We start from the raw sequence: 53984 nt of genomic DNA, 5'->3' as shown, positions 1-53984 counted from the left end.
GCCGGCGGCCCGGCCCCGTCACGGGGCCGGGCCGCTGTCACATTCTGGCGGGCTATCCAGTCATAGCTGTGGACGGTGGCGGCGCTGAGGCCGCCGTTGGGGCCGTGGGAGGTGCCGGATGGAGCCGAGGTCGCCTACTTGTCCGATGGCGCCCGGACGGGGCCATGGGCGGCATGTACGGCATCTTTGGGGATCTTCACATCCCACCTGGGGAGAAGTGAGAAGGTTGCCGTCGTTGCGTAATTGTTGGGTCAGCGGGTATACCACCACCGCGAGTAGTACTACACTGCGTAGAGCTTCGCCAAGTCTCATCCAAGTGAGCCACAAGAGCGTGCTCCCAAGCTGGGGGCCTGCTCCCTGGGGAGTAGCAAGAAGTCAACTCAGGGCGGACGCGCGTGCCACCACCTGGCAGGCATGCTCACATGGTTCGCACGTCCGAGGCGGGCGACGGGAACACTAATGCAAGCCCTGGAGGAAACCGATGCGCCTGCGTCACGATGACGGAACGCTCGTTCACCTCGCCTACAACGCAGGCGTCCACCCCGCTGAGGACCTGGAGAACCTCATCGCGCACCTGACCCGCTACGCGGTCCCGGTGCGCAAGCGGCTGGGCGTCGAGCGGATGGGGATCGGGCTGTGGCTGTCCCCCAGCGTGGCCGACCACCTCACGGCCGACCGCATCGAGCTCGTACGCCTGCGCCGCTCCCTGGAGGAGCGCGGCCTGGAGGTCGTGAGCCTCAACGGCACCGGCGGCCGCAACCAGGAGGTCCCGGGCCCCGACTGGGCCAAGCCCGAGCGCTACCGCTACACGATGGCCCTGGCCAAGATCCTGGCGTTCCTGCTCCCCGAGGACGTGCGCTTCGGCAGCATCTCGACGATCCCGATCGGCTGGCGCCGCGACTGGCCCGCCGACCTGCACTCCATCGCCACCCGCCGGCTGGAGCGGCTGGCCCGCGAGCTGCGCGGCATCTACAGCACGACCGGCAAGACGATCAGGGTCGGGTTCGAGCCGTGGCCGGGATGCGTGCTGGAGACGACCGAGCAGGCGCTGGAGCGGGTGCTCGGCATCGACTCCGAGCACCTGGGTGTGTGCCTCGACGCCTGCCACCTCGCCTGCGACGCCGGTGAGCCGGGTGCGGCGCTGAAGGGTCTGGCCGAGGCCGGGGCGCCGGTGGTCAAGGTGGGCCACGTGCACAACCACACGGGCGATACGCCGGGCACGGGGGCCGTGCTGCAGGACACGCTGACGGCCATGCTGTCGGGCGCGGTGAGCGGCAGCGCGCACATCGAGGTCGAGACGCACAACCTGCTCGTCCCCGGCCGGGCCAAGGGACCGGGGGCGCTGGTGTCGATGCTGGCCGAGGAGCTGGCCTGGGCACGTACGAACCTGACCAGCCTGGGTCTCCAGCTCGCCGCCTAGAGCCCTACAGATTGCCGAACCAGCCCGGCGTGTCCAGCCGCCACGGATTGCCGGGCGTCATCCTGCGCAGGTCCGATTCGAGCTCCCGCAGCCGCTCCTCGCCGAGCTCGGCCGCCCAGCGGGCGCGCAGGGTGTCGAAGACGCGGGCCGAGCGGTCGAGGGCGTCCACGCCGTAGGGGGTCAGGCGCACGATCTTGCGCCTGGTGTCCTGGGGATCGGTGGTGCGCTCGACGTAGCCGATGCGTTCGAGCGTCTCGATCGTCTTGCCTGCGGCCTGCTTGGTGACGCCGAGCGTGCGGCCCAGCTCGACGGCCGTGGTGCCGTCGGGCCCGATGGCCTGCATGACGAATCCGTGCATGGGCCTGATGTCCGGATGGCCCTGCCTGCCGAGCTCGGCGTGGAGCTCGTCGATCAGCAGCCTGAACGCGAGCAGCAGGCGTAGCGGAAGCTCGAAGCCGGGAACGTAGCTTGACACGATAGACAACCTGGTTAACTATATGGACAACGTAGTTGCCTATCTTAGGGGGTGCGGCGGCATGGCCGTCATACGTGGGGCCGAAGCGCGGCGGTCGGAGACTCCAACCGGGGTCATGACGACCTTCGCCTCGCCGACGCAGGGAGGGGCCTCACGGTCCCTGTGGAAGGTCGAGGCCAGGCCGGGCGCCGTGGGGCCCGTGCACGACTTCGACAGCGAGCAGGTGTGGAGCTGGGTGGCCGGGGCGGCGACCGTGGAGCTGGGCGGCGAGACGTACCACGTCGCCGCCGGCGACACCGTCGTCATGCCCGCCCGCACGGTGCGGCGCGTCCTGGCCGACCCCGCCGCCGGCTACACCGCCGTCGTCACCGCGCCGGGCGGAGCCAGGGCCTCGGGCCCCGACGGCGCCGACTTCGGCGTTCCGCCGTGGATCGCGTGAGAGGAAAGACCGATGACCGTTGTCCTGGGAGCGGACTCCCGCAAGGTCGACACCCCGAACGGGGTCATGACCACCCTCGCCTCGCCGACGCAGGGCTCCGCCGGGCAGGCCGTCTGGCGGGTGGAGGCCAGGCCCGGCATGGTGGGGCCGGTGCACGCGTTCGACGCCGAGCTGGTGTGGACGTGGCTCGACGGGGCCGCCGTGGTCGAGCTGGACGGTGAGCGGCACGAGGTGGGCGCGGGCGACACGATGGTGCTGCCCGCGGATGTGAGCAGGCAGATGTTCGCCGATGCCGAGCACGGGTTCGTCTCGATCGTGGTCGCCCCGGCCGGGGCCCAGGTGTACAACCCCGGTGGCGTGTCGGAGCCGGACGCCTGCGACCTGGCCCCCAAGGACGCCGAGCGGCTCGTGCCGCCCTGGGTTCGTTAGGGGGCCAGGGACGCCCGACCATCACCGCGCTGAGCCGGCCTCCCGGCCCTGACCCGGAAGGCGGGCCGGGCGTGCGGGGCCGTCAGGAGGAGAGTGGGCCGGGCGTGCGGGGCCGTCAGGAGGAGAGTGGGCCGGGCGTGCGGGGCCGTCAGGAGGAGAGTGGGCCGGGCGTGCGGGGCTGTCAGGGGGAGTGGGGCAGGCGGTAGGTGCCGTCGTCGAGGGCCTCGGCCAGGCCGTCGGCGACCAGGCCGTCCAGGGCGCGCTCGCGCTGCACCGCGTCGTCCCACACCACGTCGAGCGCCGCCTTCGGCACCGGGCCGTGGGCCTCGCGCAGCACCGCCAGCAGGCGGCCACGGCACTGGCGGTCGGTGCCCGCGTACGTCTGGCCCTTGCGCGCGGGGCCGGCGTGCGGCGGCTTGCCCGCCAGCCGCCAGGCGCACACGTGCGTGATAGGGCAGTCGGCGCAGCGCGGGGCGCGCGCCGAACACACCAGGGCGCCCAGCTCCATCACCGCCACCCCCCAGCGGGCGGCGCCCAGCTCGGGCAGCAGGCGCTCTGCCAGCCGCCGCTCGGCCGCCGAGGTGGCGGTCGGCGGGTACTCCTCGGCGCTGATCGCCCTGGCGAACACCCGCCGGACGTTCGTGTCCAGCACCGCGTGCCGCCCGCCGAAGGCGAAGCTGGCGACGGCGGCCGCGGTGTACTCGCCGATGCCGGGCAGGGCCAGCAGGGTCGCGTGGTCGGACGGCACCTCGCCGCCGTGCTCGTCGGTGATGGCGCGGGCACAGGCGTGCAGGCGCAGCGCCCGCCGCGGGTAACCGAGCCGGCCCCAGTGGCGTACGGCCTCACCGGGCTGCTCGGCGGCCAGCGCCTTGGGGGTGGGCCAGCGCTCCATCCACTCGTGCCAGATCGGCAGCACGCGGACGACGGGGGTCTGCTGGAGCATGATCTCGCTCACCAGCACGCCCCAGGGGGTCGCGTCGGGTGCCCGCCACGGCAGATCCCGGGCGTTGTCCTCGTACCAGTCGAGAACGGCGGTGTGCAGGACGTTCGGCTCAACCACGCGGTCAAGGGTATGGGGCGATGACAACCCTTGGCGTGTCGGCGTTCCAGGAGATGCCATCCCCCGGCGTGTCGTCACTACGCGTCGTTGCCCGCTCACCATCCTGTGCTGTATGGACCCGGATACGATGCGTGGCGACGGCGGTGACATCTACTGGCGGCGCCGGATGAGCGTGCTGGTGGCGGTGCTCGTCGTGGTGGCCGTTGTGGCGTGGGCGTGCTCCAGCGGCGGCAGCGGCCCCGAACGAATGTCCAGCGCGCAGTCCTCACCCAGCGCGAGCGGCAGTACGGCCGCGCAGACCACGCCGGCCGTCGACCCGCTGCTGGCGGGCCTGCGTACGCTGGCCATGGGCACCGCGAGCCCGTCCCCCACGCCCACCCCCAAGGCGGCGCCCTCGGAGCGGCCCAGGCGGCCGGGGGAGCCGTGCGAGGAGAAGGACCTGGTGCTCAGCCTCCAGGGCGGCAGGGAGCAGATCTACGCCGGCGGCTCCCGCCCCACCTTCCTGGTCACGCTGGTGAACACCGGCTCGGTCATGTGCACGGCCGACGTGGGGCCGCGGGCCATGGAGATCAGGATCACCTCGGGCGCCGACCGCATCTGGTCGACGGCCGACTGCGTCAGCGGCGAGGGCAGCGAGGTCAAGGAGTTGCAGCGCGGGGTGCCGTACGTGCGCTCGCTGGAGTGGGACCGGCGGCGCTCCAGCCCCGACTGCCGCTCCACGCCTCCGGCCGCCCTGCCGGGGACGTACGTGGCGGTGGCGCGGATGGGCAAGATGCGCACCAACAAGGGGGTCTTCCACCTGCGCTAGCGTTCCGCGGTCGCCGGGGCGGCGCCGCGCCGGCCCGGGCCGGTGCCCAGGCCGGCCTCCGACGTCGATGACATGGCCCGGCTGTGTGGGGACCGTGTCCGGCTCGTCGGCATGACAGGGCCTGCTTGCCGGCATCGACGCCAGGGCTCAGACGTAGCGCTCCAGGATGGAGGATTCGGCCAGGCGGGAGAGGCCTTCGCGGACGCTGCGGGCCCGGGATTCGCCGACGCCGCCCACCGCCTGGAGGTCGTCGATGCTGGCCGCCAGGAGCTTCTGCAGGCTGCCGAAGTGGTTGACCAGCCTGTCGACGACCGTGGCCGGGAGGCGGGGGACCTTGGCCAGGAGGCGGAAGCCGCGGGGGCTGACCGGGGTCTCCAGCTGGTCGGTGCCGTTGTGGCCGAGGACGTGGGCGACGGCCGAGAGGTCGAGGAGGTCGGCGCCCGAGAGTTCGTCCAGCTCGTGCAGGGCCTCCAGGAGGCGTTTCTGGCGGCGGCCCGCGGGGGCGGGCAGGTAGTCGCGGATGACCAGCTCGCGTTCGGAGTCGACCCCTGCCACCAGCTCGTCCAGTTGCAGCGACAGCAGGCGGCCGTCCGTGCCCAGCTCGACGACGTAGCCCTTGATCTCGTCGGAGATGCGGCGGACCATTTCGAGGCGCTGCGCGACGGCGGCGACGTCTCTGACCGTGACCAGGTCCTCGATCTCCAGGGCCGACAGGGTGCCGGAGACCTCGTCGAGGCGGTGCTTGTAGCGTTCGAGCGTGGCCAGGGCCTGGTTGGCCTTGGACAGGATGGCGGCCGACTCCTCCAGGACGTAGCGGATGCCGTCGAGGTAGAGGGCGATGATGCGCATCGACTTGCTAATGGCGATGATGGGCAGGCCGGTCTGCCTGGCCACGCGCTGGGCGGTGCGGTGGCGGGTGCCGGACTCGTCGGTGGGGATGGCGGGGTCGGGGACGAGGTGCACGGCGGCGCGTACGATCTTGTGGTCGTTGCTCAGCACGATGGCGCCGTCCATCTTGGCCAGCTCGCGCAGCCTGGTGGCCGAGAAGTCGACGTCGAGCTCGAAGCCGCCGCTGCAGACCTCTTCGACGACCCTGTTGTAGCCGAGCACGATGAGCCCGCCGGTCTGCCCGCGCAGAATCCGTTCCAAGCCGTCGCGCAGAGGTGTGCCCGGCGCTACCGCGGCCAGGGCTTCGCGACGGCGGTCGTCCAGACTCCTATCCACCTGACCCCCGTGTCGATCGGTCACCTCAGCTTAGCCGCGCTCATGTGACGTGTGTGAGGGCGTCCCAGACGTTCTCCGCCTGGACCACCTCGAACCCGGGCGCGAACGCCACCGGCCCGACCGGCACCAGGGCGCGCTGGCCGCCGCGCCTGCGGCCGCCTTCCTCGAGCGATCCGGCGGGGACGAGGGCGCGCTTGAAGCCCAGGCGGGCCGCCTCCGTCAGCCGCCTGCGCACGTCCTTGACCGGGCGCAGCTCGCCCGCCAGGCCCACCTCGCCCAGCGCGACGAGGCCAGGGGGGAGCGGCTTGTCGCCGGCGGCGCTGGCGACGGCGAGCATGACCGACAGGTCCACGGCGGGGTCGGCCAGCTTGATGCCGCCGACGGTGGCGGTGAACACGTCGCAGCCGCCGAGGCGGGCGTTGAGCCGGCGCTCCAGGACGGCGAGGATCATCTGCACGCGGTAGGTGTCGAGCCCCGACGAGGTGCGCCGGGGCTGCTGCGCCTCGGTGCGGGCCACCAGCGCCTGGACCTCGGCGGGCAGCGGGCGGGTGCCCTCGACCGTGACGGTGACGCAGGTGCCGGGGACCGGCTCGCTGCGCCGGGAGACGAACAGCCCGCTCGGGTCGGTGATGCCCTCGATGCCCCGCTCGTGCAGGTCGAAGCAGCCGATCTCGTCGGTGGGGCCGAACCGGTTCTTGATCGCGCGGACCATGCGGAGCCTGGAGTGGCGGTCGCCCTCGAAGTTCAGCACGACGTCGACGAGGTGCTCCAGGGTGCGGGGGCCGGCGATGGAGCCTTCCTTGGTGACGTGGCCGACGAGGACGGTGGCCATGTTGCGCTCCTTGGCCAGCCGGACGAGGTTGGCCGCCACCTCGCGCACCTGGGTCACCCCGCCGGGCACGCCGGTGGCCTGCGCGGAGCCGATCGTCTGCACCGAGTCGACGACCAGCAGCTGCGGCTGGACCTTCTCCACGTGCGTCACCAGCGCCGACAGCTCGGTCTCCGCCGCCAGGTAGAGCTGGTCCTGGATCGCGCCGATGCGGTCGGCCCGCAGGCGCACCTGGGCCGCCGACTCCTCGCCGGTCACGTAGAGGACGGTCGCCCGCTCGGCGATGCGCGCCGCGGCCTCCAGCAGGAGCGTGGACTTGCCGATGCCGGGCTCGCCCGCCAGCAGCACCACCGCGCCGGGCACCAGGCCGCCGCCCAGCACCCGGTCGAGCTCGGCGACCCCGGTGGTGCGGGCGGTCGCCACCTCGGCCTTGACCTGGCCGATCGGCAGGGCGGGCGCGGTGGTGGCCCCGGCCTGGACGACGTTGACGCCGGCCCTGGCGCCCTCCTCGTCGACCGTGCCCCAGGCCTGGCACTCCCCGCACCTGCCGACCCATTTGGTGGTGCGCCAGCCGCATTCGGTGCAGCGGTATCCGGGCTTCTGGGCAGTCTTGGCCATGCGGAGCAGGCTAGCGGCTGCTACCGACAATCACGCCAGGCCGAGCTCCGACACGAGCATGCGCTTGGGCTTGGCGCCGACGACCTGCTTGGCAGGCTCGCCGTTCTCGAACAGGATCAGCGTCGGGATGCCCATCACCCCGTAGCGGGCCATGATCTCGGGGTTCTCGTCGGTGTTCAGCTTGCCGATCGTCAGGCCGTGCTCGGCCTCGATCTGCTCCAGCACGGGCGCCACCATCCGGCAGGGTCCGCACCACTCGGCCCAGAAGTCGACCAGGATCGGCTTGTCGCTCCTGAGCACCTGCTCCTCGAAGTTGTCGGTGGTCAGCGTGATCATCTTCATCCCCTCACAAAGCAACCCGGGCACGACTGGGCGAGCTGGGCGGCCACCTCGGCGCGGCGGGCGAGCAGCACGCGGATCTCCTGGTCGATCTCGCTGAGCTTGCGCTCGTAGACCTCGACCGACTCGGCGCAGGAGCCTCCCGTGCTGTGCCCCTGGCGCAGGCAGTCGACGAACGGGCGGGTCTCCTCCAGCGTGAAACCGATCTGGAGCAGGGCCCGGATCTCGGAGACCAGCCTGACGTCGTCCTCGCTGTAGGCGCGGTAGCCGTTGGAGGCGCGCCGGGCGCGCAGCAGCCCGTGCTGCTCGTAGTAGCGGAGCGAGCGGGTGCTCACCCCGGTGCGTTCAGCCAGCTCACCGATGCGCATGCCTCCAAGGTAAACGTTGACGTCAGTGTCAAGGTCAAGCCCTCAGAAGTAGCGCCAGCGCAGCACGTTCGGATAGGCCAGCTCCAGGCCGGGCGTCTCGGCGATGGCCTGCTCGGCGACCTCGGGGGTGAACTCGATGCGCAGCACGGCCTCCAGGTCGGCGCGCCGCTGGAAGACCATGCGCAGGTCGAGCTCCTTGCGCTGCCAGCCCTGACGGTCCCAGAACGACTCGACCTCCCGCGGCGAGTACGTCGGCACCGTACGCGAGAACCACCGCCCGAACGACCCCCGGGTGGCGTCGAGGTCCAGGACGAAGGCGGCGCCGCCGCGCCGTACGATCCGGGACAGCTCGCGCAGGCCCGGCTCGCAGCCGGGCCCGAAGAAGTACGCCCAGCGCGCCATGGCCACGTCCACCCCGGCGTCGGGCAGCGGCAGGTCCTGGGCCGCCGCGGCGTGCACGGTCACGTTGGGCAGGCTCGCGCAGCGGCGGCGGGCCAGCGCGGCCAGGTCGCCGTGCGGCTCCACGCCGATCACCCGGGACGCCTCGGCGGCCAGGACGGGCAGGTGGTAGCCGGTGCCGCAGCCGATGTCGAGCACGGTGGCGCCGTCCCACGGGCGCAGGGCGCGCATCGCCGCGTCGGCCGCGCCATCGGGATCGGCGGCGCGGTTCTCCAGCTCGTAGATCTGGGGCGTGTTCCAGATGTTCGGGCTGGGGATCGCACCTTTCGCTATCCGGGTCATGCCCCAACGCTAGGGGCTGACGCGCCAGATCGGCTTCTCCGGCTTAGGCTGGCAGCGTGGCTGATGTCATCCGCGTGCCCAATGCGAAGATCGCATTGTCCACCGCCTCGGTATATCCGGAACGTACTCCTGACGCGTTCGAGCTGGCCGCGCGCCTGGGTTATGACGGCGTCGAGATCATGGTCGGCGCCGACCCGGTGAGCCAGGACATCGATGTGATCGAGCGTCTGTCCGACCACTACGAGGTGCCCGTTCTCGCCATTCACGCGCCCTGCCTGCTGGTCACCCAGCGGGTCTGGGGCCGCGACCCGTGGGCGAAGCTGGTCAAGGCCCAGAAGGCGGCCGAGCGGCTGGGCGCCTCGACGGTCGTGGTGCACCCGCCGTTCCGCTGGCAGCGCGACTACGCCCGCGACTTCGAGACCGGGCTCGCCAGGATGCGGGACGAGACCGAGGTCACGTTCGCGGTGGAGAACATGTTCCCGCTGCGGGCCAGGGGCAACGACGTGGTGCCCTACTCGCCCGACTGGAACCCGATCGACTACGACTTCCCGCAGGTCACGCTGGACCTGTCACACACCGCCGTGTCCGGCTCCGACGCCATGGAGATGGCCGTCAAGCTCGGCGACAGGCTGGCGCACCTGCACCTGGCCGACGGCCTCGGGGTGACGAACAAGGACGAGCACCTGGTGCCCGGCAGGGGCAACCAGCCGTGCGCGCAGATGCTGGAGCGGCTGGCGAACACGGGCTACTCGGGCCTGGTGGTGCTCGAGATCAACACCCGCAAGGCGGCCAGCAGGACCGAGCGGATCGACGATCTGGCGGAGGGTCTGGCCTTCGCCAGGCTGCACCTGGCGGCATCCACATGAACACGGGACCGATCAAGGATCTGGGCAGGACGTTCGACCTGGTGGCCGACGCCTACGACGCGGCCAGGCCCGGCTACCCCGACGAGGTCTACCGCGCGCTGACCGAGCTGTCGGGCGTCGAGCTCGACGGCGCCACCACGGTGGACGTGGGCGCGGGCACCGGCATCATGACGCACGCGCTGCGGGCGCGCGGCTCCCACGTGATCGCGGTGGACCCGGGCGAGGCGATGCTGTCCCGCCTCGTCTCCAAGGCCGGCGCCCCGAACGGCACGCGGGTGAGTGCCGTGCTGGCCGACGGCAACGCGCTGCCGCTGGCCGACCAGGTGGCGGACCTGGTGACGTACGCCCAGTCGTGGCACTGGCTGGACCCGGTGGTCTCCATCGCCGAGGCCCGGCGGGTGCTGCGGCCGGAGGGCGCCATCGTGGGCTGCTGGAACCTCAACCACGCGGCGCAGGCCGACTGGCTGGCCGCCTACGAGGCCCGGCTGGCGGAGGAGGTGCCCGCCTACTGGGGGCCGGCGGTCGAGCAGTGGTCGGTGCCGCCGATCGCCTCGTCCTTCGAGGTGATCGAGGAGCGCTGGATCCCCTGGACGCGGCTGATCGGCATCGAGGACTTCCTGCTCGACCTGCGCTCCCACTCGTACATGGCGGCGCTGTCGCCGGACCGCGCGGACGAGGTGGTGGAGCGGCAGCGGGCGGCGTTGCGGGCGGAGTTCCCCGAGGGGCTGCTGTCGGTGCCGATGCGGGTCTACCTGGCGGTGGGTAGGTGACGGACAAGCGCAGGCCCGGGCGCAGGCCGGGGTCGGCCGACACGCGCGGCGAGATCCTCACCGCCGCCAGGAGGGTGTTCGCGGAGAAGGGGTTCGACAAGGCGACGGTGCGCGGCATCGCGCGGGAGGCCCAGGTCGATCCCGCCCTCGTGCACCACTACTTCGACACCAAGGAGGGCATGTTCGCCGCGGCCATGGAGCTGCCGATCAACCCTCAGCAGATCATCCCGGTGCTGCTCGACGGTCCGCGCGAGGAGATCGGGGAGCGGCTGGTCCGGACGATCCTGCGCCTGACCGCCGACGAGAAGACGCGGGCGCCGGTGCTGGCGCTGCTCCGCTCGGCGATGAGCAACGAGCAGGCGGTCGGGATGGTCAGGGAGTTCTTCACCTCGGCCCTGCTCTACCAGGTGGCCGACCGGCTGGAGGTGCCGCAACTGCGGGTGGAGGCGGCTTTCGCGCAGATGCTCGGGATCGTCCTGGCCCGGTACGTGCTCAAGCTGGAGCCGCTGGCGAGCGCCGGGCACGACGAGCTGGTGGAGATCCTGGCGCCGACCATCCAGAGGTACTTCACGGGATAGAGCATTGTTCTGGAGACGGCGATGACCTTAGGGTATGTCGCGTAACCCAGTAAAGTTACTCGTGGGTAGGATTGCTGCTACATGCCTGCGCAGCGGGTGACCGTACGCTGACAGCAACGTCGTCTGTGGGAGGACCCCGTGCTCTGGGTAGCCGTCATCGGGCTCGTCATGACCGTCGCGGCGGTGGCCGTGGCCGGTCGCAGGGTCATGTTCCTGTTCAAGCTCGCCACCGTCGGGCCGCCGGCGCCCGAGCGCATCGAGTACGCCAGGACGCACGTCGGCGACGAGGTCAAGGCGCAACTCGTCGAGGTGTTCGGGCAGAAGAAGCTGCTGAAGTGGACGCCGTCGGGCGTCGCGCACTTCTTCGTCATGTGGGCGTTCTTCATCCTGCTGACCGTCTACATCGAGGCGTACGGCGCGATCATCCAGGGGGCGATCACCGGCACGCCCGACTTCCACATCCCGCTCATCGGGACGTGGGCCGTGCTCGGCCTCCTGCAGGACTTCATCGCGGTGGCGTGCCTGCTCGGCCTGGTCGCCTTCGCGATCATCCGGGTCAAGAACTCCCCGAAGACGCTGGGCCGCGACTCCCGCTTCTCCGGCTCGCACCTCGGCGGCGCCTGGCTCGTCCTGTTCATGATCTTCAACATCATCTGGACGCTCTTCCTGGCCAGGGGTGCGGCGGCGGCCAACGGCAACTTCCCCTACTCCTCCGGCGCGTTCGTCTCGCTCGCGCTCGGCGACGCGCTGCCGCAGAGCGCGCTGCTGGAGGAGATCGCGCTGCTCCTGCACATCGGCTTCATGCTGGTGTTCCTGGTCATCGTGGTGAACTCCAAGCACCTGCACATCTTCACCGCCCCGCTCAACGTGCTCTTCTCGCGCCGCCCCGACGGCCTCGGCGGCGCGCCCGAGATGCGGGTGGACGGCAAGCCGGTCGACTTCGAGGACGAGGACCTCGACCCGGAGCGGCTGGGGCGCGGCAAGATCGGCGACACCACGTGGAAGGGCTTCCTGGACTTCTACTCCTGCACGGAGTGCGGCCGCTGCCAGTCGCAGTGCCCGGCGTGGAACACCGACAAGCCCCTGTCGCCGAAGATGCTCATCCTCGACCAGCGTGACCACGCCTTCAAGGTGGCCCCGTACCTGCTGGCGGCCTCGGCGGGCGTCGAGCACAAGGACACCGACGTGCTGGCGCTGCTGGAGAAGCCGCTCGTCGGCGAGGAAGGCGTCATCCACCCGGACGTGCTGTGGTCCTGCACCAACTGCGGCGCCTGCGTCGAGCAGTGCCCGGTGGACATCGAGCACATCGACCACATCCTCGACATGCGCCGCTACCAGGTGATGGTGGAGTCGTCGTTCCCGTCCGAGGCGGGGGTGATGGTGAAGAACCTGGAGAACAAGGGCAACCCGTGGGGCATGTCCGAGATGAAGCGGGCCGACTGGATCGAGGAGCTCGACTTCGAGGTCGAGGTCGTCGAGGACAAGATGCCCGAGGGCACCGAGTACCTGTTCTGGGTGGGGTGCGCGGGCGCGCTGGAGGACCGGGCCAAGAAGACCACCAAGGCCGTCGCGGAGCTGCTGCACATCGCGGGCGTGAAGTTCGCGGTGCTCGGCCCGATGGAGGCGTGCTCCGGTGACCCGGCCCGGCGGCTCGGCATGGAGTACCTGTTCAACATGCTGGCCCAGCAGAACATCGAGACGCTCAACGAGGCCGGCGTCAAGAACATCGTGGCCACCTGCCCCCACTGCTTCAACACGCTGGCCAACGAGTACCCGCAGCTCGGCGGCACGTACGAGGTCGTGCACCACACGCAGCTGCTGTCGAAGCTGGTGGACGAGGGGCTGCTCACCCCGATCACGCCCATCGAGGAGAAGATCACCTACCACGACCCGTGCTTCCTCGGCCGCCACAACAAGGTCTACTCCCAGCCGCGCGACATCATGTCGAAGGTGCCCGGCGTGCAGACGCAGGAGATGCACCGCCACAAGGACCGCGGCTTCTGCTGCGGCGCCGGTGGCGCGCGCATGTGGATGGAGGAGCGCATCGGCAAGCGCATCAACACCGAGCGCGTGGACGAGGCGCTGACCACCAATCCTGACACGGTCTCCACCGCCTGCCCGTTCTGCATGGTCATGCTGGGCGATGCCATCAACGAGAAGAAGAACAACGGCGAGGCCAAGGAATCGCTGGAAGTCGTGGACGTGGCGCAGCTTCTGATCAAGTCTGTCAAGGGCGCTTCCTGACGGGAGATGTCGGACTCCTCCACACCTGGTGTGGAGGAGTTTCGCCTGTCAACGGGTGTGGTTGGAAGAAATCTGCCATCCACATAACGGGAAAATCACGGTAACCTCAACGTCGCATGGCCTTATTCGACGGGGAGGGGGCTCGTGATGGGCGTCGTCGTCACGGACGCCGAAGTCACCCTGGCCGACGTGCTCTCCCTGCGACTCGCCATCGACGAACCACTGGAGGACGGCACCGAGCTCGTTCTCCGGCATCGCACCACGGGGGTGGAGCGCGACGTGCTGCTCGGCAGTCCAGGCGCGCGGGCGCGCGAGGCCACGCTGGCGGTCTCGCTGGCGCCGCTCGAGCTCAGCGCCGGCCGCTGGGACGCGTACCTGCGTCACGAGGGCAAGCGCAGCCGGCTGCGCAGCGTCGATCCGGGGTTCTCGCTCGACCATCTCGACGCGTACGCATTGTGCAAGCGCACGCTCGCCTACCGGTCCTATCGAACGCGCAACGGTTTCCTCGCGCTGAAGATCTCCGACGCCGAGCCGGTGGCGGAGGTGCGCTCCATCTGGTTCAGGGAGGGCCGCTTCGAGGTGATGGGCCTGCTGGCCTACACCGGCCTGGAGGACGACGACTTCCGCCACGAGGCCGTGCTGACCCTGGAGCGCAGGCAGACGGGCGCCCACCTGAAGGCCACGGCCACGGTGCAGGGCGTGCGCTTCCACGCGGCGGTGTCGCTCGTGGACGTGCTGGCCGCCGACCCCGAGGGCTCCGGCCTGTGGGAGCCGGCGCTGCAGGTGGAGGGCGTGCCCGCGGAGCTGCGGCTCGGCTCGCGGCTCGACGACGTGGACGGCAAGCGCCGCCGGCTGCACTACCCGTCGGCCCGGGTGGACGGCGTGCTGATCAAACCCTGCTACACCGCCGACGACGAGCTGCGGATCGAGGTCGGCGGATGAAGGTCAGCCTGGTCCTCCCCTCCGCGTACGCCATGCGGGGCGACGTGCGCGCCACGCTCAACCTGGCCACCGCGCTGGCCGAGCGGCACGACGTCGAGGTGATCAGCGTCAGGCGGCAGAAGGAGAAGCCGTTCTTCCCGGTCGGCCCCAAGGTGAGCATGCGCAGCGTGGTCGACGTGCGGCCGGGGGTCAGGCACCTGCTCCCGCGCGGGCAGGTGCGTACCGAGGTGGCGTTGTGGCGGGTGCTGCGCAACCTCAGGTCCGACGTGCTGATCACGACCAGGCCCGGGATCGGCGTGCAGGCCGCCAGGCACGCGCCGCGCGACACCATCAAGATCGCCCGCGAGTGGAGCAGGCCGGCCGTGCCCGGGCCCGTGCAGCGCTTCTACCCGCGCCTGAGCGCCGTCGTGACGGCCACGGAGTCGGCGCAGGAGGAGTGGAGCAGGCTCCTCGGCGGCGCGCCCGCCGTGCACAACGTGCTGGACGCGCTGCCGAGCGGCCCCTGGCCGCGCTCCCGCATGGACAACAGGATCGTGGCCGCCGGCGGCCGGTGGGTGCCGGTGAAGGCGTACGACCGGCTGATCAGGTCGTTCGCGATCGTGGCCGACAAGCGGCCCGACTGGCGGCTGCGGTTGTACGGCGGCGGCCCGGAGGAGCGGCGGCTGCGCTCGCTCGTGCGCGACCTCGACCTGCACAACCACGTCTACTTCATGGGCACCACGCCGGACCTGGCGGGCGAGTTCGCCAAGGCGTCGATCGTGGCCACCACCTCGCGCAGCGAGGACCTGGGCATGACCGTGCTGGAGGCCATGGGGTGCGGGGTGCCCGTGGTGGCCTTCGAGGGCGCCCGAGGGCCCAGGGAGTTCGTGGCGACGGGCTACAACGGGGTGCTGGTGCCCGAGTCCGAGGGGGACCTGCAGTTCTTCGCGGCGGCGCTGCTGGCGCTGATCGACGACGAGCGCAGGCGGCGCTCGCTGGCGGCCGGCGCGCTCGACACCGCGGTGCGGCACTCGGCCGACGAGGTGGCCGAGCAGTGGGAGAAGCTCATCACCGACCTTCGCTAGCCCATACTCCTTACGGGTACCGTAGAAGCATGCATGGGTACAGCGGAGACAAGCAGGCATATCTGACGCGCCTGCGGCGAATCGAGGGCCAGATCAGGGGTCTGCAGCGCATGGTCGACGACGATGCCTACTGCATCGACGTGCTCACCCAGGTCTCCGCCGCCACACGGGCCCTGCAGGCGGTCGCGCTGGGGCTGCTGGAGGAGCACATCTCGCACTGCGTGGCCGACGCGATCAACACGGGCGGCCCGGAGGCCGAGGCGAAGGTCAAGGAGGCGTCGGCGGCGATCGCCCGCCTCGTGCGTTCCTAGCGGGGTCTAGCCCTCCGTCGTGAGGGCCTCATCCGTAAGTCGGATGATCCAGCCGTGGATTGACTAGTTATGTGAAACCCCGGGAACTAGGTCCCCGGGGTCTTGGTAATCGAGTTGGTTCTTCAGCGACTCGCCGAAGTCCGCAATCCGAGCGCGTCGTCGAGTTCGTCCAAGGTCAGCCGCCGCTCACTGACTGCCACGGCGGTGAGCACCTCGGCGTAGAGCGCAATCTCGTCCAACGCGACACGGTCGTGGACCCGAGAGTCCAGGTCGTCGTGCCCCACCGCGTCGTCCTTCCTTCCGCAGCCCACACCCTCTACGAGGTTACGGCGCAGGCCCCTTCCGGCGACATGGCCCATCGGAGTCATTCCTTTCTGCACCGCGGGGGCCCCGTCAGGATCATTTCCCGAATCCGAGATCACAATTCAGCGAAATTGCTGTTATCTGTGGGGTTAGAACGATATAGGAGGAGTAAGGGGGAAATAGCGGCATTAGTGGTTTACATGTGCCCTGTGTGGTGGTCGTCCCGTTCGTGGACGATCTTCCGTACGAGTGCCGACTGCCCCGCCAGACCCCGCTCCGGCAGCTTGGCCCCCGTCAGCCGGCCCCACGCCAGCCCCATGGCGTACGCGGCCCCGAGCACCGCCGCCGCGCTCCCCCTGTCAGGCGGCTCCACCTGGAACACCGGTGCTGCCTCGGCCGTGCGTACGGCAAAGCCCTCCGGCTGCGTCGTCTCGGCCGCGGACGTGCCCGTGAGCCCGGCATGGCGCAGCTCCTCGTACGCCATCCGCAACCGGTGATCCAGCCGCCCCGGCAGCGTCCCCTTGGAGTCGGACAGGTCGGCCAGGAGAGAGGCCGCGGCCCGGCGCGGCTCCGGCGTGAACGACAGGGCGTCCACGAGGTCGTAGACGGTGTGGGAGAAATGCGCCTCGGGGTCGTTCTCCACGAGCAGGGCCCGGCACAGGCGGGCGGGGCAGCGCTCCAGCCACTCGCGGCGCATCACCGCGTCGTCGTCGTACGGGTCGCCGAACCCGGGGCGGCGCAGCATGGGCTCCACCATCGTGAGCAGCGCCAACGCCCGCGGCCTGAACCGGGTGTCGAGCAGCAGGATCTGGGCCGTGTCCGCCATCACGGCGGCGAGCCTGAGCGCGGCCCGGGGACGCCCCGCCCGCATCCGCTCGGCCACCAGCCTGACGAGATCGAGCAGGGGCGGCGCCTGCAGCCAGCGCACCCACTCGTCGCCCGGCAGGGGGCGGCGCAGGTACTCGCCGAAGACGGTGATCAGCCGCTCGTTGCCGTCGAAGGCGGGCGCGTACGCGCACCACATGATCGTGCCCCAGGCGGCGGCCACCGTGCTCGGCACGTCTGTGGCGAAGATCTCGTCGAAGGACGACAGCGGGTAGTCCAGCTCGGACTTGCGCCCGCAGCCGCGTACCAGCACCCTGAGCTGCTCCGTGAGGCGCTCTGGCACGTCCGGGCCGATGAACGACTGGGTGGAGCCGGGCTCGGCGTGGAAGTCGTGGCCGGGCGGCACCACGGCGTCCGGCAGGACCGCCGCGGCGTGCGTCACCCGGCGCACCCGCGTGCCGCGCGGCGGCGGGGCCGGGTGCCAGCGGCCGTCGGCGGGGTCGTGCAGGTGCCAGCGCGCGTGCGCGCCGAACAGCCACCGGTCGCCATCGGGGGTCACCAGGATCCTGGCCGCCAGCACGTGAGCGCGATCGGGCACGGAAAGCCCTCGCCAGCGCGGGTCCGCGACCATCGCGCGGACCTCCGCCTCCGTGGCGGTGAACGCATCCCAGGGTGGCACGGCGGTCATCGTACTGGGGGTACTCGGATCATCCATCGGCATTTCACGGCAGAATGGCCGCTATGAGGGCGAAGGTAGCAGGGACGTTGGTGGTCGTTGGCGTGCTCTCCGGTTGCGGTACGACGACGGCGGCGCAGCCGACACCCACCGGACCGGGCATTCTCACGCTACAGAACGCCACTCCGCCCGCTCCCGGCGGGGAGGTGGGCGAGGCCTCCACCGAGTTCGACGACGCGGCCGACCTGAAGGTGTGGACCAAGCTCAGCGAGACCGAGAAGGACATCGACCGGCTCGCCAAGTTCGACGTGAACAAGACCGTGAAGGGCGCGATGTACCTGGAGCCCAACGTCTCGGCCTGGTTCGACGGCTTCCGCGGGCCCTTCGTGTACCAGGAGCTCGCCGGCGACATCGTCATGCACGCCCGGGTCAAGGTCGAGGGCAGGAGCGGCGGCCAGCCCAAGCGGAAGTTCTCGCTCGGGGGTCTCATGGCCCGCCAGCCCGGCTCGTACGCCAAGCCCAACTGGGTCTCGGTCACCACCGGCACCGCTGAGAAGAGCGGCCAGGTCGAGGCCAAGCTCACCCAGGACGGCAGCTCCAAGCCCAAGGAGGTCGGCGTCAGGAGCGGCTGGGTGGACCTCGCGCTGGCCAGGGTCGGCCGGGTCTTCGTCGCGCTGTACAAGGAGGACAAGGGCACGTGGAAGGTGGCCCAGCGCTGGCCGTCCACCCTGCCCGACGTGCTCCAGTGGGGCGTGACGGCCTACACCGACTGGGACAGCTACAGCACGCTCAAGAAGGACGCGGCCAAGGGCAACGCCAAGCAGGTCAAGGGCACGCCCGACCTCAAGCTCACGGTCGACTTCGTCCGTTTCCTGAGGCCGGAGCTGCCTGACTACGCCGACCCGCTCAACACGGCGTCGGTGTCGGACGAGGTCCTGATCAAAGCGATGACGCCTGCCGGTGCCTGAGTGCCTTGGCCATGTAGTTGTCGGGCGTGCGGGCGAAGGAGTCGCGATCGTCGTCGGTGAGCTCACGTACGATCTTGCCGGGCACGCCCGCGACCAGCACGCCCGCCGGGATCTTCTTGCCGGGGCCCACGAGGGCTCCGGCCGCCACCAGCGTGCCCGCGCCGATGCTGGCGCCGCCCAGCACGATCGCCCCGATGCCGATCAGCGCGCCGGACTCCACGTGGGCGCCGTGGACCATGGCCTTGTGACCCAGGCTGACGCGGTCCTCCAGGATCGCGGGCTCGCCCGGGTCGGAGTGCAGGCACGACAGGTCCTGCACGTTGCACTCCGCGCCGATCTCGATCCGTTCGTCGTCCCCACGGAGGACGGAGCCGTACCAGATGCTGGACGCCCGGCCCACGCGTACGTTGCCGACCACGACCGCACCAGGCGCTATGTACGCTTCAGGGTGTATGTCCGGGACTGCTCCGTTGTCCAACGCTGCTATGTACATTCGAGACATCGTAATTCCAGCTCTGGGTATGGCGTTCGGGTTGCGGACGTGGGCAGATGGCAGGAAAGTCGTTTCCTGACGTCCCGTTGCCAGACCCTCACAACCCGCTAGTTTTCCCCCGCCTCACGACGAAACCCCCAGGTAATCGCCATGATGAACCAGCACGAGAGCATTCCCGATCTGATGCAAGAGGACACCTTCGAGGTCGTGATGCGCGGCTACAACCGCCGCCAGGTCCACGACTACATCATCCGCACCCGTAACCAGATAAGGGATCTGGAGGAGCGGCTGGCACGGGCCATCGAGCAGGCGGAGCAGGGCCGCATCGAGCTGGCCGAGGCCAGGCGGCGCATGGTCGAGACGCCGCAGAGCTACGAGGACCTCAGCCCCAGGCTCGCGCAGATCCTCAGGCTCGGCGAGGAGGAGGCCGCGGCCAAGCGCGAGGACGCGGAGGCCGAGGCCGCCAGCGTGCGCGACGCGGCCAAGTCCGAGGCCGAACGGCTCGTCACCACCTCCCGCGAGACCGCCGACAAGATCCTCACCTCCGCCCAGGCCGAGGCCGAGCGGCGGGTGAGCGAGGCCACCCAGGCGGCCGAGCGCATGCTGGCCCAGGCGGGCAGCGACGCGGAGGAGCAGCTCACCTCCGCCCGCACCGAGGCCGAGGAGACGCTGCAGGAGGCCAGGGCCGAGGCCGAGCGCACGGTCACCATGGCCAGGGCCGAGTCCGAGCAGCTCATGCAGTCCGCCAACGCGCAGGCCGAGCAGGTGCTGTCCGGGGCGCACCAGGAGGCCGAGAACATGCTGGCCACCGCCCACCAGCGGGCCACGGCACTGGACGAGCAGGCCGGGCGGCGGGTGGAGTACCTGAGCAACACGCACACGGAGGTCGTGCGGCGGCTGACGGAGATCAGCTCGGTGCTGGGTGACCTCATGCGTGCCGAGGCGAACGCGGGGTCGCTGGTGCCCGAGGCCATCGCGCCGCCGGCCCAGCCTGCTCAGCCTGCTCAGCCTGCCCAGCCCGTCCAGCCCGCCCAGCCCGAGCCGCAGAACGGCGAGGACGACCCCGAGCAGACCGTGCGGGTGATCGTCAAGGACGACGACCCGGAGCAGCGGGAGGGTGTCATCTCCGACGACACGGACGTGAACATCGGCCGGCTGTCGGAGTCGCGCAAGTAACGGCTCAGCCCCTGGCCGGCAGGTAGGCCGTCCGTAACATCCGCGGCCGAGGTCACCGCCACCGAGGTGACCTCGGCCATCAGGCCGGAGCCCGGGCGATCGCGACCGCCGCTCGAACAGCATGCCCACACCCTGGGGGTGGGGAGCGGAAGCCCCCGCCCCCGATCGGGTCGGGGACTTCCGCGTTCGTGGCCCCTCCTGAATCTTGGAGGCCCGGTGCCGGGGCCGCCGAGACGCTGGACCCGGCACCGGGCTGCTCGTGGACGCGGGCCGCGGAACGCTCCACGACCTGCGTCAAGGTGGTGCGGGGCCGGCTCGCCACGTGTGCTGCTCGCCGGCCCGCCTTTCCTGGTCCCGGAGCCGGTCGCGCAGGCCGTCCGGGTCGTCCGCGTCGATGGTCATCGCACATCCGGCATCGCGCTGCGCCGCGCTCAGCGGATGGTGTCTCGTGGCCCACCAGCGGCCCGCATCGCTCCGCCAGATGGTCCACTGGGGGTACTCCCGGGCGATCTCGGCGAGATGCCGATCAAAGGACATCGCTGTCCGCCTTTCCCGGGTCCCCAGGCGAGGTTCCATCTCCTTAGAAGATGCGGCACTTCTCTAGAGAGCACAATGATCGTCAGGGACAGGTCAACCTATCGCTTGACAGATCGGCTTGATTCAAGCGTCGAAGTCGTACTGAAGTACGTACGCCGCCGAATCCAGCACCATCTCGTTGACCTCGACCGGCAGCCCGCCCGACGTGTACGCCGTACGCGCGATCACGATGACGGGCGTGCCCGCGGGCAGGTCGAGCAGCGTGGTCTCGCGCGGGCTGGGCATGCGGGCCCGTACCTCCTCGGTGAAGTGGGCGGGGGGCAGGCCCAGATCGCTGAGCCTGGCGTAGACGCCGCCGGGGCCAGTGTCCGGGAGGGTGATCGCGCTGCCCTCCACCTGCCGGGCGGGGAAGTAGGAGGTGGCCAGTTGCACGGGCCTGGTGTCGACCGAGTAGCGGCGCCGGCGTACCCAGACCTCGCCGCTCTCGAGCACGGCGGCCACATCCTCGGTGGCTCGCTCCAACGTCACCTCTAACGCGTCGACGGTGAAGGGGCGGCCACGCGTGTCCGCGTCCCAGATGGCTCGTCCCTGGCCCCACTGCTCTCGTGACAGGCGGCGTGAGCCGTGCCTGCGTATCGGTTTGAACAGCCGCACGTAAACCCCCGAGCCTCGTCTGGGCACCGCCAGCCCTTCGTTGATCAGTACGGCAAGCGCCTGCCTGGCGGTGGCTCGTGCGATTGCGTATTCGGCCATAAGCGCGTTCTCGCCCGGTAGTCGGTCCCCGTCGCGCAGTTCGCCGGACAGAATCCGGGCGCGGAGACCGTCGGCGATGCGTCGATAGATAGGGGGCTCGTGGGGTACCGGGGATTCAGACAACTTTGATCACCCTCTGTCACCAACCAGGTTGTGGCGTCTCCAGAGAACTTGCCCCGTCTTGTCCACGATCGCACAGAAGCAGGCCATGGTCGTGGGCTGATTTTGAGAGGATCGTGCCCGAGTGGTGAATTCCGCGATGTTTTAGCTGGCCGTAATCATGGAACGAGCCCGGCCGGTATCCGACCGGGCCCACCAGCGGCGAGTAACCAAAGCGAAGATCGCCGCACCCGTCGCATTGAGGATGACGTCGTCCACGGAGGACAGACGCCCCAGACGGAACACGTACTGGAGGGCCTCGACCAGGACCGAAAATGCCGCCGCGACCGCCGCAACGCGGCCGAGTGAGGACATCGCGTGGCTGCGTACCGGCAGCAGCGCGCCCAGCGCCGCGAATACCAGCAAGTTGCCTCCGACCTGCACCAACACCGCTTCCCGCGGTGCCTCGGCCAGGTCCGCGAGGTCGGTGAACGGCACGAGGTTCACCCCCGAGGGGCCGGCCGACGGGGTCAGGATCATCCATGTCCACGGCGCCGTCCCGAGCGGGATGCCGACGTCGGCGAGGGAGGCGCGCAGGGGCGCGGGATGGCCGGCGCGGGCGCGGTGACGGGAGAGAAGCATGATTGCTAGCAAGCCCAAGGGGAGTGCAAAGGTACCAGCAATAATGACGTTTCCCCACAATTCCCACGTCCGCGCCATTCGCCCAGCATGGCGGTTGATCTAGGGATACCGGAAGCTGTCCAATCGGACAGGTCTCACCGGGCCGGCAGATGCTCGTTCAGGAACGCGATCGCCACCTCCCAGGCACGCGCCGCGGGCTCCGGCTGGTGGAACATCGGCGACTCGCTGTTGTGGAAGGCGTGCCCGGCCTCCTCCTCGACGTGCATGACCACGTTCGGCCGGCCCTCGGCGGCCTTCTCCACGGCGGCCACCCGCTCGCGCGGGATGTACGGATCGCTGCCCCCGAACACCAGCAGCAGCGGCGACTGGATGCGCTCCATCAGCCCGGTCGCGTCGGGCACGGCCGAACCGTAGAAGGACAGCACAGCGGCCAGCTCGACCTGGGTGGCGAGCATGTAGTCCACCGAGCCGCCCAGGCAGAAGCCGAGCGCTGCGACGCCGCCGCTCACCTCCGGCATGGCGCTCAGGTGGGCCACCGTGAGCGCGCAGTCGGACACGCCGTGCGCGATGTCGAAGCCCTGGGACAGCTCGATCGCGGCCTGCGTGCCCTCGGGCGTGTGCTCGCCGCGCCAGTGCGGCTGCAAGCGCCAGAACAGATCGGGCGCGGCCACCACGTAGCCGCGGGAGGCCAGGTCGACGGCGACCTTCTCGATGTACGGTCCCACGCCGTAGATCTCCTGGACCAGGAGGATGCCGGGGCCCGAGCCGGAGTCGGGCAGCCACACGTGGACGTCGAAGGTGCCGTCGTGGGCGGCGATGTGATCTGTACGGGTCTGCATGTCCACCAGCATCGCTCATGGCGCGCGCCGCGTTCGGGCGAGACGATGCGATCGGAGGTTCCGTGTCCCGGAACATCCTGTTGTCCACGAGCCGCACAACGATCTATACCGGGAGGCGAGGGAGAAATGAGGAGACAGTTGTGCTGACCCATTTCATCGGTGGCCAGCCGGTGGCCGCGGGCAAGACGTTCCCCGTCCACGACCCGGTCACGGGCGCGGTGGTCAGGCAGGTCCACGAGGCCGATCCCGAGGTGGTCGACCGGGCGGTGCGGGCGGCGCGGGAGGCGGCCCGCGACTGGGCGGCGATGCCTGTCGGCGAGCGCGCCGGGTGGATGCGGCGGCTGGCCGAGGGCATCGAGGCCCGCTTCGACGACCTGGTCGCGGCGGAGATCGCCGACACGGGCAAGCCGCTGGACCAGACCCGTACCCTCGACATCCCGCGCGGTATCGCCAACTTCCGGGCCTTCGCCGAGATCGCCGCGCAGCGTCCGGAGGACGCCTTCCACCTGTCGGGCGTGCTCAGCTACACCGTGCGCAGGCCGCTCGGGGTGGTCGCGGTGATCGTCCCGTGGAACCTGCCGTTCCTGCTCATGACCTGGAAGCTCGCGCCCGCCCTGGTCTCGGGCAACACGGTCGTGGTCAAGCCGTCGGAGCAGACGCCGGGCTCGGCCGCCGTGTTCGCCGAGCTCTGCGCCGAGGCCGGCCTGCCGCCCGGCGTGGTCAACATCATCTTCGGGTACGGCTCCGCCGGCCAGCTCCTCGTCGAGCATCCCTGGGTGAACGCCGTGACGTTCACCGGCTCCACCGCCACGGGCACGACGATCATGAAGTCCGTGGCCGACCGGGTCAAGCCGATCTCGTTCGAGCTGGGCGGCAAGAACGCGGGGCTGGTCTTCGAGGACTGCGACCTGGACAAGGCGGTCGAGGGCGCGGTGAAGTCGGTCTTCACCAACGGCGGCCAGGTCTGCCTGTGCACCGAGCGCCTGTACGTGCACCGCTCGATCTTCGAGGACTTCTGCGCCCGGCTGGCCGCCCGCGCCCAGGAGGTGGAGCTCCAGCCCATGATCTCGGCGGAGCACCGCGAGAAGGTGCTCTCCTATTACGCCTTGGCCCGCTCGGAGGGAGCCAAGGTGCTCGCAGGGGGCAGTGTCCCCGTGTTCGGCGATCATCGCGATTCCGGTTATTTCGTGGAGCCGACTGTGGTGACAGGCTTGTCTGAATGGTCGAGGTTCAACAGAGAAGAGATCTTCGGTCCCGTGTGCCACGTCGCGCCCTTCGACAGCGAGGCCGAGGCCGTCGACCTGGCCAACGGCAGCGAGTACGGCCTGGCCGCCACGCTGTGGACCACGAACCTCGACCGCGCCCATCGCGTGGCCCAGCGCCTGGAGGCCGGGCTCGTCTGGGTCAACACGTGGTACCTGCGCGACCTGCGTACCCCGTTCGGCGGTGTGAAGCTGTCGGGCATCGGCAGGGAGGGCGGCACCCGCTCGCTCGACTTCTACTCCGAACCCACCACGATCACCATCAAACTGGAGCAGCCCGATGCATGACGAATGGTCCCAGGCAGTGGACGCGCGCTCCCAGGCGGCCGAGCGGCTGGCCGAGGCGGCGCGTACAGGCCGCCCCTGCGCGCCGATCAGGGACCTGGTGGGCACGGCGGCCGACGCGTACGCCGTGCAGGAGCTCGGCACCAGGCAGGCGCTCGACGCGGGGCGGCGGCCGGTCGGCAGGAAGGTCGGCCTGACGAACCCGACGGTGCAGCAGCAGCTCGGCGTCGACCAGCCGGACTTCGGCACGCTGTTCGCCGACGCCTGCTACGGCGACGGGCAGCCCATCCCGCCGGACCGGTTCCTGCAGCCGCGGGCCGAGGCCGAGGTCGCCCTGGTGCTCGGCAGGGACCTGAAGGGCGGCCCGTTCACGGTGGCCGACGTGATCAGGGCGGTGGAGTTCGCGCTGCCGGCGATCGAGATCGCCGACTCGCGGATCGCCGGCTGGGACATCACGCTGGTCGACACGGTCGCCGACAACGCCTCGTCCGGCGCGTTCGTGCTCGGCGGCACGCCCGTGCCGCTGCTCGGGCTCGACCTGCGGGCGGCGCGGATGACGATGACGCGGGGCGGCCAGGAGGTCTCGGCCGGCTCGGGCGAGGCGTGCCTGGGCAACCCGCTCAACGCCGCCGTCTGGCTGGCCACCCGCCTGGGCCGCACCGACCACCCGCTGCGGGCCGGTGACGTGGTGCTGACCGGCGCGCTCGGGCCGGTGGTGCCGGTCGAGCCCGGAGACGTGTTCGAGGCGCGGATCGAGGGCCTCGGCCCCGTGCGGGCGGTGTTCGGCAAGTGAGCCCCCAAGTAAGACCGAGGGCCATGCGCGTGCCCGGCAAGGCCACCCCGCGAGGCAGGTTCCCCCACGTCAAGCGGGCCGGAGACTTCCTGTACGTCTCGGGCACGAGCTGCCGGCGCCATGACGACACGTTCGTGGGCGTCGAGGTGGACAAGCACGGCGCGACCAGCCTGGACATCCGCGCCCAGACCAGGGCGGTCATCGAGAACATCGGCGACATCCTCAAGGCCGCGGGCGGTTCGCTGGCCGACCTGGTGCAGATCACCACGTACCTGGTGAACATGAACGACTTCAAGGGCTACAACGAGGTCTACGCCGAGTTCTTCGACGAGGAGGGGCCCACCAGGACCACGGTCGCGGTGCACCAGCTCCCGCACCCGCACCTCCTCATCGAGATGCAAGCCGTCGCCTACCACCCCCAGGAGATCTCATGATCCCGCCCATCGACTTCACCGCATGGATCGACGAGCACGCCCACCTGCTCAAGCCGCCCGTCGGCAACAAGGTGGTCTTCGAGGCGGCGAACGACTTCATCGTGATGGTGGTCGGCGGGCCCAACTCCAGGACGGACTTCCACGTGGATCCGTACGAGGAGCTGTTCTACCAGGTGCGCGGCAACATGCACGTCAACGTGGTCACGGAGAACGGCCCGCAGACCGTGCACATCCGCGAGGGCCAGATGTGGCTGCTGCCGCCGCGCGTGCCGCACTCGCCGCAGCGGCCGGAGGCCGGGTCCGTGGGCCTGGTGGTCGAGCGGATCCGGCCGGAGGGCGAGCTGGAGAAGTTCCAGTGGTACTGCATGGCGTGCGGCGCCCTGGTGCACGAGGCCGAGCTGCAGGTACGTGACATCGTCAGGGACCTGCCGCCGGTCTTCGAGGCGTTCTACGGCGACGAGAAGGCCCGCACCTGCGGTCGATGCGGCGCGCTACATCCTGGCAAGGGCTGAATGTCCATCGACGAGCGCGCGCTGCGGCTGCTCGTCGGCACTCTCGGGGAGGACCATGTGATGCTCGGCAGCGACTTTCCCCACCCGCTGGGCGAGTCACCCTCCGGTGACCTGATCCGGCGTGCCCCCTTCCTGCCCGGCACGGCCCGCGCCAGGCTGCTCGCAGCCAACGCCGAGGCGTTCCCGGGCTGAAGGGAGCTCCCCCATGCGCGCACCCGTGCTGGGGCTGCCCGTGGTTGGCCTGGCGGTGCTGATGGCCGCCGGTTGCGGCGGGACGGTACCGCCGCCTGACGAGGACAGGCTCCCGGTCAAGATCGGCGCGATCATCTCGCAGACCGGCGTGTACGCCATGCTCGGCGACGACATGGAGACCGCCATGCGCCTCTATCTCGACGACCACGGCGGCCGCCTGGGCGGCAGGGCGGCCGAGCTGGTGGTGGCCGACGACGGGGGCAACTCCGAGCAGGGCAGGAAGGAGGCCAGGAGGCTGATCGACGAGGCGGGCGTGGACGTGCTCACCGGCCTGATCGCCTCACCCGTCGCCGTGTCGGTGGTGGAGGAGGCCGCCGGCGGTACGCCGGTGGTGGTCGCCAACGCCGGCTCCGACGAGCTGGACGGCCCGAACGTCTTCCGCGTCTCCTACACCAACCGCGACCACGGCCACGCCGCGGGCCGCTACGCCGCCGAGCGGTACGGGCGGCGCGGCGCGGTGCTCATGGCCTCCGACTACTCGGCCGGCGTCGAGACGCTCGACGGCTTCGCCGAGGGGTACGGGGCCGGGCCGCTCCAGCGCATCCTGACCCCGCACGGCCGGGTCACCGACCTCAAGCCGTACCTCGACCAGATCCCGCCCGAGGCCGGGCTGCTGTTCGCGTTCTACGCCGGCGGCGAGGCGGTCGCGTTCGCCAGGACGTTCAAGCAGCTCGGCTACGACACCAGGATCGAGCTGCTGGCCTGCATGAACCTCACGGACGAGGACGTGCTGCGGGCCGTCGGCCCCGACGCCGAGGGCATCACGAGCGTCGGCATGTACTCGCCCGCGCTGGACAACCCGGACAACGCCGCGTTCGTGGCCCGGTGGCGGGCCAGGACCGGCGGGAACCCCTCGGCCGTGGCCCTGCAGAGCTGGGACGCCATGCGCCTCATCGACGCGGCGCTGTCCAGGGGCGGCGAGCTGACCCGCGCGCTGGGCGAGGTGGGCGAGCTGGCGGGCCCGCGCGGCACGTTCCGGCTGGACGCGGCGCACAACCCGGTGCAGAACTGGTACGCCCGTCAGTACCAGAATGGTGTGAACAGGGTGATAGCCACCATTCCTCCATGACGGGAGTGACCTTGGATCGCGACCAGTGCCTCGCGCTCGACGCCGCGGACCCGCTGCGGGAGTTCAAGGACGAGTTCGTGCTGCCGGAAGGGGTGATCTACCTCGTCGGCAACTCGCTCGGCGCGCCGCCCCGCCGGGCCGCCGAGCGGCTGCGCAGGACCGTCGAGGACGAGTGGGGCAGGCACCTCGTCGGCGGCTGGAACCACGCCGGCTGGTACGAGCAGCCGCTCACCGCCGGCGACCGGATCGCCCCGCTGATCGGCGCGGGACCCGGCCAGGTCGTCGTGGGCAACACCACCTCGATCGCGGTCTTCCAGGCCGTGGCGGCGGCGCTGAAGCTGCGGCCCGAGCGGCGCGTGATCGTCTCCGACACCCGGAACTTCCCCACCGACCACTACATGGTGCAGGGCCTGGCCTCGCTGCTGGGCGGCTACGAGCTGCGCGACCTCAGCGAGGGGTTCGACGACGCGGCCGTGGTGCTGCTGTCGGAGGTGGACTACCGGACGGGCGCCCGCCAGGACGTGCCCGCGGTCACCGCCGAGGCGCACGCCGCCGGCGCGCTCATCGTGTGGGACCTGTGCCACAGCGTGGGCGCCATGGAGGTGGACGTCTCGGGGGCGGACTTCGCCGTGGGATGCACGTACAAGTACCTGAACGCCGGTCCCGGCGCGCCCGCGTTCCTCTACGTCAACCCGCGCCACCAGGCCGCCGCCGAGAACGTGCTGTCCGGCTGGTACGGCCACGCCGAGCCGTTCGCGTTCGAGAGCGGTTACCGGCCGGCCGAGGGGGTGCGCCGGTTCGCGGTGAGCACCCCGCACGTGCTGTCGCTGGCGGCGCTGGACGCGGCGCTGGAGGTGTGGGAGCGGGTGCCGATGGCGCAGGTCAGGGCCAAGAGCATGGCGCTGGGCGAGCTCTTCGTGAAGCTGGTCGGCGACCGGCTGGAGCTGGCCTCGCCCGCCGACCCGGCCGCGCGGGGCAGCCAGGTGTCGCTGCGCCACCCCGACGGGTATCCGGTGATGCGGGCGCTGATCGACCGGGGCGTGCACGGCGACTTCCGGGCGCCGGACGTGCTCAGGTTCGGCTTCGCGCCGCTCTACATCGGTTACACCGACGTGTACGACGCCGCGACCACGCTGCTGGAGGTGCTGGACAAGGAGCTGTGGCGGGAGGAGAAGTACGCCACCCGCCTGGCCGTCACCTGAGATCGAGCTCCTTGACCGCCCGCTTGGGCGCGATGGCCCGGTAGCTCTCTTCCACCCAGTCGAGCAGCACCTCGGTCTCCGGGAGCCGCGACAGGAACGGCACGGTCACCCAGCCCGCCTTGCCCAGCCCGTAGCCGCTGGGCCGGGCGCCCTCGACGGTCAGCGCGTGGCCGTGCGCCTGCGACAGCAGCTTCACGCCGAACGAGGGGTCCCACTTCTCGGTCTGCTCGTCGACGCCGAGGAAGAGGAAGACCTTCTTGTTGACCTTGATGACGGTGTCGCCCCAGGGATGGTCCTCGTGGGCCTCCGGCAGGCCGAGCGCGAACGCGCGCAGCTGTTCCCTGACGTCGTGCCAGTCGTGGCTCATGCTCCCGACCTTAGCCCGGACGGCGGAACTCTTCGAGCTTGCGTTCGATACCGGCCCTGATCCGCTCGCGGGCCTCCATCCGGGGGACGCCCGACATGAGCAGGTTGTCGTAGTCGGTGTCGAGGTGGCGGATCGAGGCGATCACGGCGAGCGTGATCGCGTTCTCGTCGAGCGCCCTGGCCGCCGCCGACCTGCCCACCCGGCCGCTGCCGCGCTGGCCGGCGTGCTCGGCGATCTCCCGCGCCCGCTCGTCCGGACAGCCGGGGAACAGCCGGGCGATCTCGGCGGCCATCGCGGCCTGGTACTCCACGTCCTGCTCCGCCCTGCGCACGCGGTCGCGCTCGCGGCGGCGCCGCCGTACCTCCTCGTCGGCCAGGCAGCGCTCCTCGGCCGCGGCCAGCGCGGACTCCTCCACCAGCAGGCCCATGCGCTGGTAGACCTTGCGCCGCCGGTTGTACTGCACGACCACCGCGGACAGGCCGCTCTCCTGCTTGGCCCGGCGGCTGAGCGCCGCGTTGCCCGACGGCAGGAACACCAGGTGGTCCAGGTCCGCGCACGTCAGGCAGTGCGGCCGGTCGTCCTCCATGATCAGGTAGGGGCCGGTGTCGCCGCAGGACGCGCACGTCCACGCCTCCAGCGGGGCCACCGCCACCAGATCCGGCGCCTTGCTCTGCGCCTCGGTGAGCCGGCGCACCCTGGCCTCGCTGAGATCGGGCGAGAGCCAGTGCACCCGGAACGGCTCCTGCTCGTGCCGGGCGGTGAAGCGCAGCTCTCGGCGGTCGCGGGTGCCCGCCACGTACGGGGTCTCCACCGGCCGCAGCCCCCTGGCCCGCGCCCAGTCGCGCAGCAGGCCGGCCGCGGTGAGCAGGCGGTCCTCGTCCACGGCCGCCAGCTCCGCCAGCGTGGCCGCCCGGCCCTGCCGCCAGGTGTCCACATGCCTGGAGTGCAGCCAGCGCAGGCCCGTCACCACGTCGATGAACGTCACGTACTTGCGGGTGGTCAGCGCGATCTCGGCCGCCTCCGCGACCCGCCTCGCCAGGTTGGGCTTACTCACGGTTCAAGTTTGTCGTGAGATGGCGAGCCCCGAAGCTTTCCTTGGAACAGTTGCGGCAAGTAACTCCTCTGGATCTGGCCCTGGAGGAAATCGTGCGTCTGTTCTGGCCTGCGCTCCTCGTGCTCACCACCTCGTGCGGTGTGGCGGAGGAGGGCACGCAACCCGTCGTGACGGGAAGGTTCGGCAGCAAGCCGATCGTCTCCATACCCAAGGGCCAGCCGGGGCGCACACCGCGGATCACGGTCCTGTCGGTCGGCAGCGGACGGCGTACGGTGCCGGGGGACGTGGTGCTCGCCGACGTGGACATCCGGCGCTGGTCGGACAACCGGCCGTACCTGAGCACCCACGACGGCAACCAGCCCACCACGGTCGTGTTCGACGGCAGGCAGGTGGCGGAGACGTGGCGGCAGTCGCTCATCGGGCGGCCGGCCGGCAGCCGCGTCATGCTGGTCAGCCCGGCAGGGGAGGCCTTGGGGCCGAACGTGCCGCTGACCGGCGTCTCGCCCGCCGACACGCTGGTGCTCGTCTTCGACATCCTGGGCGGCTATCCGCCCGACGCGCGCCTCGTCGGCCGCCCGCTGCCGGTCGTCCCCGCCGACCTCACGCCCGCCGCGCCGCCGCGCACCCTGATCGACGGGTCCGGCCAGGAGGTCGTGGCGGGGTCGAGGGTGGTCGTCCAGTACGTGGCCGCGTCGTGGCCGTCGAGGGTCGTGGTGGACTCCTCGTACCGGCGGGGCGGGCCCAGCGCGTTCACGCTGGAGGCGGGGTCGGTGCCGGCGGCCTGGGTCGGCGCGCTGGCCGGCCGGCGGGTCGGCAGCAGGGTGGCGGTGCCGTCGCCGGGCCCGCGGCCCATGCTGTACGTCATCGACATCCTCGACACGATCACGCGCGCGTAGGCCGGCGGCTCCGTCGCCGCCCGGCCTGCCCTCGGCCGAGGCGGGCGCCGATCACGCCGGGGAGCGTCCGGCGGGGCGCGGCGGAACAGTCATGATCGCGACACGATGCGGCGGACGAACCGCCTGAGCCGGGAGCCCTGGGCGGGCGTGCTGCGCAGCATCTCCAGCGCCTCGGCCGCCGACGGGCGCTTGGCGGGGGAGTGGTCGAGCATGCGCCGCACCACCTCGGGCACGTCGGGCCCGTGGGCGTCGCCGCTGGTGGGGAACTGGCCGGTGAGGAGCTGGTAGGCGATGACGCCGGCGGCGTACACGTCGGAGGCGGTCGTCATCAGGTCGGCCCGCTCCTGGCACTCCGGCGCCACGTACGCGGCGTCGAGGATGTTGCCCAGCTCGTGGGCCACGGTGTAGTTGCGCGGCCCTGGCTTGGCGTAGTCGAACCCGGTCAGCACCGCGTGCCCGTCGTCGGTGACCAGCACGGCGGCAGGGGTGAGCGCCCGGTGCACCACGCCGTTGGCGTGGGCGTGGGCCAGCCCGCGCAGCAGGTCCTGGATCACGCCCAGCGGCGCGCCCTTGCCCAGCGCCAGGTGCAGCGCCTCGCCGTGGACGTCGTCGAGCACCAGCACGAACCGGCTCTCGTCGTCGATGGCGAAGAAGTCGCGCGAGCGCACCACGCACGGATGGGGCGGGATCCTGGCCAGCGTCTGGTAGGCGTTGGCGATGCGCTGCCGCTCGGCCGCCCGCGCCTGCTGGTCGGCCAGCGGATCGGCCTGGTAGACCCGCAGCAGCACGGTCTCGCTGCCCGGCAGCGTGACGTTGAACGCACGGTACTCGGTGACCTTGGAGTCGCCGCCGAGCTGCTCCTCGACCTCCCAGTTGCCGTACCTGGGCGGGGCCGTGCTGCGGCGTACGGTCTGGTTGAGCGCGTCGAGGATCGCGGTGAGGTACGGCCTGGCGTCGGGGCTGCACCCGCGCCTGACCCGGGAGACGTCGCTCAGCGTGGCCAGCAGGCCGGGCAGGTCGGTGACGTTGACCGCGTCGCGCCCCGCGGGGTCGACCAGCTCGGCGTCGGGCGAGGTGAGCACGACCAGGCTGTCGACGTAGACCCGCTCCAGCTGGGTGGCCCTGGACACCAGCAGGCCCTTGAGCGCCTTCGCGGTGCCCCGCAGCTTGGTCACCGGCGATCCGAACGCCTCCCTGCGCGGCGGGAACCAGCGCGTGCCCGACACCTCGATGCGGCCCCGGGTGCCCTTGACGTCGACCACGACGAGCGAGTGGCCGGTCAGCACGATCAGGTCGACCTCGAAGATGTCGGAGCCGCGTGGGACCTCGACGTTGTGCAGCAGCAGCCAGTCGGCGGGCGCGTGGTCACGGAGATAAGCGATCACGCGCCGTTCGGCGTCGTTGACCGGACGTCCTCCGCCGACGATCTCTGCCATGCGGCCTATCCTTCCACGGTTATGAGTTGACAGCATGTTGTCGTAATGACAAGATGTTGTCATGCAGAAAATCGTTCACCACGCCGTTTACGACACGCTCGCCGACTGGGAGACCGGTCACCTCACGGCTCACCTGCGCAACGGCAACTACCAGCGCGAACCGGGCGGATACGAGATCGTCACCGTCGGCCTGACGACCGACCCGGTCGTCAGCATGGGCGGCCTGCGCATCACCCCCGATATCGCGCTGGCAGACCTCTCCCCGGCCGACAGCGCGCTACTCCTCCTGCCGGGCGCCGACCTGTGGGACGCGGGTGACTCGCTGGTGCCGTTCGCGCGCAAGGCCCGCGAGTTCCTCGACGCGGGGGTGCCGGTGGCCGCCATCTGCGGCGCCACGGCGGGGCTGGCCCGCGAGGGGCTGCTGGACGACCGCGACCACACCAGCGCCGTGGCGCAGTACCTGGAGGCCCAGGAGGGGTACGCCGGAGCCAAGCGCTACCTCGACCGCGACGCGGTGCTCGACGGCGACCTGGTCACGGCGGGCCCGACCGAGCCGGTGGCCTTCGCCAGGGAGGTCTTCCGCCGGCTCGACGTCTACCGGCCCGAGGTGCTGGACGCCTGGTTCCGGCTGTTCTCCAGGAGCGACGCCTCGGCCTTCGAGGTGTTGATGACGGCGTGAGCGAGAGTAGCGAGCTGTTGTCGGGGATGGCGCTGGGGGCGTTCCGGCTCAACGGGCAGTTCCTGCAGGTGGCCGAGGAGCTGGCGCGGCCGGCCGGGGTGACGGCCGCGTGGTGGCAGGTGCTCGGCGCCGTCCTGCGCGAGCCGCTGCCCGTCGCGGGGATCGCCCGCGTCATGGGGATGACCAGGCAGGGGGTGCAGCGCATCGCGGACCTGCTGGTGGAGCGGGGCCTGGCCGAGTACCGGCCCAATCCCGCGCACCGGCGGGCCAAGCTGCTGCAGCCCACGCAGGCCGGGCGGGAGGCGATCGCCAAGATCGACCCCGGCCACCAGGAGTTCGCCGACCGGCTCGTGGGGGAGCTGGGGGCAGAGGACGCCCGGCGGTGCCTGGAGGTGCTCCAGCGGCTCTCGGCCGCCCTCGACCGCCTGGCGGAGGATTCGTGACCCGGCGCCGGCGGCGAACCGCCGGCGCCGGCGAACTCCCAAAGCGCCGGTCGAACTTTGTCCAAAGAGCGGTGAACGAATTCCCCGTGCGCGTCTCGCCGGGGCGTGAAACCGGTTGAATGGCGGATCGCCGAAGTCCTGTGCAGGGGCGGTGCCGTGGCGGGCCGGGAAAACCGACGCCAAAAAATAGAGGCGGCACTTTGACCTAGCCGAGGCCTTTCCGAGTTGCGGTTTTCGTCGCCTCCCATGAGGGTTATTCGCGGCACCTCACAGCCCTGCACGAACGACCACGGCGCCGGAATTCCGCGCCGATCCACGGAGGAAAGCAATCATGATCCGTCGTATTCTGGCCGGTGCTGCAATCGCGGCCGCCGCCTTCGGGCTCCCCGCGACCACCGCGTCCGCCGACGTCGGCCCCAACGTGCGCAACGAGGGCGCCGCCATCCTCAGCCAGTTTCAGATCATCGACGATGCGCTGAACAAGGTGCTGAACCACTCGGCCAACAACATCGAGGTCCAGATTATCAACATCCTGGACGAGGTCAACGTCCCGCTGCTGAACAACAACCAGCCCACTGTCGGCGACCACAACAAGGACACCGACATCGACAACGGCTCGGCCAGCGCCGAGTAGGCCCAGGGCGTTCATGGGCGGAGGGGGCGGCGGCCGGGAGCCATGACCGGCCCCCCTCCGGCCCCCGCGCGTATGCGAATGAGCCGGCGGTGGCGATCCGCGAGGCCATGGAAAGACTTAAGCGCCGTCGATGTTTCGGGTGGGCAACCGCGCTGCACGGATGCCGGTTTCCTGACCGCGAAAACCTGACACCAAAAAATCGAGGCGGCTTCTTGACCTCCATAAGGCCTTTCCGGGTTGCGGGCTACGCCGCCCGCCGCAATTGTTATTGGCGGCACCTCACAGCCCTGCACGAACGACTATGGCGCCGGAATTCCGCGCCGATCCATGGAGGAAAGCAATCATGATCCGTCGTATTCTGGCCGGTGCCGCTATCGCGGCCGCCGCATTCGGGTTCTCCGCGACCGCCGCGTCCGCCGACGTCGGCCCCAACCCGTACAACGGCGGCCAGGCCATCCTGAGCCAGTTCCAGATCATCGACGACATCCTGAACGACGTCGCCAACCACTCGCTGAACGACCTCGAGGTCGAGATCATCAACATCCTCGACGAGGTCAACGTCCAGGCGCTGAACAACAACCAGCCCTCCGTCGGCGACCACAACAAGGACACCGAGATCGACAACGGGCACTCCAAGTCCGAGTAAGTCTCGGGAGGCGGGGGAGGTGCGGCGGCACCGCACCGGAGCGGGCCGCGTGGCCAACCGCCCTCCTCCCTCCCAGGTGCACGAAAGAATCTGATCGTGGAGACTCGCGAGGCCACGGAGCGGCTTTCGGGGCACTGAGGCGTTCGGCGGCCGTACGTCCTCAGCGTGACCGGGCGAAGGTCACCTGGGGACGTACGGCAGACGCTTCCGCGCTTTGTGCCGGGGCCGGCCGGGAATATCGTGAGTGACACGGACGCCGATATCCACGGACACCGATACTCAACGACGACTTCTCCGGTCGCCGAAATCCAGTGCCAAAGAATCCAAGCGCCTCCTTGACCTCCATGAGGGCATTTCGAGTTTGCCATCTCCGATGTCCGCCACGATCGTTGACTGCGGCACCTCACAGCTCTGCACGTATGAACACGGCGCCGGGAGCCCCGCGCCGATCCATGGAGGAAAAGCAATCATGATCCGTCGTATTCTGGCCGGTGCCGTTGTCGCGGCCGCCGCCTTCGGGTTCTCCGCCTCCGCCGCGTCCGCCGACGTCGGCCCCAACCCGAGCAACAAGGGCCAGGCCCTGCTGTCCCAGTTCCAAATCATCGACGACGCGCTGAACGACGTGCTCAACCACTCGGTCAACGACCTCGAGGTCGAGATCATCAACATCCTGGACGAGGTCGACCTCCAGCTGCTGAACAACAACCAGCCTGCGGTCGGTAACCACAACAAGGACACCGAGATCGAGAACGGCCAGGCCAAGTCCGAGTAGCACCCCTGGGTGGGCGGGAACGCCGGCCGTGGTGACTCGCGAGGCCACGGCGCGGCTTCCCGGACATCGAGACGAACGGCGGCCGCACGTCCCCCGGCGCGCTTCGGGTGAGGAGCGCCCGAGGGGACGTGCGGCAGGCAGCCGGCTCACAGCTCCACATCGCCGCGACCCCGATCCGGCCGCACCACGCCGAGCAGGTCCGGCCTGTCGAGCGGGTCGATCCGCACGAGCGCGCCGGTGTACGGCGCGTGCACCATGCGTTCGCCGTCCAGGGCCAGCCCCACGTGCTCCGGCCCCGGCCGCTTCCGGTCGTTGTCGTAGAAGACCAGGTCCCCTGGCTCCAGCAGGTCCTCAGGCACCCGCACGCCCGAGCGCCACTGCTCCGTCGTGGTCGTGCCGATGGGGATGCCCGCCCGCGCGTACGCGTACTCGGCCAGCCCCGAGCAGTCGAACCCCTTGGTCCTGGCGCCCCGCCCGATGCCGTAGCCGGGCCCGTGCACCCCGCCCCCGCCCCAGGAGTAGGGCACCCCGATCATCTCCAGCGCGGCCCTCAGCGCGATGCCCCCTGACGCGGACGCCGCCGTCGCCGGCGCCGGCCAGGCGACGCACCCGATCGTGCACACGATGGCGCACGCCGCCGCCGCTATCCGTCGAATCCCTTTCTCTTTCATGGCTTATCAGCGCTCCCGTTCCGAGCGGCGTCCGGGGGCATGACCGCCGACCTGTACGCAGTTGTCTTATCTGCGTCTTTTTCTCGCTTCTATTGCTACAAAACGCCCTCTCATAGCGCACGCAATAAGCGGATATTTCGCGTTATTTGGCGGCGAGGGGTGGGCGGCCGACGGAGCCGGCCGCCTTTCGGGAGATCCTCGGTAAGCCCGCTGACGCCACGCGTATGCCGGGAGTACCGGTGCTCGGCTGAAGCCGCCTGGCGGAGATGTTCAGGATTGTCCGAAAAATCGGTCATTTTCCTACGAAAATTACATCGTCAAACATCTGTCGTGTAATCTGGACTCGGGTCAACGGCCGGCGGCGCGTGCCGGCGGCCATCCCGATCGGCAAGACGACCCCCAGAGCGCGTGATGGGGGGTGCGAGGAGCGTGAGCGTCCAGGAGCAACTGCTCTACCAGGACAGGCAGCTGACCATCGTGATGGCGAAGGCGCCGGGGGTGCCGGCCGTCGCGCTCATCGGCGAGATCGACGCCTCCAACAGCCCCGCGCTGGCCACCACGCTGGCCGGCTGCCGCAGCCCGGCGCAGGGCGCCTACATCGTGGTCGACACCGGCGAGCTGCGCTTCATCGACGTCTCGGGGCTGCGCGTGCTGGTCATGCCCACCCTGCCTCCCTCACAGCGGTGGATCCGGCTGCACAACGTCACGCCGTACCAGCGGAGACTCCTGCGCATGATGGGCTGGTTCTACCAGCCCAGGAGCCACCACGTGCCCCTGTAGGGCCGATCATGGCGGCCGAGGTGCCCAGGCCGCTGGGCCCGCCGAGCCACCGGCGCGGCGGGAGGTTGTGACGCAGCAGCGTCGGCTCGTCGTAGCGGAAGCAGCCGCGGTGCCAGTTGAGTATCCCGGCCAGCCAGTTGTGCAGCTCGCTCACGTACGCGTCCACCTCGCGGCGCGCCTCGGCGTCGAGGCCGAAGTCGTCGCAGACGACCGGCAGCTCGTGCTCGACGATGTGCTGGAACTGCCGCACCCGCGACTCCTGCAGGTCCCTGACGATGCCGAGCGCCGTCGGGTAGTCGCAGTCGAAGAAGCTCTGCACCACCAGCACGCAGTTGTGCACCTCGCCCTCGAACTCGATCTCCTTCTGGTACGAGAACACGTCGTTGACCAGGGCCCCGGCGTCCATCATCGCGTTCTCCAGCGCCACCACGGGCCCGCTGGCGTAGAACTCGCCGGGTATCCCCCTGGCATGCCGCAACCGGCACAGGCTCATCGTGAAGTGGGAGCCGAAGGTCGCCCGGCGCATCTCCATGTAGTCCACCGGGTCGGGGACATGCCTGGCGATCTCGTTGGCCAGCTCCCACAGCCAGCCCTCGCACATCTCCTCGATCGCCGCGCGCAGCTTGCCCCGGTCCTCCGGCGGCATCGGCCCGGTCGTGCGCGCCCACACGTCGGCCAGGCCCCGCTCCAGCGCGTTCGCGGGGGGCGGCGGAGGGGTGCCGTCGAGCGGCATGAACAGCCCGAACCTGTCCACCGTCACCTTGGCCGCCGACAGGTTACGTGTCCGGCCGAAGACGACCGGGAAGTAGTCGTCCCCGTACGTCCCCCAGGCCAGCCAGAAGGAGGCCAGGTCCAGCTCCTCCGGCGAGGCGTCCGGATGCAGGCCCGCCGCGCACAGCGGCAGGTCGATGTCGATCAGCTTGGCCTCGTCCCACACGGCGGACCCGGCCACCCCGTTCTGCGGCTCCAGCATGCCCATCGCCGCGCACCAGGCCACGACGTTGCGCCGGGCGGCGTCCAGGTGGGGCGAGAGCTTCAGGTCGAACGGCACGTGCAGCTCGGGGATCACCGACGGCCCCACCCGCTGGTGCGGCACGTGCGCGAAGTTCCGCAGCCGCTTGGCCCCCAGCAGATCGACCAGCGACGACATGCCCAGCGGCCGGGTGGCCCGCGCCCGCTCGTTCATGTAGCGGCTGGAGCGCAGGTGCCACTCGTGCCCGCCCGACTGCCAGTCCTGCAGCCCCTTGACGTAGGCCAGCACGCCGGCCGCGCTGAGCGGATCGACGGCGTGCTCCACGAACAGCGGCCCCAGCTCGAAGACCGCCGTGTGCTCGAACTGCTGCATCCGCGAGGTCAGCAGGTCGTTGACCGCGTCGGCGGCCTCCTGCGTGGTGCAGCCGAGGAACTTCTCCAGCACCAGCACCCCGTTGCTCAGCTCGCCCTCGTCGCCCACCTCCCGCTGGTAGGAGAACAGGTCGTTACGCAGGTGCACGGCGTCGGAGAAGGAGTCCTTGAGCACCCGCAGCGGCCGCGTGGCCGCGAGCACGGCCGGCACCTCGGCGCGTACGGCGTGCTCGACGAGCCCCGCCGACCAGGGCGCGCCGCCGACCTTGCGGCGCATCTCGATGTACTCCACCGGGTTCGCCACCCGGCCGCTGTTGATGTTGGCCAGCTCCCAGAGAGACTCGTTCAGCAGGTTGCGCGTGCTCTCCGCGAACCGGCTCCGCCAGTCCAGGGACATGCTGGGCACCGTACGCGGCCACAGGTCGGCCAGGCCCGCCTCGACCGGGTTGGTCGGCTCCGGCACGGTCAGGTCGGCGCCCATCGGCATGAAACGGGCCAGCCGGCTCAGGTACTCCTTGCCGCCCCGCAGGTCGCCGGTGCGCTTGAAGACCTCCAGGAAGTGGTCGTCGAAGAAGAAGACCCAGACGTACCAGTCGGTGATCAGGCCGAGCTCCACGGCGTCGCACTCGGGATGGGTGTAGGCGCACATCAACGGGTAGTCGTGGGCGTCGAGATCGGCCTCCTCCCAGACGCCCGAGCCTTCGAGCATGCCCATGTCGCGAGCCCACTGCTTGGAGTGCGCGCGTGCCTCCTCCAGATGCGGGTTGAGCCGGGCCGGGTACGGCACGTAGAAGTCCGGCAGTTCGAACGGCTGGGACATCATCACTTCCTTACCTGTTTACCTCGACGTTCTCCAGCGCCCCGAGCGCATCCGGCACCAGGACCGCGGCCGAGTAGTAGGCGCTGACCTGGTACGACGCGACGGCTCTGGCGTCGATCCCGGTGAACTTCACGCTGAGCCCCGGCTCGCGCTCGTCGGGCACGCCGCTCTGGTACAGGCCCACCACCCCCTGGTCCTCCTCACCCGTGCGCAGGACGAGGATCGTGCTCGTGCCGTGGCGGGCGATCGGGATCTTGTCGCACGGCAGGATGGGCACGCCGCGCCACGCGGTCAGCCTGGAGCCGTCGAGCTCGACGCTGTCGGGGTAGACGCCCCTGGCGCTGCACTCCCGGTGGAAGGCGGCGATGGCCCGCGGATGGGCCAGGAAGCAGCGCGACTTCTTCCTGCGGCACAGCAGCTCGTCGAGGTCGTCGGGGCCCGGCGGGCCGTTCCTGGTGTACAGCCGCTGGCCGGGGTCGGCCTGGTGCAGTAGCCCGAAGTCGCGGTTGTTGATCAGCTCGCGCTCCTGCGACTCGCGCACGGCCTGGATGGTCAGCCGGAGCTGCTCCTCCCTCTGCTCCATCGGCTGGTTGTACAGGTCGGTCACCCGGGTGTGCACGCGCAGCACGGTCTGCGAGACGCTCAGCTCGTACTCGCGCGGCCCCGGGTCGTAGTCGGCGAACGTGCCGGGCAGCACGGTCTCGCCCCGGTGCCCGGCGGCCGTGACGATCTCGGCCTCGCCCCACTTGTTCCGCGGCGCCGCCCGCCGGGCGCGGTAGCGGTCGAGGTGGGCGCGCAGCGACGGCGACCGGCCGGCCACCGCGTGGAACTCCGCCCACGGCAGGGCCAGCACCGTGCACGCGGTGCCGGCCTCCAGCGTGTACGCCCACACCTCGCCGTCCGCGGGCAGGTCGGCCCCCGCGTGGTCGCCACCGGCCAGCGAGCCGAGCAGGACGCGGTCGCCGTACGCGCCTGCCTGGAGCTTGTCCGCCTTCCCGCGGGCGAGGAGGATCAGCTCCCGCGCCGGCCGTCCGGCCCGCACGATCGTGTCACCGGGTGCGAACTCCCGCTGCTCGAACAGCCCCGCCAGGCTGTCGAGCACGCGGTCGTCCTGGAGCCCGTGCAGCGGCGGCAGCTCGGTCAGGCTCGGCGGCACCACGCGGACCCGGGCCCCGGTGTTGGCGAAGCCGACCCGGCCGCCGCCGACCCGGTACGTCAGCCGCCGGTTCACCCGGTAGACCGCGCCCGCGACGCTCACCCACGGAAGCACCCGGAGCAGCCAGCGGGGGGAGATCTCCCGCATCTGCGGGGGTGTCTTGGTCGTCGTGGCGAGTCGCCGCGCCGCCCCGGTGTCGAGGCTCAGCCGCTGTTCGGACTCCAATGACATGGTCACCACCGATCCATGGGGCCGGACGGACGAGAGCGGGGCCGGGTCAGCCGTTCCTGCCGAGCTCGACGTCCTCCAGCACGCCGAGCGCGTCCGGCACCAGGACGGCGGCCGAGTAGTAGGCGCTGACCAGGTAGGAGATGACGGCCCGCTCGTTGATGTTCATGAACCGGACCGACAGGCTGGGCTGGTACTCGTCGGGGATGCCGGTCTGGTGCAGGCCGACGACGCCCTGGTTCTCCTGTCCGGTCCGCATGAGCATGAACGACGTCGTGCGGGTGCCGCTGATCGGGATCTTGTTGCACGGGAAGATCGGCACGCCCCGCCAGGCCGGCACCCGGTGCCCGCCGACCTCGGTGGACTGCGGGTAGATGCCGCGCTTGCTGCACTCCCGCCCGAACGCGGCGATGGCCTGCGGGTGCGCCAGGAAGAACGAGGGTTCCTTCCACACCGTGGACAGCAGGTCGTCGAGGTCGTCGGGGGAGGGCGGGCCCGAGCGGGTGCGGATGCGCTGGCCGAAGTCGGCGTTGTGCAGCAGGCCGAACTCCTTGTTGTTGATCAGCTCGTGCTCCTGGCGCTCGCGCAGGGCCTCGACCGTGAGGCGGAGCTGCTGGTCGAGCTGGCTCATCGGCTGGTTGTACAGGTCGGAGACCCGGCTGTGCACGCGCAGCACGGTCTGGGCCACGCTCAGCTCGTACTCGCGCGGGGTCTGCTCGTAGTCCACGAACGTGCCGGGCAGCACGGCCTCGCCGACGTGGCCGGACGACATGTTGATCGCGGCCTCGCCGTAGTCGTTCTGGTCGCGGTCGCCGCTGGTACGCCAGGCCTCGATGTGCTCGCGCAGCGCCGGCGCCCGCTCGGCGACCTGCTCGAAGTCCGCCCTGGACAGCGTGAGCACGGTGGTGGCCGTCCTGGCCCGCGCGCTGTACTCGAACTGTCCGCCCTGGACCAGCGCCTGCTCGCCGAGGTAGTCGCCGTCGGCCAGCACGCCCAGGTTCTGGTCGTCCCCGTACGCGCCGCGCCCGATCTTGGCCACGCGGCCGTGGGCGATCAGCACGAGCTGGTCCACCTGGCCACCCTCGGAGACGATCTCCTCATCCGTCTCCACCTCACGCTGGGTGAAGCGGTCGGCCAGGGCTTCGAGCACCTCCATGTCGTCGAAGCCGCGCAACATCGGCAGCTCCGTCAGCTCGGCGGGGATCACCCGCACGTCGGCGCCTGTGGTGGTGAAGGTGATCCGGCCATCGCCCAGCGTGTACGTCAGCCGCCGGTTCACCCGGAACACACCGCCGGAGCACTGCACCCACGGCAGCAGTTTCAGCAGCCAGCGGGTGGTGATCTCCTGCATCTGCGGCGGAGTCTTGGTGGTCGTCGCGAGTTGCCTGGCGGCATCGGTGCTGAGGCTGAGCTGCCCGTTGCCGTTCTCAGGTGCGGTTGAGTGGGTCGGTTCGGTCATCGTGCTGCACCACCAATCTCGGTGTGGGCCCTAGCCCGGCTTGCGGTTGGAGCGGAGTTCGAGTGGAAGGGAGAAGGTCAGGGTCTCCTCGGTCACGGTCACCGGCTGCACGTCGGCGAAGCCGCGGGCGGCGAGCCAGTCCAGTAACTCGGTGACCAGCCCCTCCGGCACCGAGGCGCCGGAGCTCACGCCGACGGTCCGCACGCCGTCGAGCCAGCGCTCGTCGGCGTGCGCCGCCCGGTCGACGAGGTAGGCCGCGCCGGCGCCCGCGCCCAGCGCCACGTCCACCAGGCGCTGGGAGTTGGAGGAGTTGGCCGAGCCGACGACGATGACCAGCTCGCAGCGCGGCGCGATCCTGGTGATCGCCACCTGGCGGTTCTGGCTGGCGTAACAGATGTCGTCGCTCGGCGGGTCGACCAGGTCGGGGTGGCGTTCGCGCAGTTTCTCGACGGCCTGCAGGGTCTCGTCCACGGCCAGCGTGGTCTGCGACAGCCAGCTCAGCCGCCTGGAGCCGTCGGTCCGCAGGTCGCCGGGGGCGGCCGGGTCCATGACGTGGATGCGCTCGGGGGCCTCGCCGAGGGTGCCCTCGACCTCCTCGTGCTCGGCGTGGCCGATGAGCACGATCTCGTAGCCCGCCTCGGCCATCCGCACGGCCTCCTTGTGGACCTTCGTCACCAGCGGGCAGGTGGCGTCGATGGTCCGCAGCCCGCGCCGCGCCGCCTCCTGCTTCACCGCCGGCGAGACGCCGTGGGCGGAGAAGACGACCAGCGCGCCGTCGGGGACCTCGTCGAGCTCGTCGACGAAGACCGCGCCGCGGCGGCTCAGGTCGTCGACCACGAACGTGTTGTGGACGATCTGCTTGCGCACGTAGACGGGGGATCCGAAGCGCTTGAGCGCCTCCTCCACCGTGATGATCGCGCGTTCGACGCCCGCGCAGTAGCCGCGCGGAGCCGCCAGTAGTACCTGTCCCATGGTGAAGACGCCCCTCACTTGGTGCGGTGCGCGAGCTGGTCGGCCATCGCGGCCAGCACCGTGGCGGCCTCGGGCTTGATCTGGGCCCCGGCCAGGGCGGCCATGGCCTCGCGCACACGTTCTTCGATCATTTCCTCGACCCGGGCCAGCGCTCCGGTGTCGATGAGGATCCGGCGCACCTCGGCGGCGCGCTCCTCGGTCAGCTCCGGGTTGCCGTGCCAGGTCCTCAGGTGGTCGAGCTGGGCGGGGGTGGCGTTCTGCACGGCGTAGGCGTACATCACGGTCTGCTTGCCCTCGCGCAGGTCGTCGAGCGCCGACTTGCCGGTCTCCGACGACGAGCCGAACGTGCCCAGCACGTCGTCACGGAGCTGGAACGCCTCACCCAGCGGCACCCCGAAACCGGAGTACGCGTCCAGCAGCTCCGGCGGGGCACCGGCCAGCGCGCCGCCGATCTGCAGCGGCCGCTCGACGGTGTACTTGGCGCTCTTGTAGCGGATGACCGTCAGCGCCTCGGCCTCGGTCGCGCCCGAGCGGAGCTGGGCCAGGACGTCGAGGTACTGGCCGCTGATGACCTCGGTGCGCATGGCGTCGAACAGGTGGTGGGCGGCACGCAGCCGGGCCGCCTCCACCCCGCACGACGACAGCAGCGCGTCCGACCAGGCCAGGCTGAGCGTGCCCAGCAGGATGCCGCCCGCCCGCCCGAACGCCTCCGCGCCCGGCCCCTGGTGCAGGTCCGTCAGACTCCTGTGCACGGTGGCCTGCCCGCGGCGGAGCTGGCTGCCGTCCATGATGTCGTCGTGGATGAGCAGGCCGGCGTGGCACAGCTCCAGCGCGGCGGCGGCGCTGATGATCTCCTCGCAGTCGTCGCCGCCGGCGCCGCGCCAGCCCCAGTAACACAGCTGCGGGCGCACGCGCTTGCCGCCGCCGAGGATGAAGTCGGCCAGCAGTCCGTACGCGGCCTCGACGCCCGGGTCGGAAACGGGGTTCCGCCAGGCGTCGAGGAAGCCGCTCAGCCGCCGGTCGATGCGTGCGCCAAGGGAGGGCTGAGTGAAGCTCACCGGCATACGCGCGGCTCCTTCTGTCCGTCGGTCACTACCGCTAGTTACTCATTGAATACGCAGCGTGTAAAGTGTCTTTTGCGGCTCAAGCTTTCTTTTGCCACAGCAGTCCCACCTTCTGGGGAAGTCATGAAGACCCTGCTGCCCTACGTGTCCACCCCCGATGACCTGCGGTCCCTGCCCGCCGAGCTGCTTCCCGGGCTGGCCCGCGAGATCCGCGACTTCCTGATCGACAAGGTGAGCGCCAGAGGCGGTCACCTCGGCTCCAACCTCGGCATCGTGGAGATCACGATCGCGCTGCACCGGGTGTTCGAGTCGCCCGACGACGTGATCGTGTTCGACACGGGCCACCAGGCCTACGTCCACAAGATCCTCACCGGCCGCCGCGACGGCTTCGACACCCTGCGCTGCCGGGGCGGCCTGAGCGGCTACCCCAGCAGGCAGGAGTCTCCCCACGACCATCTGGCCAGCTCCCACGCCTCCACCGCGCTGGCCTACGCCGACGGCATGGCCAAGGCGCGCCGGATCACCGGCGGCGACGCGCGGGCCGCCAGGTCGGTGGTCGCGGTGGTCGGCGACGGCGCGCTCACCGGCGGCGTCGCCTGGGAGGCGCTCAACAACCTGGGCGCGGCCCGGCACCGGCCGGTCATCGTCGTGCTCAACGACAACGGCCGCTCCTACGCCCCCACGGTCGGCGGCTGCGCCGGCCACCTCGGCCGGCTGCGCGCCGCCCCCGGCGTCACCGTCTTCGAGAACCTCGGCCTGCGCTACCTCGGCCCCGTGGACGGGCACGACATCGAGGCGCTGGAGCAGGTCATGCGGACGGCCCGCGAGCTGCGCGCGCCGGTGGTGATCCACTGCCTGACCCGCAAGGGGCTCGGCTACCAGCCCGCCGAGCAGGATCTCGACGAGCACCTGCACGCGATCCCGGTCACCGACCCGGCGACCGGGCGGCCGCTGTCGCCGCGCACCGGCACCTGGACGCACGCCTTCGCCCGCCACCTGTGCGCGCTCGGCGAGCGGCGCCGCGACCTGGTCGCCATCACCGCGGCCATGCCGGGCCCGACGGGGCTGGCCGAGTTCGGCCGGCGCTTCCCCGAGCGCATGTTCGACGTCGGCATCGCCGAGCAGCACGCGCTGGCCTCGGCGGCCGGCCTGGCCATGAGCGGCCTGCACCCGGTGGTCGCCGTCTACGCCACCTTCCTCAACCGCGCCATCGACCAGGTGCTGATGGACGTCGCGCTGCACCGGCTGCCCGTCACGCTGGTGCTCGACCGGGCCGGGATCACCGGCCCCGACGGGCCCAGCCACCACGGCATGTGGGACCTGGCGGCGCTGGCCATGGTGCCCGGCATGCGGGTGGCCGCGCCGCGTGACGCGGTGCGGCTGTCGGAGCTGCTGGAGGAGGCGGTGGAGCACGACGGCCCCACGGCGCTGCGCTTCCCCAAGGCCGCGGCGGGCCCGGAGATCCCGCCCGCGGGCAGCGTCGGCGACGTCGACGTGCTCTCCTCCACCGGCCAGGACGTGCTGCTGGTGGCCATCGGCCCGATGGCCGGGCCGTGCCTGAGCGCCGCCGCCATGTTGTCGGCCGCCGGCCTCGGCGTGACCGTGGTCGACCCGCGCTGGGTCATCCCGGTCTCCGCCGATCTGCGCAGGGCGCTGTGCGGCAGCCGGCTGGTCGTCACGGTCGAGGACGGCATCGCCGCCTCGGGGGCCGGTGCGCTGGTGCGGCAGGTCTGCGTGCCGGGCCAGCACGTGCTCAACCTGGGCCTGCCGTGCGAGTTCATCGGCCAGGGCAGCCGCTCGGAGCTGCTCGCCGAGGCCGGGCTGACCGGCCAGGGCATCGCGTACGCCATCAGAAAGGAACTGAACAGATGGCCGCTGTAGATCTGGGCCTGCCGTCCGTCCGCCGCCCCCGGCGGGTCTCCCGCCAGGTGAGAGTGGGGGACGTGCCGGTCGGTGGCGACGCCCCCGTCTCCGTGCAGTCGATGACCACGACGGTCACGGCCGACGTCGACGCCACGCTGCAGCAGATCGCCGAGCTGACCGCGGCCGGCTGCCAGATCGTCCGGGTGGCGGTGCCGTCGCAGGACGACGCCGACGCGCTCCCCGACATCGCGCGCAGATCGCAGATCCCCGTCATCGCCGACATCCACTTCCAGCCCAAGTACGTCTTCGCCGCGATCGACGCCGGGTGCGCGGGGGTGCGGGTCAACCCCGGCAACATCAAGAGATTCGACGACAAGGTGGGCGAGATCGCCAGGGCGGCGGCCGGCAGCGGCGTGCCGATCAGGATCGGGGTCAACGCCGGCTCGCTCGACCCGCGGCTGCTGGCCAGGCACGGCAGGGCCACGCCCGAGGCGCTGGTGGAGTCGGCGCTGTGGGAGTGCTCGCTCTTCGAGGAGCACGGGTTCCGCGATCTCAAGATCTCGGTCAAGCACCACGACCCGCAGGTGATGGTGGCCGCCTACCGGCTGCTGGCCGCGCGCTGCGACTACCCGCTGCACCTCGGCGTGACCGAGGCGGGGCCGCTCATGCAGGGCACGGTCAAGTCGGCGGTGGCCTTCGGGGTGCTGCTCGACGAGGGGATCGGCGACACGATCAGGGTGTCGCTGTCCGCGCCTCCCGTGGAGGAGGTCAAGGTCGGCATCGGGATCCTGGAGTCGCTGGGCCTGCGGGAGCGGCGGCTGGAGATCGTCTCCTGCCCGTCGTGCGGGCGGGCCCAGGTGGACGTCTACACGCTGACCGACCGGGTGACGGCCGCGCTCGACGGGTTCCCGCATCCGCTGCGGGTGGCCGTCATGGGCTGCGTGGTCAACGGGCCAGGCGAGGCCCGCGAGGCGGACCTGGGCGTGGCCTCGGGCAACGGCAAGGGCCAGATCTTCGTCAAGGGCGAGGTGGTCAAGACGGTGCCCGAGTCGCGGATCGTGGAGACGCTGGTCGAGGAGGCCATGCGCCTGGCCGAGGAGCGGGAGGCCCAGGCCGGGGAGGGGGCTCCCCAGCCTGGGGGCTCTGCCTAGACGCCTTGCTCGAGCGTGCTGCCCAGGCGCCCTGTTCGAGCCGCGCCGCCTGGACCCGCTGCCTGGACCCGCCGCCTAGACCCGCTGCCAGAGAGCGGGCACGTTCGGCGGTTCCCAGCCGGGCTGCGAGGTGTGGCCCTGCAGGCACCGGTACGTCGCCCCGCCGTAGGTGACGGTGGCGCCGGCCGCGTACGCCGTGCCGGGCGCCCACGTGCCGCCCGGGTTCGTCGGCGTGACGGTCGGCGAGGGGCCGCCGCCCTGGGTGGCCAGGGTCAGGCCGTACGTGGAGAGGATCTCGTTGACCGGCTGGAAGTACGTCGTCCCGCCCGAGCCGCAGTTGCCCGAGCCGCCCGACGTCACGCCCTGGGCCTGGTCACCGGAGATGAACGAGCCGCCCGAGTCGCCGGGCTCGGCGCAGACGCTGGTCCTGGTGACGCCGCTGACCGTGCCCTGCGGGTAGGTGACGCTGGTGTTGAGCTGCTGCACCGAGCCGCAGCGCCACTGGGTGGTCGAGCCGGAGCGGCAGATCGACGAGCCGGGCTGGGCCACGGTCGAGCCGCGGACCGGCAGGATGCCGGCGCTGTAGCCGTTCACCACGCCGGCCGGGGTCCACTGGGTGTTGACCTCGACCCAGGCGTAGTCGTTGCCGGGGAAGGAGGAGCCGCGGAACGTGCCCTGTGCCACCCGGTTGGAGCCCGTGGTGGTGGCGCCCGTGCTGCCGCAGTGTCCCGCCGTCACGAAGCCGCCCTGCGAGCCGGCCCGCGTCACCGAGAACCCGACCGAGCAGCGCGAGCCCGAGCCGATGTAGTAGGCGTCGCCGCCGCGCACGTCGTAGTAGGGCCGCGGCTGCTCCTGCGAGGGCACCACGCGCACGGCCGAGACGTCGGCGCCGCTGGCCCGGATCCAGGCGGTGGCCTTGGCGGGGGTGGAGGTCAGGACGATCACGGCGTTCTCGACGACGTCCACGTACCAGACGGGCGCGGTTCCCGGGGCCGTGGCCGAGGCCTGGTCGAGGGCGGCCTTGGTCCGGTCGAGGTGGCCGAGCGAGCGGGTGACCACGCGGGCCTCGACGCCGGCGGCCGTGATGGCGGCCGCCTTCGACGGGTCGGTGGTGGCGGCGACCGGGGTGGCGGTGGGGCCGGTCACCCAGGTGCCGGCGTACGCGGGTCCGAGCAGGGCCCGGAGCCTGGGCTCGATCCCGGCCGCGGCGGCCTCGTTCAGCAGCCGCTGCTCGGCCTGCTCGCCGGTGACGCCGAGGTCGCGGGCGAGCGCGTCCACCAGGCCGGGAGGGGGATCGGCCGTGACGGACGCGCTCGCCCTGGCCGCGGCGAACAGGGAGTCGTCCTGCCGCGCGGCGTACGCGACGGCCGGGACGGTGATCAGGGTGACGGCCGCCAGCGCGATGCCGGCCGTCAGGGTCTTCCTGGGGAGCATGGTGACTCTCCTCGTACTGGGGGGTGCCGTCACCGTACGGGACCCGACACGAGGAGTGGTCGTGTCAAATAACACCTATCGCGGTGTTATGGCGGATCGCTCCTGCTCGGGCAGCTGCTCGTCGGCGAACTCGAACGTCATGCCGTGGCTGCTGGTCACGGTGATCACCCGCCGCCCGAGCATCGTGCTCACCCGGCCGGCCACCTCCTGGAAGTTGCGCTGGCTGCCCGGGGTGTCGAGGGCGGACAGGCGCACCGAGCCCTTTTCGAGCAGTTCCCTGGCGAGCCAGTCGGTCATCGCCGGGAGGAATCTGGCCATCTCGTCGGGGGTGAGCGGGGTGGGCTCTCTGCGTTCCATGCGGCGCAGTCTAGGGCGGTGGCCGGTGCCCGGAACCGTTTGGAGAGCTATGTGGGGGTATGCGGCATTTATGAAAGCAGTCACCTGGCACGGCAAACGGGACGTACGGGTCGAGGAGGTTCCCGACCCGGTCATCAAGGAAGCCAACGACGCCATCATCAGGGTGACCAGCACCGGCATCTGCGGCTCCGACCTGCACCTGTACGAGGTGCTCGGCCCCTTCATGGCCGAGGGCGACATCCTGGGGCACGAGCCCATGGGCGTCGTCGAGGAGGTCGGAGCCGGCGTCGAGAACCTCAAGCGCGGCGACCGCGTGGTGATCCCCTTCAACATCGCGTGCGGCCACTGCCACATGTGCGGGATGGAGCTCTACGCGCAGTGCGAGACCACCCAGGTCCGCGAGCGGGGCATGGGCGCCGCCCTGTTCGGCTACACCAAGCTCTACGGGCAGGTGCCCGGCGGGCAGGCCGAGTACCTGCGGGTGCCCGAGGCGCAGTTCGGGCCGATCAGGGTCCCCGACGGGCCGCCGGACGAGCGGTTCCTCTACCTGTCCGACGTGCTGCCCACCTCCTGGCAGGCCGTCGCGTACGCGGAGATCCCCGACGGCGGCAGCGTGACCGTCTTCGGGCTCGGCCCCATCGGCCAGATGTGCGCCCGCATCGCCCGCCACCTCGGCCACCGCGTGATCGGCGTGGACGGCATCACCACCCGCCTGGAGATGGCCCGCCGCCACGGCATCGAGGTCGTCGACGCCAGCGAGGTGCACGACGTGCCCGAGGAGATCCGGCAGCGCACCTCAGGGCGCGGCACCGACTCCGTCATCGACGCCGTCGGCATGGAGGCCCACGGCTCGCCCGCCGCCAAGCTCGCCCAGACGCTGACCGGGCTGCTGCCCGACGCGATGGCCGCGCCGCTCATGGCGAACGCCGGCGTGGACCGGCTGGCGGCGCTGAACCAGGCCATCGACTGCGTCCGGCGCGGCGGCGTCATCTCGATCATCGGCGTGTACGGCGGCATGACCGACCCCATGCCCATGTTGCGCATGTTCGACAAGGGCATCACGCTGCGCATGGGGCAGGCCCACGTCAAGCGGTGGATCCCGATGCTGATGCCGCTGGTGACCGACGACGCCGACCCGCTCGGCGTCATGGACCTGACCACTCACCGGATGCCGCTGGAGCAGGCGCCGCAGGCGTACGAGATGTTCCAGAAGAAGGCCGACGGCGCCGTGAAGGTCATGCTCCAGCCCTGAAGTCCGCAGCTCACAGGGTTTCGCGGCCTGAGAGCGGGGCAGCGGAGCACGCATGAGAGTCGTGGTGGTGGGAGCAACCGGGAACGTCGGCACCAGCGTGGTGCGCGCGCTGGCCGCGGACGGCGGCGTGACGTCGATCGTCGGGGTCGCCCGCCGGTTGCCCGGATGGCGGATCGACCGCACCGACTGGCGTCAGGCCGACGTCGCGTCCGCCGACCTTACGCGGATCTTCGACGGCGCCGACGCGGTGGTGCACCTGGCGTGGCTGTTCCAGCCGACCAGGGACCCCGCCACCACCTGGCGGGCGAACGTCCTCGGCAGCATGCGCGTCTTCCGCGCCGCCGCCGAGGCCGGGGTGCCCGCGCTGGTGCACGCCTCGTCCGTGGGGGCGTACTCGCCGGGGCCCAAGGACCGGCCCGTGGACGAGAGCTGGCCCACGCACGGCTGGCCCGGCGCCGCCTACGGGCGGGAGAAGGCCTACGTCGAGCGGGTGCTCGACGTCTTCGAGCACGACCACCCGAACATCCGCGTGGTGCGCATGCGGCCCGGCTTCATCTTCCAGCGGGCCGCGGCCACCGAGCAGCGCAGGCTGTTCGCCGGGCCGTTCCTGCCGCGGCGGCTCATCAAGGCCGGGCGGATCCCGTTCGTGCCGGACATCCCAGGGTTGCGCCTGCAGGCGCTGCACGCCGAGGACGCGGCGCAGGCGTACCGGCTGGCCGTGGTCAAACCGGTGCGGGGCGCGTTCAACATCGCCGCCGAGCCGGTGCTCGACGCGCACGACCTGGCCAGGCTGCTGGACACGCGCACGGTGCGGGTCCCGCGCGGCCTGGCCACCGCGGCCGTGGCAGCGGGCTGGCACCTCAGGCTCATCCCCGCCGCGCCGGGGCTGCTGGAGCTGGCCCTGCGGGTTCCGGTCATGAAGACGGAGCGGGCCCGCGAGGTGCTCGGCTGGCAGCCGCGGCACTCCTCGGAGGAGGCCATGCGGGAGCTGTTCGAGGGGTTGCACGACGGTGCGGGCATGGAGACCGCGCCGCTGGCGCCCGACGCCGGTCCCGTCGCGCGGGTACGCGAGCTGGCGACGGGGATCGGCGGACGTCCGTAAACGGATGACCGTGTGTAAGTTCCGCCGGCCGGGGAAGGTGAATGACCACGCGAGGTCCTGAAGCGTGGCCTGCGTGTCGAGTCGGACGACACGGAGGAGCGCATGCGTACCTTGATCGCCCAGACGTTCACCCTTCAAGACGTGAGCAAGCTGCGTCACGTCGTCGCCGAGCACGCCGAGACCTGCGGGCTGCACGGGCCGCGGCTGGACGACTTCGTGCTCGCCGTCCACGAGAGCGTGGTCAACGCCGTCGAGCACGCGGGTGGGTGGGGACGGTTCAAGCTCTACACCGTCGACGGCGTCATCTGCTCCGAGACGAGTGACCGGGGGGCGGGCATCCCCGAGTCGTACGTCAACGGGGGCAAGCGGCCGTCCGACTCGTCGTACACGGGGCGGGGCATCTACCTGATCCGCAGGCTGTGCGACGCCGCCGACTTCCGCACCGGGCCCAGCGGCACGACCGTCCTGCTCACCATGCGGTTACCGCGCCCGGCCGGCCTGAACGCCCGCAGCCGCATGCGGCGCATCAGGGTCACCGCGCCCGGCGGGCGCCCGTTCGGCCGCTTCACCGCCTGACCTGCGCCTGAGCCTGCCAGGTAGGCTCGAGGGGTGAGCGGCGAGAAGCTTTCCCCCGAGATCATCTCACCCGTCCGGCGCATCGGGCGGCGCGAGTTCGATTTCGAACGCCAGGTCGCCATCATGGCCATCGTCAACCGGACCCCCAACTCCTTCCACGACCAGGGGCGCACCTTCGAGCTCGACAGCGCCGTCGCGGCGGCCACGAAGGCCGTGGACGAGGGGGCCGACTGGGTCGACATCGGCGGCTTCGCCTTCAGCGCCGCCCAGGCGCGGATCGGGGTGGCCGAGGAGATCGACCGGGTGGTCCCGGTCATCGCCAGGGTCAGGGCCGCCACCGACGCCGTGATCTCGGTGGACACCCACCGGCCCGAGGTGGCGGCGGCCGCCGTCGAGGCCGGCGCCGACGTCATCAACGACACCAACGGGCTGCGCGAGCCCGGCATGGCCGAGGTCGCGGCCGGGACCGGCGCCTGCGTCGTGGTCACCCACAGCCTCGGCGGGCCGGGGCGGCGGGTCTTCCGGCCCAGCTACGCCGACGTGGTCCGCGAGGTCGCCGACTTCCTGCGCGAGCGGGTGTCGGCCGCGCTGAAGGCCGGGATCGCCCCCGACAGGATCATCATCGATCCGGGGCACGACCTGAACAAGAACACCTTCCACTCCCTGGAGCTGACGCGGCGGCTGGAGGAGATCACCGCCATCGGCCATCCGACGCTGGTCGCCCTGTCCAACAAGGACTTCATCGGGGAGACGCTCGACCGGCCCCAGGGCGAGCGGAAGGAGGGGACGATCGCGGCCAACGTGGTCTCCATCCTCAAGGGGGCCCGCATCCTGCGCGTGCACGACGTGGCGGCCACCGTCGCGTCCGTCCGCATGACCGAGGCCGTGCTGGGGTGGCGCGGTCCCGCCGCCCCGAGCCACAACCTGGCATGAGGAGGATCCGTACGTGACCGATCGCAAGCCCCTCGGGATGCCCTTCGAGAGCTGGATCGACCGGCAGATCAGGGAGGCGGAGGAGCGAGGGGAGTTCGAGGACCTGCCGGGGAAGGGCAAGCCGCTGCCAGGTGAGGGGCGGCCTCTCGACGAGATGTGGTGGATCAAGCAGAAGATCGAGAGCGAAGGGCTGTCGATGCCGCTGCCGCCGACGCTGGCGTTGCGCAAGGACGCCGAGGAGGCGCTGCGCCAGGCGCGGGGGGCGCGGTCGGAGGCAGAGGCGCGGCGGATCGTCGAGAAGATCAACGAGCGGATCCGGGACGCCATCCGCACGGGGCTCTCCGGGCCGCCGCTCGACCTGGTGCCCTTCGACGTGGACCGGATCGTGTCGGAGTGGCGGCAGTCGCGGTGAGCACGGGAAAGGGGCCCGGGCGCGAAGCCCGGGCCCCTTCCGGTAGCTGAGGGACCCGGGTCAGGCGGGTCCCTCGGGCCGGTCGGGGGCCCGGGTCAGGCGGGTCCCCGGCCGGCCGGGTCCATTCAGTTGATGGGCGGGTAGGCGTTGGCCAGCAGCTCGCGGAACTGGGCGGAGAACCACTGGCCCGAGAGCGGCGCGTCGGCCTTGGCGCCGGACATGTTGTTGCCGTTGAGGCTGTTGCCCGTGTACGTCGGGTCGCACATCCGGTCGAACTTCTTGCCCTCGTCGTTCGGGATGTCCCGGCTGGCGCCGTCGGACTCGCCCGGAGGCTTGATCCAGACGTAGGCGTCGAAGCCGGCGGCGGGGCTGGCGGTCGGGCGGGTGCCCATGCCGGCGCCGCTCTGGTTGCACCAGTTGCCGGCGTGGATGCGGCGGTCGACGCGCGACTGGTTGACGAAGTCGTCCACGGTGGTCGCGGTGCTCGGCCCGCTCGGGCGGGCGCTGCCGCCCCAGCCGTTGCGCGAGGTGTCGATCAGCATGCCGAGCCCCGACCGGAAGCCCTTGGCGATGAGCGCGTTGCGCAGCGCGGTGGCGAAGGTCTGCTCGTCGACGTAGTAGTTCCAGTCGACCCACTTGGACTGCCTGACCGTGGTGTTGTTCGGCCCCACCGTGGTGTTGATGGTGAAGTGCGGCTCGGTCGTGGCGGAGTAGTTGGCGGTGTTGACGATGAAGCCGTCCACGCTGTCCACCCCGGCGGTGGTGCCGGCGACGGTCTCGTGGAAGAGGTTCACGGACGGCTGGAAGTTCGAGTCCCAGCCCAGCCACGCGTGGTGGG

The 53984-nt window shown here is 70.8% G+C and carries 60 protein-coding genes (1 of these 60 running past the window's edge); 34 read left to right on the top strand and 26 right to left on the bottom strand.

Features of this window, described 5'->3' with window-relative positions:
• Positions 1-481: 481 nt before the first annotated feature.
• Entirely contained in the window at positions 482-1420 is a 939-nt protein-coding gene (locus ACBJ32_RS35895; RefSeq protein WP_375130527.1) for a sugar phosphate isomerase/epimerase family protein, read from the top strand.
• Between the two features lie 4 nt (positions 1421-1424).
• On the opposite strand, the gene ACBJ32_RS35890 is transcribed toward ACBJ32_RS35895, so the two are convergent.
• Entirely contained in the window at positions 1425-1895 is a 471-nt protein-coding gene (locus ACBJ32_RS35890; protein ID WP_375130526.1) for a MarR family winged helix-turn-helix transcriptional regulator, read from the bottom strand.
• Between the two features lie 115 nt (positions 1896-2010).
• Here ACBJ32_RS35890 and ACBJ32_RS35885 point away from each other — a divergent pair, with 115 nt between their 5' ends.
• On the top strand, positions 2011-2334 hold the full coding sequence (locus ACBJ32_RS35885; protein WP_375130525.1) for a cupin domain-containing protein: 324 nt from the start codon (positions 2011-2013) through the stop codon (positions 2332-2334).
• A 12-nt stretch (positions 2335-2346) separates the two neighbouring features.
• Positions 2347-2763: a cupin domain-containing protein gene (locus ACBJ32_RS35880; protein WP_375130524.1), complete on the top strand. Its 417-nt coding sequence runs from the start codon at positions 2347-2349 to the stop codon at positions 2761-2763.
• 181 nt (positions 2764-2944) lie between these two features.
• Here the strand turns inward: ACBJ32_RS35880 and ACBJ32_RS35875 are convergent, their stop codons facing one another.
• Complete coding sequence (locus ACBJ32_RS35875) at positions 2945-3706, bottom strand: A/G-specific adenine glycosylase (protein WP_375130634.1); 762 nt, start codon at positions 3704-3706, stop codon at positions 2945-2947.
• Between the two features lie 229 nt (positions 3707-3935).
• On the opposite strand from ACBJ32_RS35875, the gene ACBJ32_RS35870 reads away from it, so the two are divergent.
• Positions 3936-4631 (top strand): hypothetical protein, encoded by a 696-nt coding sequence (locus ACBJ32_RS35870; RefSeq protein ID WP_357882641.1) that lies wholly within the window; start codon positions 3936-3938, stop codon positions 4629-4631.
• A gap of 147 nt (positions 4632-4778) precedes the next feature.
• On the opposite strand, the gene disA is transcribed toward ACBJ32_RS35870, so the two are convergent.
• The 5 genes from disA to ACBJ32_RS35845 are packed head-to-tail and all read right to left on the bottom strand — an operon-like array spanning position 4779 to position 8750.
• On the bottom strand, positions 4779-5855 hold the full coding sequence (gene disA, locus ACBJ32_RS35865) for a DNA integrity scanning diadenylate cyclase DisA (protein WP_357882638.1): 1077 nt from the start codon (positions 5853-5855) through the stop codon (positions 4779-4781).
• Positions 5856-5895: 40 nt separating this feature from the next.
• The gene (gene radA / locus ACBJ32_RS35860) at positions 5896-7302 is read right to left on the bottom strand and encodes a DNA repair protein RadA (RefSeq protein WP_357882635.1); all 1407 of its coding nucleotides are present in this window, start codon (positions 7300-7302) and stop codon (positions 5896-5898) included.
• Between the two features lie 30 nt (positions 7303-7332).
• Positions 7333-7638 carry a thioredoxin gene (gene trxA / locus ACBJ32_RS35855; RefSeq protein ID WP_221524547.1) on the bottom strand — a complete coding sequence of 102 codons (306 nt, stop codon included), beginning with the start codon at positions 7636-7638 and terminating at the stop codon, positions 7333-7335.
• Positions 7639-7640: 2 nt separating this feature from the next.
• Positions 7641-8009 carry a MerR family transcriptional regulator gene (locus ACBJ32_RS35850; RefSeq protein ID WP_357882632.1) on the bottom strand — a complete coding sequence of 123 codons (369 nt, stop codon included), beginning with the start codon at positions 8007-8009 and terminating at the stop codon, positions 7641-7643.
• Between the two features lie 42 nt (positions 8010-8051).
• Positions 8052-8750, bottom strand: a complete 699-nt coding sequence (locus ACBJ32_RS35845; protein WP_375130523.1) for a class I SAM-dependent methyltransferase — start codon at positions 8748-8750, stop codon at positions 8052-8054.
• A 56-nt stretch (positions 8751-8806) separates the two neighbouring features.
• On the opposite strand from ACBJ32_RS35845, the gene ACBJ32_RS35840 reads away from it, so the two are divergent.
• The 7 genes from ACBJ32_RS35840 to ACBJ32_RS35810 all read left to right on the top strand — a co-directional run bounded on the left by ACBJ32_RS35840 (position 8807) and on the right by ACBJ32_RS35810 (position 15525).
• Positions 8807-9616 carry a sugar phosphate isomerase/epimerase family protein gene (locus ACBJ32_RS35840; RefSeq protein WP_375130522.1) on the top strand — a complete coding sequence of 270 codons (810 nt, stop codon included), beginning with the start codon at positions 8807-8809 and terminating at the stop codon, positions 9614-9616.
• Positions 9613-10386: a class I SAM-dependent methyltransferase gene (locus ACBJ32_RS35835; RefSeq protein WP_375130521.1), complete on the top strand. Its 774-nt coding sequence runs from the start codon at positions 9613-9615 to the stop codon at positions 10384-10386. The genes ACBJ32_RS35840 and ACBJ32_RS35835 overlap by 4 nt, the downstream gene beginning before the upstream one ends.
• Complete coding sequence (locus ACBJ32_RS35830) at positions 10383-10964, top strand: TetR family transcriptional regulator (protein WP_375130520.1); 582 nt, start codon at positions 10383-10385, stop codon at positions 10962-10964. The genes ACBJ32_RS35835 and ACBJ32_RS35830 overlap by 4 nt, the downstream gene beginning before the upstream one ends.
• A 138-nt stretch (positions 10965-11102) precedes the next feature.
• Positions 11103-13208 carry a (Fe-S)-binding protein gene (locus ACBJ32_RS35825; protein WP_375130519.1) on the top strand — a complete coding sequence of 702 codons (2106 nt, stop codon included), beginning with the start codon at positions 11103-11105 and terminating at the stop codon, positions 13206-13208.
• 147 nt (positions 13209-13355) lie between these two features.
• Positions 13356-14150: a hypothetical protein gene (locus ACBJ32_RS35820; protein ID WP_357882695.1), complete on the top strand. Its 795-nt coding sequence runs from the start codon at positions 13356-13358 to the stop codon at positions 14148-14150.
• Entirely contained in the window at positions 14147-15214 is a 1068-nt protein-coding gene (locus ACBJ32_RS35815; RefSeq protein WP_375130518.1) for a glycosyltransferase, read from the top strand. Before ACBJ32_RS35820 ends, ACBJ32_RS35815 begins: the two co-directional genes overlap by 4 nt.
• Before the next feature lie 29 nt (positions 15215-15243).
• On the top strand, positions 15244-15525 hold the full coding sequence (locus ACBJ32_RS35810; protein WP_080044376.1) for a metal-sensitive transcriptional regulator: 282 nt from the start codon (positions 15244-15246) through the stop codon (positions 15523-15525).
• A gap of 122 nt (positions 15526-15647) precedes the next feature.
• Here the strand turns inward: ACBJ32_RS35810 and ACBJ32_RS35805 are convergent, their stop codons facing one another.
• Together ACBJ32_RS35805 and ACBJ32_RS35800 are read right to left on the bottom strand one after the other, a co-directional pair.
• Entirely contained in the window at positions 15648-15884 is a 237-nt protein-coding gene (locus ACBJ32_RS35805; protein WP_375130517.1) for a hypothetical protein, read from the bottom strand.
• A 140-nt stretch (positions 15885-16024) separates the two neighbouring features.
• Entirely contained in the window at positions 16025-17341 is a 1317-nt protein-coding gene (locus tag ACBJ32_RS35800) for a hypothetical protein (RefSeq protein WP_375130516.1), read from the bottom strand.
• Between the two features lie 53 nt (positions 17342-17394).
• Between ACBJ32_RS35800 and ACBJ32_RS35795 the strand changes: the two genes are divergently transcribed.
• Entirely contained in the window at positions 17395-18297 is a 903-nt protein-coding gene (locus tag ACBJ32_RS35795) for a hypothetical protein (protein ID WP_375130515.1), read from the top strand.
• Here the strand turns inward: ACBJ32_RS35795 and ACBJ32_RS35790 are convergent.
• On the bottom strand, positions 18269-18790 hold the full coding sequence (locus ACBJ32_RS35790; protein WP_375130514.1) for a gamma carbonic anhydrase family protein: 522 nt from the start codon (positions 18788-18790) through the stop codon (positions 18269-18271). The two genes, ACBJ32_RS35795 and ACBJ32_RS35790, sit on opposite strands and share 29 nt — an antisense overlap.
• A gap of 150 nt (positions 18791-18940) precedes the next feature.
• Here ACBJ32_RS35790 and ACBJ32_RS35785 point away from each other — a divergent pair, with 150 nt between their 5' ends.
• Complete coding sequence (locus ACBJ32_RS35785) at positions 18941-19966, top strand: hypothetical protein (RefSeq protein ID WP_375130513.1); 1026 nt, start codon at positions 18941-18943, stop codon at positions 19964-19966.
• Between the two features lie 294 nt (positions 19967-20260).
• Here ACBJ32_RS35785 and ACBJ32_RS35780 read toward each other — a convergent pair whose 3' ends face one another.
• The 4 genes from ACBJ32_RS35780 to ACBJ32_RS35765 form a co-directional block, all read right to left on the bottom strand.
• Complete coding sequence (locus tag ACBJ32_RS35780) at positions 20261-20503, bottom strand: hypothetical protein (RefSeq protein ID WP_253755240.1); 243 nt, start codon at positions 20501-20503, stop codon at positions 20261-20263.
• 123 nt (positions 20504-20626) lie between these two features.
• Entirely contained in the window at positions 20627-21379 is a 753-nt protein-coding gene (locus ACBJ32_RS35775) for a GntR family transcriptional regulator (protein ID WP_357882598.1), read from the bottom strand.
• 141 nt (positions 21380-21520) lie between these two features.
• The gene (locus ACBJ32_RS35770) at positions 21521-22075 is read right to left on the bottom strand and encodes a VanZ family protein (RefSeq protein ID WP_375130512.1); all 555 of its coding nucleotides are present in this window, start codon (positions 22073-22075) and stop codon (positions 21521-21523) included.
• A gap of 56 nt (positions 22076-22131) precedes the next feature.
• Entirely contained in the window at positions 22132-22836 is a 705-nt protein-coding gene (locus ACBJ32_RS35765; protein WP_375130511.1) for a dienelactone hydrolase family protein, read from the bottom strand.
• 140 nt (positions 22837-22976) lie between these two features.
• Here ACBJ32_RS35765 and ACBJ32_RS35760 point away from each other — a divergent pair, with 140 nt between their 5' ends.
• From ACBJ32_RS35760 to kynU, 7 genes are read left to right on the top strand one after another with little or no spacing between them, the layout of a single operon-like run.
• Entirely contained in the window at positions 22977-24386 is a 1410-nt protein-coding gene (locus tag ACBJ32_RS35760; protein WP_375130510.1) for an aldehyde dehydrogenase family protein, read from the top strand.
• A complete protein-coding gene (locus ACBJ32_RS35755; RefSeq protein WP_375130509.1) occupies positions 24379-25176 on the top strand; it encodes a 2-keto-4-pentenoate hydratase in 798 nt (265 codons plus the stop codon). Before ACBJ32_RS35760 ends, ACBJ32_RS35755 begins: the two co-directional genes overlap by 8 nt.
• A gap of 23 nt (positions 25177-25199) precedes the next feature.
• Positions 25200-25610, top strand: coding sequence for a RidA family protein (locus ACBJ32_RS35750; RefSeq protein WP_357882583.1), 411 nt, complete (start codon positions 25200-25202; stop codon positions 25608-25610).
• Positions 25607-26122, top strand: coding sequence for a 3-hydroxyanthranilate 3,4-dioxygenase (locus tag ACBJ32_RS35745; RefSeq protein WP_375130508.1), 516 nt, complete (start codon positions 25607-25609; stop codon positions 26120-26122). Before ACBJ32_RS35750 ends, ACBJ32_RS35745 begins: the two co-directional genes overlap by 4 nt.
• Positions 26123-26314 (top strand): amidohydrolase family protein, encoded by a 192-nt coding sequence (locus tag ACBJ32_RS35740; RefSeq protein ID WP_375130507.1) that lies wholly within the window; start codon positions 26123-26125, stop codon positions 26312-26314.
• Between the two features lie 13 nt (positions 26315-26327).
• Entirely contained in the window at positions 26328-27443 is a 1116-nt protein-coding gene (locus tag ACBJ32_RS35735) for an ABC transporter substrate-binding protein (RefSeq protein WP_375130506.1), read from the top strand.
• Positions 27440-28645, top strand: coding sequence for a kynureninase (gene kynU / locus ACBJ32_RS35730; protein ID WP_375130505.1), 1206 nt, complete (start codon positions 27440-27442; stop codon positions 28643-28645). The genes ACBJ32_RS35735 and kynU overlap by 4 nt, the downstream gene beginning before the upstream one ends.
• Here the strand turns inward: kynU and ACBJ32_RS35725 are convergent.
• Both ACBJ32_RS35725 and ACBJ32_RS35720 read right to left on the bottom strand, forming a co-directional pair.
• Positions 28638-29012: an MmcQ/YjbR family DNA-binding protein gene (locus ACBJ32_RS35725; RefSeq protein WP_375130504.1), complete on the bottom strand. Its 375-nt coding sequence runs from the start codon at positions 29010-29012 to the stop codon at positions 28638-28640. The genes kynU and ACBJ32_RS35725 overlap by 8 nt on opposite strands.
• 10 nt (positions 29013-29022) lie before the next feature.
• Entirely contained in the window at positions 29023-30066 is a 1044-nt protein-coding gene (locus tag ACBJ32_RS35720; RefSeq protein ID WP_375130503.1) for a DUF2293 domain-containing protein, read from the bottom strand.
• Between the two features lie 92 nt (positions 30067-30158).
• Between ACBJ32_RS35720 and ACBJ32_RS35715 the strand changes: the two genes are divergently transcribed.
• Entirely contained in the window at positions 30159-30962 is an 804-nt protein-coding gene (locus ACBJ32_RS35715; protein WP_375130502.1) for an FKBP-type peptidyl-prolyl cis-trans isomerase, read from the top strand.
• Between the two features lie 89 nt (positions 30963-31051).
• Here the strand turns inward: ACBJ32_RS35715 and ACBJ32_RS35710 are convergent, their stop codons facing one another.
• Complete coding sequence (locus ACBJ32_RS35710; RefSeq protein ID WP_357882561.1) at positions 31052-32398, bottom strand: NERD domain-containing protein kinase family protein; 1347 nt, start codon at positions 32396-32398, stop codon at positions 31052-31054.
• A gap of 61 nt (positions 32399-32459) precedes the next feature.
• On the opposite strand from ACBJ32_RS35710, the gene ACBJ32_RS35705 reads away from it, so the two are divergent.
• The 5 genes from ACBJ32_RS35705 (at position 32460) to ACBJ32_RS35685 (ending at position 35572) form a co-directional block, all read left to right on the top strand.
• A complete protein-coding gene (locus tag ACBJ32_RS35705; protein WP_375130501.1) occupies positions 32460-33077 on the top strand; it encodes a type 1 glutamine amidotransferase family protein in 618 nt (205 codons plus the stop codon).
• A 26-nt stretch (positions 33078-33103) separates the two neighbouring features.
• Positions 33104-33520: a MarR family winged helix-turn-helix transcriptional regulator gene (locus ACBJ32_RS35700; RefSeq protein ID WP_375130633.1), complete on the top strand. Its 417-nt coding sequence runs from the start codon at positions 33104-33106 to the stop codon at positions 33518-33520.
• Between the two features lie 331 nt (positions 33521-33851).
• Positions 33852-34154: a hypothetical protein gene (locus ACBJ32_RS35695; RefSeq protein WP_375130500.1), complete on the top strand. Its 303-nt coding sequence runs from the start codon at positions 33852-33854 to the stop codon at positions 34152-34154.
• Positions 34155-34497: 343 nt separating this feature from the next.
• Positions 34498-34800, top strand: a complete 303-nt coding sequence (locus tag ACBJ32_RS35690; RefSeq protein ID WP_357882552.1) for a hypothetical protein — start codon at positions 34498-34500, stop codon at positions 34798-34800.
• A 469-nt stretch (positions 34801-35269) separates the two neighbouring features.
• A complete protein-coding gene (locus ACBJ32_RS35685; RefSeq protein ID WP_357882549.1) occupies positions 35270-35572 on the top strand; it encodes a hypothetical protein in 303 nt (100 codons plus the stop codon).
• 146 nt (positions 35573-35718) lie between these two features.
• Here ACBJ32_RS35685 and ACBJ32_RS35680 read toward each other — a convergent pair whose 3' ends face one another.
• Positions 35719-36243 carry a C40 family peptidase gene (locus ACBJ32_RS35680; RefSeq protein WP_375130499.1) on the bottom strand — a complete coding sequence of 175 codons (525 nt, stop codon included), beginning with the start codon at positions 36241-36243 and terminating at the stop codon, positions 35719-35721.
• Positions 36244-36672: 429 nt separating this feature from the next.
• Here ACBJ32_RS35680 and ACBJ32_RS35675 point away from each other — a divergent pair, with 429 nt between their 5' ends.
• On the top strand, positions 36673-37023 hold the full coding sequence (locus tag ACBJ32_RS35675; RefSeq protein ID WP_357882543.1) for an STAS domain-containing protein: 351 nt from the start codon (positions 36673-36675) through the stop codon (positions 37021-37023).
• Here ACBJ32_RS35675 and ACBJ32_RS35670 read toward each other — a convergent pair.
• The 5 genes from ACBJ32_RS35670 to ACBJ32_RS35650 are packed head-to-tail and all read right to left on the bottom strand — an operon-like array spanning position 36947 to position 44060.
• On the bottom strand, positions 36947-39187 hold the full coding sequence (locus ACBJ32_RS35670) for a germacradienol/geosmin synthase (protein ID WP_375130498.1): 2241 nt from the start codon (positions 39185-39187) through the stop codon (positions 36947-36949). The two genes, ACBJ32_RS35675 and ACBJ32_RS35670, sit on opposite strands and share 77 nt — an antisense overlap.
• 10 nt (positions 39188-39197) lie before the next feature.
• Complete coding sequence (locus tag ACBJ32_RS35665; RefSeq protein ID WP_375130632.1) at positions 39198-40574, bottom strand: family 2B encapsulin nanocompartment shell protein; 1377 nt, start codon at positions 40572-40574, stop codon at positions 39198-39200.
• 46 nt (positions 40575-40620) lie between these two features.
• Entirely contained in the window at positions 40621-42030 is a 1410-nt protein-coding gene (locus ACBJ32_RS35660) for a family 2B encapsulin nanocompartment shell protein (protein WP_357882537.1), read from the bottom strand.
• A 30-nt stretch (positions 42031-42060) separates the two neighbouring features.
• Positions 42061-43002, bottom strand: a complete 942-nt coding sequence (locus ACBJ32_RS35655; RefSeq protein ID WP_357882534.1) for a 4-hydroxy-3-methylbut-2-enyl diphosphate reductase — start codon at positions 43000-43002, stop codon at positions 42061-42063.
• 14 nt (positions 43003-43016) lie between these two features.
• Positions 43017-44060, bottom strand: a complete 1044-nt coding sequence (locus ACBJ32_RS35650; protein WP_375130497.1) for a polyprenyl synthetase family protein — start codon at positions 44058-44060, stop codon at positions 43017-43019.
• A gap of 129 nt (positions 44061-44189) precedes the next feature.
• Between ACBJ32_RS35650 and ACBJ32_RS35645 the strand changes: the two genes are divergently transcribed.
• Positions 44190-45947: a 1-deoxy-D-xylulose-5-phosphate synthase gene (locus ACBJ32_RS35645; RefSeq protein WP_375130496.1), complete on the top strand. Its 1758-nt coding sequence runs from the start codon at positions 44190-44192 to the stop codon at positions 45945-45947.
• Positions 45935-47080 carry a flavodoxin-dependent (E)-4-hydroxy-3-methylbut-2-enyl-diphosphate synthase gene (gene ispG / locus ACBJ32_RS35640; protein WP_375130495.1) on the top strand — a complete coding sequence of 382 codons (1146 nt, stop codon included), beginning with the start codon at positions 45935-45937 and terminating at the stop codon, positions 47078-47080. The genes ACBJ32_RS35645 and ispG overlap by 13 nt, the downstream gene beginning before the upstream one ends.
• Before the next feature lie 75 nt (positions 47081-47155).
• Here the strand turns inward: ispG and ACBJ32_RS35635 are convergent, their stop codons facing one another.
• Positions 47156-48514: a carbohydrate-binding protein gene (locus ACBJ32_RS35635; protein WP_375130494.1), complete on the bottom strand. Its 1359-nt coding sequence runs from the start codon at positions 48512-48514 to the stop codon at positions 47156-47158.
• A gap of 75 nt (positions 48515-48589) precedes the next feature.
• Positions 48590-48871, bottom strand: coding sequence for a hypothetical protein (locus ACBJ32_RS35630; RefSeq protein WP_357882519.1), 282 nt, complete (start codon positions 48869-48871; stop codon positions 48590-48592).
• Between the two features lie 70 nt (positions 48872-48941).
• On the opposite strand from ACBJ32_RS35630, the gene ACBJ32_RS35625 reads away from it, so the two are divergent.
• The 5 genes from ACBJ32_RS35625 (at position 48942) to ACBJ32_RS35605 (ending at position 53146) form a co-directional block, all read left to right on the top strand.
• Positions 48942-50123 (top strand): zinc-dependent alcohol dehydrogenase, encoded by a 1182-nt coding sequence (locus tag ACBJ32_RS35625; protein ID WP_357882517.1) that lies wholly within the window; start codon positions 48942-48944, stop codon positions 50121-50123.
• Between the two features lie 52 nt (positions 50124-50175).
• Entirely contained in the window at positions 50176-51225 is a 1050-nt protein-coding gene (locus ACBJ32_RS35620) for an NAD-dependent epimerase/dehydratase family protein (protein ID WP_375130493.1), read from the top strand.
• A gap of 102 nt (positions 51226-51327) precedes the next feature.
• The gene (locus ACBJ32_RS35615) at positions 51328-51801 is read left to right on the top strand and encodes an ATP-binding protein (protein ID WP_357882511.1); all 474 of its coding nucleotides are present in this window, start codon (positions 51328-51330) and stop codon (positions 51799-51801) included.
• A gap of 33 nt (positions 51802-51834) precedes the next feature.
• A complete protein-coding gene (folP, locus tag ACBJ32_RS35610; protein ID WP_375130492.1) occupies positions 51835-52734 on the top strand; it encodes a dihydropteroate synthase in 900 nt (299 codons plus the stop codon).
• A gap of 13 nt (positions 52735-52747) precedes the next feature.
• Positions 52748-53146, top strand: coding sequence for a DUF1992 domain-containing protein (locus tag ACBJ32_RS35605; protein ID WP_375130491.1), 399 nt, complete (start codon positions 52748-52750; stop codon positions 53144-53146).
• Between the two features lie 125 nt (positions 53147-53271).
• On the opposite strand, the gene ACBJ32_RS35600 is transcribed toward ACBJ32_RS35605, so the two are convergent.
• Positions 53272-53984, bottom strand: partial view of a glycoside hydrolase family 6 protein gene (locus tag ACBJ32_RS35600; protein ID WP_375130490.1) — the end only. Its footprint extends 1606 nt past the window's final position; only the last 713 of its 2319 coding nucleotides appear in the window; its start codon lies beyond the right edge, outside the window; its stop codon occupies positions 53272-53274.

The organism is Nonomuraea sp. GTA35 (genome assembly GCF_041950525.1).
In the GTDB taxonomy this organism is placed as follows: Bacteria; Actinomycetota; Actinomycetes; order Streptosporangiales; family Streptosporangiaceae; genus Nonomuraea.
This window is presented reverse-complemented; position numbering and strand designations above follow the sequence as displayed.

Bases quoted from the DNA above. Each gene is read 5' to 3' on its own strand.
- ACBJ32_RS35630 (WP_357882519.1), bottom strand. From the start codon at position 48,871: ATGGAACGCAGAGAGCCCACCCCGCTCACCCCCGACGAGATGGCCAGA.
- ACBJ32_RS35635 (WP_375130494.1), bottom strand. From the start codon at position 48,514: ATGCTCCCCAGGAAGACCCTGACGGCCGGCATCGCGCTGGCGGCCGTC.
- ACBJ32_RS35800 (WP_375130516.1), bottom strand. From the start codon at position 17,341: ATGACCGCCGTGCCACCCTGGGATGCGTTCACCGCCACGGAGGCGGAG.
- trxA (WP_221524547.1), bottom strand. From the start codon at position 7,638: ATGATCACGCTGACCACCGACAACTTCGAGGAGCAGGTGCTCAGGAGC.
- ACBJ32_RS35740 (WP_375130507.1), top strand. From the start codon at position 26,123: ATGTCCATCGACGAGCGCGCGCTGCGGCTGCTCGTCGGCACTCTCGGG.
- ACBJ32_RS35705 (WP_375130501.1), top strand. From the start codon at position 32,460: ATGCAGAAAATCGTTCACCACGCCGTTTACGACACGCTCGCCGACTGG.
- ACBJ32_RS35625 (WP_357882517.1), top strand. From the start codon at position 48,942: ATGAAAGCAGTCACCTGGCACGGCAAACGGGACGTACGGGTCGAGGAG.
- ACBJ32_RS35620 (WP_375130493.1), top strand. From the start codon at position 50,176: ATGAGAGTCGTGGTGGTGGGAGCAACCGGGAACGTCGGCACCAGCGTG.
- ACBJ32_RS35780 (WP_253755240.1), bottom strand. From the start codon at position 20,503: ATGTCCTTTGATCGGCATCTCGCCGAGATCGCCCGGGAGTACCCCCAG.
- ACBJ32_RS35755 (WP_375130509.1), top strand. From the start codon at position 24,379: ATGCATGACGAATGGTCCCAGGCAGTGGACGCGCGCTCCCAGGCGGCC.
- ACBJ32_RS35615 (WP_357882511.1), top strand. From the start codon at position 51,328: ATGCGTACCTTGATCGCCCAGACGTTCACCCTTCAAGACGTGAGCAAG.
- ACBJ32_RS35885 (WP_375130525.1), top strand. From the start codon at position 2,011: ATGACGACCTTCGCCTCGCCGACGCAGGGAGGGGCCTCACGGTCCCTG.
- ACBJ32_RS35805 (WP_375130517.1), bottom strand. From the start codon at position 15,884: ATGGGCCATGTCGCCGGAAGGGGCCTGCGCCGTAACCTCGTAGAGGGT.
- ACBJ32_RS35810 (WP_080044376.1), top strand. From the start codon at position 15,244: ATGCATGGGTACAGCGGAGACAAGCAGGCATATCTGACGCGCCTGCGG.
- ACBJ32_RS35690 (WP_357882552.1), top strand. From the start codon at position 34,498: ATGATCCGTCGTATTCTGGCCGGTGCCGCTATCGCGGCCGCCGCATTC.
- ACBJ32_RS35700 (WP_375130633.1), top strand. From the start codon at position 33,104: ATGGCGCTGGGGGCGTTCCGGCTCAACGGGCAGTTCCTGCAGGTGGCC.
- ACBJ32_RS35895 (WP_375130527.1), top strand. From the start codon at position 482: ATGCGCCTGCGTCACGATGACGGAACGCTCGTTCACCTCGCCTACAAC.
- ACBJ32_RS35820 (WP_357882695.1), top strand. From the start codon at position 13,356: ATGGGCGTCGTCGTCACGGACGCCGAAGTCACCCTGGCCGACGTGCTC.
- ACBJ32_RS35645 (WP_375130496.1), top strand. From the start codon at position 44,190: ATGAAGACCCTGCTGCCCTACGTGTCCACCCCCGATGACCTGCGGTCC.
- ACBJ32_RS35815 (WP_375130518.1), top strand. From the start codon at position 14,147: ATGAAGGTCAGCCTGGTCCTCCCCTCCGCGTACGCCATGCGGGGCGAC.
- kynU (WP_375130505.1), top strand. From the start codon at position 27,440: ATGACGGGAGTGACCTTGGATCGCGACCAGTGCCTCGCGCTCGACGCC.
- ACBJ32_RS35660 (WP_357882537.1), bottom strand. From the start codon at position 42,030: ATGACCGAACCGACCCACTCAACCGCACCTGAGAACGGCAACGGGCAG.
- ACBJ32_RS35750 (WP_357882583.1), top strand. From the start codon at position 25,200: ATGCGCGTGCCCGGCAAGGCCACCCCGCGAGGCAGGTTCCCCCACGTC.
- ACBJ32_RS35875 (WP_375130634.1), bottom strand. From the start codon at position 3,706: ATGCTCCAGCAGACCCCCGTCGTCCGCGTGCTGCCGATCTGGCACGAG.
- ACBJ32_RS35785 (WP_375130513.1), top strand. From the start codon at position 18,941: ATGATGAACCAGCACGAGAGCATTCCCGATCTGATGCAAGAGGACACC.
- ACBJ32_RS35880 (WP_375130524.1), top strand. From the start codon at position 2,347: ATGACCGTTGTCCTGGGAGCGGACTCCCGCAAGGTCGACACCCCGAAC.
- ACBJ32_RS35680 (WP_375130499.1), bottom strand. From the start codon at position 36,243: ATGAAAGAGAAAGGGATTCGACGGATAGCGGCGGCGGCGTGCGCCATC.
- ispG (WP_375130495.1), top strand. From the start codon at position 45,935: ATGGCCGCTGTAGATCTGGGCCTGCCGTCCGTCCGCCGCCCCCGGCGG.
- ACBJ32_RS35685 (WP_357882549.1), top strand. From the start codon at position 35,270: ATGATCCGTCGTATTCTGGCCGGTGCCGTTGTCGCGGCCGCCGCCTTC.
- ACBJ32_RS35770 (WP_375130512.1), bottom strand. From the start codon at position 22,075: ATGGCGCGGACGTGGGAATTGTGGGGAAACGTCATTATTGCTGGTACC.
- ACBJ32_RS35765 (WP_375130511.1), bottom strand. From the start codon at position 22,836: ATGCAGACCCGTACAGATCACATCGCCGCCCACGACGGCACCTTCGAC.
- ACBJ32_RS35670 (WP_375130498.1), bottom strand. From the start codon at position 39,187: ATGTCCCAGCCGTTCGAACTGCCGGACTTCTACGTGCCGTACCCGGCC.
- ACBJ32_RS35870 (WP_357882641.1), top strand. From the start codon at position 3,936: ATGGACCCGGATACGATGCGTGGCGACGGCGGTGACATCTACTGGCGG.
- ACBJ32_RS35725 (WP_375130504.1), bottom strand. From the start codon at position 29,012: ATGAGCCACGACTGGCACGACGTCAGGGAACAGCTGCGCGCGTTCGCG.
- ACBJ32_RS35835 (WP_375130521.1), top strand. From the start codon at position 9,613: ATGAACACGGGACCGATCAAGGATCTGGGCAGGACGTTCGACCTGGTG.
- ACBJ32_RS35790 (WP_375130514.1), bottom strand. From the start codon at position 18,790: ATGTACATAGCAGCGTTGGACAACGGAGCAGTCCCGGACATACACCCT.
- ACBJ32_RS35695 (WP_375130500.1), top strand. From the start codon at position 33,852: ATGATCCGTCGTATTCTGGCCGGTGCTGCAATCGCGGCCGCCGCCTTC.
- ACBJ32_RS35845 (WP_375130523.1), bottom strand. From the start codon at position 8,750: ATGACCCGGATAGCGAAAGGTGCGATCCCCAGCCCGAACATCTGGAAC.
- ACBJ32_RS35655 (WP_357882534.1), bottom strand. From the start codon at position 43,002: ATGGGACAGGTACTACTGGCGGCTCCGCGCGGCTACTGCGCGGGCGTC.
- ACBJ32_RS35745 (WP_375130508.1), top strand. From the start codon at position 25,607: ATGATCCCGCCCATCGACTTCACCGCATGGATCGACGAGCACGCCCAC.
- ACBJ32_RS35735 (WP_375130506.1), top strand. From the start codon at position 26,328: ATGCGCGCACCCGTGCTGGGGCTGCCCGTGGTTGGCCTGGCGGTGCTG.
- ACBJ32_RS35850 (WP_357882632.1), bottom strand. From the start codon at position 8,009: ATGCGCATCGGTGAGCTGGCTGAACGCACCGGGGTGAGCACCCGCTCG.
- ACBJ32_RS35710 (WP_357882561.1), bottom strand. From the start codon at position 32,398: ATGGCAGAGATCGTCGGCGGAGGACGTCCGGTCAACGACGCCGAACGG.
- ACBJ32_RS35665 (WP_375130632.1), bottom strand. From the start codon at position 40,574: ATGTCATTGGAGTCCGAACAGCGGCTGAGCCTCGACACCGGGGCGGCG.
- ACBJ32_RS35795 (WP_375130515.1), top strand. From the start codon at position 17,395: ATGAGGGCGAAGGTAGCAGGGACGTTGGTGGTCGTTGGCGTGCTCTCC.
- radA (WP_357882635.1), bottom strand. From the start codon at position 7,302: ATGGCCAAGACTGCCCAGAAGCCCGGATACCGCTGCACCGAATGCGGC.